Below are 55,403 nucleotides of genomic sequence, written 5' to 3'. Positions count from 1 at the left end.
GCTGAGTGGCGGCGACGCGGATTGTAGAAGCCATTGATGTATTCAAAGATCGCCACTTCAGCTTGCCGCCGCGTTTCCCATGACCTGCGCCAGATCAGCTCGGCCTTGATCGTCTTGAAGAAGGTTTCGACAGCGGCGTTGTCATAGCAATTGCCCTTGCCGCTCATCGACACCTTGAAGCCATGCTGGCGGCTTTGTTGCGCAAAGACTGGGTGAGGGATTCATCTCGTGAATCCAGCGTGGTAGCTGTCCTGCATGAGCAGACCGATCCCGCCGAGCTACAAGACAAAGAACTGGCCGGCCTACAACGAAGCGCTGAAGCAGCGTGGTTCCCTGACGATCTGGTTCGATCCGGACATGGTCTGGGTGCCGCCGCCGACCGGCAAGCGAGGCCGGCAGCCGTTATATAGCGACGCCGCGATCCAGACATGCCTGACGATGAAAGTCCTTTTYGGCATGGCGCTCCGACAGACGACCGGGTTCATTGAAAGCCTCCTGCGCCTGGTCGGCCTCGACTGGGCGGTGCCCGACTTCAGCACACTGAGCCGGCGCCAGAAGACCTTGTCCGTGACTATTCCCTACCGCGGCTCAGATGGGCCGCTGAACCTGTTGATCGACAGCACCGGCATCAAGGCAGAGGGTGAAGGCGAGTGGAACGCCCGCAAGCATGGCGGCGCGAAACGCCGTCTATGGCGCAAGATCCACATCGGCGTCGAYGAACRSACGCTGGAGATCCGAGCCATCGAGATCACCGGAAGCAACGTCGGGGACGCGCCCATGCTGCCCGAGTTGCTCAACCAGATCCCCGCCGGCGTGGAGATCGGATCGATCAYCGCTGACGGAGCCTACGATACGCGCAAGTGCCATGACGCCGTCGCCGACCGCGGCGCCCATGCCGTCATACCGCCGCGCAAGAATGCCAAGCCGTGGAAGCCATCAACCCCAGCCGCCATTGCCCGGAACGAGGCTCTGCGCGCATCGAGATACCTCGGCCGCGCCATCTGGCGAAAATGGAGCGGATACCACCGCCGGAGCCGCGCCGAGACGAAGATGCATTGCGTGAAGCTACTGGGGCAGAGCCTCCTGGCGCGCGACTTCGATCGCCAGGTCGCCGAACTTCAGATCCGCGCCGCCGTGCTGAACGGCTACACCGCGCTCGGCATACCCATCACAGAGCCTGTGGGATAAGTGCGTCCGGGGAAAGGGGAAGTCCGGGATTTACGGTCTTTGCGCAACAAAGCCCATCCTCGGGCAAGTCCGGCCACTGCGTGAAGATGGTGTCGAGAGCCCGGCCGATGTCGTTGTGATCGGGCGCGTTCGGGACCTGCAGTACCATCAGTGGCAGCACGGTTCCGGCATCGTCCTGCTGCTGGCCATAGGCCTCCCAGGCGGAGGAAATCTCCTTCAGCTTGTCGGTGCCGCGGCGCACCAGCACGGTATCGAACTGCCCGGCTTCCTTGGGCACGTCGAGGATGATCGTATCCTTCAGAAGACCCGACGCCTGGACCTTGGCGGAATCCACCACTACGTTCGGCAGGGTCGCGCGGCCCGTCATGTCGGTCATGGCGGCGTTGAACCGCTCGACCGTGGCCGAGATGCCCCAGACGACCGGGATGCCGGGGACCGGTCCCGAGCCGTTGATCAGCCGCTTGACGATGGTGGTCTTCTCGCCCGCGCCGGTCGCGGCACGCATCCCGCGATGCGCCTCGTCGAGCACGAGGTAAAGCGTCAGTGCGGGGTCATCGATGGTGTTCTGGATCGTGTCCCAGATGGTGAAGGAGCGACTGTCGGGCATCAGCCGGATCTGGCCGTCCTTCTCGATCCCCTCGTCATCGGGATCGTGTCCGCGCACCAGGAGGCTCGACTTGCTCAGTTTCTGGGTGTTCAGGAAATAGACCTTCCCCGGTTCCAGCACCTCGCGCTGGAACGTGCTTTGCACCACCACAAGGTCCGAGATTGAAAGTCTATCCGACGCCTCGAGCAGGCGGAAGCGTGACTGCTCGTTCAAGGACGGATCGTCACTGAACCAAATCACCACTGCACCCGGGTCGGGCTCGATGTCGTAATTGTCGTCGCCGTGGAACAGCGCCTCGAACACGGCCGCCGCCATGACGGTCTTGCCCGCACCCGTGGTGGCCGTCAGCGAGAAGGCATGCTTGTCACCGTCCTCACGCCAGCGACGCGAGGCCTTCTTGAGGTTCACCAGAACCTCCCGAACGGCTTCTTCCTGATATTCCTTGAGTGTGAACTTCATGGCTCAGCGGCCCATCGAAAAGCGGAAATTGGAGAGGTACGACTCGTAGAGCCGCACCGGTTCGACGCTGTCGGGCAGCGCGCGCGCCACCGCCTGGAACCGGCGGTCGTCATCTGTCACGACGTAGGCGATGCGCAGGGTCGGCTGGGCGGCGGCCGCGTCGCAAAACGCGGCGGCGCGGTCGAGGTCGACGAGCAGACCGTAGGTGTCGGCCACGTCCCATCCGGCGGCGGGAAGTTCGTTGATGCGGCGCCCCTCCGATCCGGCGCGCATCCACAACAGCGGCGCGATGCGCTGGAATGCGAGGTTGTGGCTGACGGCGACAGGGGCTTCGTAGGTCAGCGTGAAGAACTCGGCATTTTCTTCGAAGCCATCGGCCATCGGGAATTCGTCCGTGAACTTGTACTCGCCCTTGATGTCCTCTCCCTCCGGTGTCTTGCCGTTGATCGCGGCGGCGATGCGCGGTTTGGTGATGTAGTCGCAGATGCCCAGCTTCTCCCAATCCGCATCGCCAGGGCGAAGCCCTTCCTTACGCAAAGCTGCATGTTCGTCGGCTGCAACCTCGTTGTTGGTGACGGAGATGCACTGTCGTCGCCCGCCATCCTGTCTATTGAGCCGCATGACTGCGTGGGCCGTGGTCCCGGAGCCGGCAAAAAATCTAGGATGGTGGCGTCCGGATTTTCTTTGACATAGAAGCGCAGGGCATCTTCCACAGCGAAAAGAGCCTTTGGGTAGGGGAACTTCCGCCCGGGCAGGAAGGACGAGATTAGGCGAGACCCGTACTGGGTCGCATCATGTCCTGGAATTCGCCATTGAGTGCCTGGAACAGCCATCGGTCGGCTATCGTCCGCCGAGCCAACGATCAAGGAACCATCCTTTGCCCTACCTGAAACTGGATATAGCCCATCGGTGATTTTCTTATATTCGCCGTCTGCAAGGTAATAGATCACTACTCTGCCCTTAGCGACGCTCAGCCGAATCCGCCCCTCGGCTAAACGCTTCTTGAACTCTGGTACTCCGGCCATCCAAACGCCCTCGCTGCCATTCTGAGGTGCCCCTAGATTTGTAGACGCTTTGCCCCCTAACTTTGAGGCGAGGAGGCCGAGATGGGGACAAGCAATTACAGCGACGAGTTCAAACAGGATGCGGTGCATCAGATCACGGTGCGCGGTTATCCGGTGCGGGAGGTATCGCAGCGTTTGGGCGTCAGCACGCATTCTCTTTACAAGTGGCTGAAGTTGTTCGCGGAACCGGTTTCAAAGCCCGGCGTGGATCATGAAGCCGAGAACCGGCGTCTGAAGCGAGAGCTGGCTCGCGTGACCGAGGAGCGCGACATTCTAAAGAAGGCAACGGCGTACTTCGCGCGCGCGTCCCAATGAAGTACGCGTTCATCCGGGCGCATCGCGAAGAGTTCGGCGTTCGGGCCATGTGCCGAGTGCTGCGGGTGCATTTCAGCGGGTTCTATGCATGGCTTAAGGAACCGTTAAGCTACCGCGCACAGGAGGATGCACGTCAGACGAAACTGATCCGACAGGCTTGGGCCGGCAGCGGCAAGGTCTATGGCTATCGCAAGCTGACGGACGATCTGCGCGACCAGGGCGAGCGGGTCTCGGAGAACCGTGTTGCCCGGCTGGCGTCGCTGGCCGGGATCGCTGCGCAGGTCGGCTATCGGCGCCGCCCCGGCCGATATGGTGGCAAGCCTGCGGTGGTGGCCGAGAACAGGCTGGAGCAGTGCTTCGAGGCGTCCCGGCCCGATCAGGTCTGGGTGACCGACATCACCTATCTGCGGACCCATGAAGGCTGGTTGTATCTCTGTGTCGTCATCGACCTGTTCTCCCGTCGCGTCGTCGGTTGGTCCGCACAATCCCGCATGACGACGGATCTGGCGCTCCAAGCTCTTCTGATGGCCATCTGGCGACGAAAGCCGACTGACCGGGTCATGGTACATTCAGACCAGGGCTCCCAGTACACCAGCCGCGAATGGCAGACCTTCCTGCGCCAGCACGGCCTCGAACCCAGCATGAGCCGGCGCGGCAATTGCCATGACAACGCGGTCGCCGAAAGCTTCTTTCAGTTGCTGAAACGGGAGCGGGTCAGACGTCGCACCTATCCGACCAGAGAAGCGGCAAGGCAGGACGTGTTCGAATACATCGAGCTCTTCTACAACCCGAAGCGCAAGCACACGAACAACGGCATGCTGTCGCCCGTTGACTTCGAAATCAGACAGCAGAAACTGAAAGAGGCAGGTGTCTAGGAAACTAGGGGCACCTCACATCGACTTGCGTCTTTCGCGAAGAAGGCGTCGCCATTGTCTCTCGACCCAATGGCGCGACAAGGGCGGCTTTTTTGGGATGTCGCGCTCCTGCTTCAGAACTGCGGTCTCACGGTGCAACCGTTTCAGCTCGGCATCCAGATCGACCGGAGCCTCAAGTGACCTGCCACTGAACTTTCATCGATGCGGAACCGGAGTCCGGTTGGTTGATACGCCGGTTGGCGCGATGTGAGCAACCGGTAGCGGCGCGGGGCTTTCATCTCGCGCAGCGCTGGTGTCGGGTGCGGTGGAGAGGCGCTCGGCAAACGCGTTGGGCGTTCGGTATCCGGGGGCCGAATGAGGCCGTTTGAAGTGGTCCCAGTTTTCCGGACAGTGCAGCGGCTGAGCTAAGGTGTATCCTGGTTCGGTTTCATGCCGCCATTTTTTGATCTCGACCTTTCCAATATGCCTCCCTTGGCGTTCGCCGTTCAAGGGCGGTATGCGGGCGTTTATCATTGTAGAACCCGATCCAGTCGCGGATCATACGGCGGGCGTGGAAGCCGTCGGTGATCTCGGTCAGGTAGATCGCTTCCTGCTTCAACGATCGCCAGAGCCGTTCGATGAAGATGTTGTCCATACAGCGTCCTCGACCGTCCATGGAGATGCGGACCCCGGCCTCGGTCAGGGTCGTGATCCAGGCCGATCCGGTGAACTGGCTGCCCTGGTCGGTGTTCATGATCTCGGGGGTGCCGAACCGCGCGATGGCGTCTTCCAACGCTTCGACACAGAAGTCGGCGTGCATCGTGTTCGACAGTCGCCAGCTCAGCACCTTACGCGTTGCCCAGTCCATGATCGCCACGAGGTAGGGGAAGCCGCGCTTCACAGGAATGAACGTGATGTCGGCACACCAGACCTGGTTGGGTCGGTCGATCTGCATCTTCCTCAGCAGATAGGGATGAACCGGGTGCCGTGGATGCGGCTGGCTTGTCTTGGGCCGTTTGTAAATCGCCTCCAACCCCATCTTGGCCATCAGCCGCCGAACCCGGTGGCGCCCCGCTACGATACCATCCCGGCGCAGATATGCCGCGATCTGACGCGATCCGAAGAACGGGTACTTGGTAAACACACGGTCGATGGCTTTCATCAGCGCCAGCGTCTTCGCATCGATCCCGACCGGCATGTAGTAGAACGCTGACCTGCTCAGCTTCACCAACCGGCATTGCTGACTGACGCCCAGTTCCGGATGGTCGCCGCGGATCATCGCTTTCTTCTTCGCAGGGCTCATCGCTTGAGCCCGGCGGACAAAAAATCGTTCTCGACCGCCAGCCTCCCGATCTTGGCGTGAAGCTCCTTCACTTCCGCCTCGCTCGGGCCTTCGGGCCTACTGCCACGGGCAAACACGTCGGCCATGCCGTCGACAGCCTGACGCTTCCAAGCGCTTACCTGGTTCGGATGAACCTGATGCCGCGCAGCAATCTCCTGGATCGTCTTGTCGCCTCGCAGCGCCTCGAGCGCGACCTTTGCCTTGAACTGATCCGTGAACTTCCGGCGTTTCGCCATTTCGTATCCCTCCAAAGGTTCGGGATACACCTTAGCTACCTGTCCGATTTCCTGGGACCACTTCAGTTCTTCGTTGTAATCTGTCGCCCAGGCTCTAACCATGTCGCGGGCGTGGAGCATTCTTCGGAACATGGTCTCGTTCGATAGTGGACCTGTCGCGGTTTGATGCCGCTCCTTTGATAGCATTTACTGCAACAAAGGAGACGAACTATGGGATTGAAACGGACGGACGAATTCCGCCAGGATGCGGTGCGTATTGCGCTGACCAGCGGGCTGACGCGCAAGCAGGTGGCTGATGATCTGGGCGTTGGAATGTCGACGCTGAACAAATGGATCACAGCGCATCGAGACACGAACGTGGTTTCACAAGAGGATTTGGACCTCGCCAAAGAGAATGAGCGGCTTCGACGTGAGATCCGGCTTCTCAGGGAGGAGAGGGAAATCCTAAAAAAGGCCACCCAGTTCTTCGCGGGCCTAAAGCAATGAGATTTAGGTTTGTCGAGGAACACAGGAACCATTTCCCAGCCAACCGTTTATGCAGTGTCGTTGGCGTCAGCACACGTGGCTTGCGGGCCTTCCGTAGCCGCCCTGCCAGTCGCAGACAACGATCTGATATGGTCACGCTTGCACACATCAAAGAACAGTCCCGCCTGAGCCTTGGTAGCTACGGCAGGCCGCGAATGACCGAAGAGTTGAAGGAGATCGGCCTGGACGTCGGTCATCGCCGTGTGGGCCGTTTGATGCGCCAGAACGGCATATCTGTCGTCAGAACCCGCAAACACAAGGTGACGACCGATAGCGATCACAAGTTCAATATCGCGCCGAACCTGCTGGATCGAGACTTCAACACTGATGCGCCCAACCAGAAGTGGGCCGGTGACATTAGCTATGTCTGGACCCGCGAAGGCTGGTTGTATCTGGCCGTAATCCTCGATCTGCATTCACGGCGTGTGATCGGCTGGGCCGTGAGCAACCGGATGAAACGCGACTTGGCGATCCGGGCGTTGAACATGGCCATAGCTTTTCGGGCGCCGCCCAAAGGCTGCATCCATCATACGGATCGCGGGTCGCAATATTGTTCACACGACTATCAGAAGCTTTTGCGCCAGCATGGCTTCAAGGTGTCGATGAGCGGCAAGGGCAATTGCTATGACAACGCCGCTGTCGAAACCTTCTTCAAGACGATCAAGGCCGAGCTGATCTGGCGCAGGTCATGGGAAACGCGGCGGCAAGCTGAAGTGGCGATCTTTGAATACATCAATGGCTTCTACAATCCGCGTCGCCGCCACTCAGCACTGGGCTGGAAAAGCCCCGTCGCATTCGAAAGAAAAGTGGCTTAAACGAGCACTTGGGGCGGCACGAAATCGCGACAGGTCCAGGCCGACGGCGGAGCTCTGCCGGAAGCACGGCGCGAGCGAGTCCACGTTCTACAAGTGGCGCTCGAAGTATGGCGGCATGGAAGTGTCGGACGCGAAGCGGCTCAGGGCGCTCGAAGAGGAGAACGCCAAGCTGAAGAAGCTCCTGGCGGAATCGATGCTCGACGTCTCGGCGCTGCGTGAGATGCTCGGAAAAAACTTCTGAGGCCCAGTTCGAGGAGATCTGCCGTGAGCTGGGCCATCACCGAGAAAGGCTATTCCCAGAGGCGGGCCTGTGCGCTCGTCGGGATCGATCCGCGTGTCTACCGGTATCGTTCGACCCGGGGCGACGATGGGGCTTTGCGACGACGCCTTCGCGAGCTGTCGTCCGATCGGCGTCGGTTCGGATACCGGCGCCTGTACATCCTGCTCAGCCGCGAGGGCTGGGAGGTGAACTGGAAGAAGCTCTACCGCATCTACCGCGAAGAACGGCTCACCGTGCGCAAGCGCGGCGGCCGGAAGCGGGCGCTCGGGACGCGGGCACCGATGGCGATCCCGCAGGGGCCGAACCAGCGCTGGAGCCTCGACTTCTTGTCGGACGCACTGTCCTGCGGACGGCGATTCCGCGTGCTGTGCGTGATCGATGACTTCAGCCGGGAATGCCTGGCCACCGTCGTCGACACCTCGATCTCCGGGCAGCGGGTCTCACGGGAACTGGACCGGATCGCCGAGATCCGCGGCTATCCCTGCATGATGGTCAGCGACAACGGCACCGAGCTGACCTCCAACGCCATCCTCAAATGGCAGGAGGAGCGCCGCGTCGACTGGCACTACATCGCGCCAGGAAAGCCGATGCAGAACGGCCTCGTGGAGAGCTTCAACGGACGGCTCCGCGACGAGTGCCTGAACGAGCACCTCTTCGCCAGCCTGCGCCAAGCCCGCCAATTGATTGCGGCATCGCGCGACGACTACAACTACCACCGCCCGCACACGAGCCTAGACGGGCTCACCCCGCGGGAATACTTCAACCGGTCAGAGAACGACCAAACCTGGAACACACTTAACTTCTGAACGAGGACAGATTGGGGAGCAGGTCACTGCAACCCTGCGTTCGAAGCCGGCGCCGATACCATGGTTGCAACCGCCGGCGGCATCGGGACCGCTCTGCATTTGTGACAAACCGGCGTTCGGGATCTGTCGACAGACGCAGCATGGGCGGACATCGGCTGTCACAGTGCGGATCGCTGCCGATTCAGCCATGTCCGGACTTTGGAAACTGGTCCCTTGAGAAATGACACATCACAGTCGTCCTTAACCGAAGTTTAAGCACTCGCGATTAGCGCTTCGGACCAGGGTTCAACTAGAAGGCGAGTAACCGGCGCATGTGGCAAGAGACGAAAGAGACGTTCGACGGAGAGCGGTTCGACCTGAAAATCTACTCTCCGGACAAGAACGCGACGGACATTCTGTTCGTCCATCATGGGGCGAGCCGGGTTCTCTACAAATCGGGTAGCGAGAAGATCGCCGAACGGGAGGGCTATACGGTCATCACCCCCGTTTACGATAAGTCGAGATACGACAACGACGCCTACCAGCGCGGCGGCATCGAAGACGATAGCAACAGAATCCTTCCCGAAGGTGAATGGACGACGCGGCTGGAGGAGCCGATGATCGACTGGGCGCGCGAAAAGGTCGGGGGCGGCGGCGATGTCTATCTCTTCGGCCATTCGGGCGGCGCCCAGTTCCTGAACCGCGTCGCCGCCTACGAACGCCCCGACGATGTCGCCCGGATCGTGATCGCCAACCCGTCCAGTTGGGTTCTGCCGTCGCTGGAAGAGGATGCCCCCTATGGATTCGACGGTCTGGGCACCGATGCGGAGGAACGCCAGGCGCTCAAGGAGTACCTTGCGCTTCCGATGACGATCTATCTCGGCAGCGAAGACGACGACCCCAACGACCCCAATATGTCGACGGGATCCGCGGCGATGCGCCAGGGCGCAACGCGGCTGGAGCGGGGTATCAACACGTTCGAGATGGGCCAGGAGGTGGCGGAGCGCTACGACTGGGAGTTCAACTGGGACCTGGTGATCGCCGATGGCGTCGGCCACAGCGGCTCGGCCATGCTGCGGGCGGCAGAGATGTCGGACGCGCTCAATCCGGTGTCCGTCGCCGCTTCCTTCGTTTCGAACGGCACGCCCTACGACATCACCCTGGTCGGCGCGCGTGTGGACGAGGACGCTAGCGACGGCACGGTGGTGGGGCAGCTGTCCGCGAAGGATCCCGACGGAGACGCCCTCACCTTCAGCGTCGCGGGCGATCCGCGGTTCTCGGTCAACGGATCGGATCAACTTGTAGTTGCAAACGGGGCCGACCTTGAGGGCAACGGAGACCAGACGGTTCGACTGACCCTGAGCGCCAGCGACGGTCGCGGCGGAGTGGTCAAAACCAGTGCCGATGTCACGATCGAGGATACCGGCGCCCCGGTTGCCGACCAGATCGGCGAGGCGGGCACGGTGACGTTCGCGCAGAGCGACAGCGGACAGTGGCACAGCGTCACGTTCGAGCGCGCGCTGGACAATCCGTCGGTGGTGATGGGCGGTCTGACCCTGAACGGCGGACAGCCCGGGACGATGCGCGTCCGGAACGTCACCGATACGGGGTTCGAGTTCCAGCTGGACGAATGGGACTACCTGGACGGTTGGCACATTACCGAAACGGTCAGCTGGATCGCGGTCGAGCAGGGCAGCCATGTGCTGTCGAACGGGATGGAGATCCAGGCGGGATCCGCGGATGCGTCCGGCCGGGAGTCCCGGGTCCAGTTCGACGACGGGTTCGGCGCGGCGCCCGTCGTGCTGGGGCAGGTCACCTCCACCAACGGCCGCAACGCGGTGACCGAGCGGCTCGACGCCGTGGATGCCGCCGGCTTCTCGATCCGGCTGGACCGCGAAGAGGTGTCCGGCAGGGGGACCCATGGCAATGAGGCGATCGACTGGATCGCCTTCGACAGGGGCGGTTCGCCAGCCGGCATCCTTGCCGGCCGGACCGGTGACGTGGTCACGGACAAGCCGCACAGGATCGCGTTCGACAAGGGGTTCTCATCCGACCGCTTCGTCTTCGTCGCGGACATGCAGACCAGGGACGGCGGCGACACGGCGGATTTGCGGCTCCTTGCCTCCGATGCGGGCGGGGCCACCATCCTCATCGACGAGGAAACGTCGCGCGACTGGGAAACCCGGCACACGTCGGAGGACGTGGGTTTCGTGGGGATCGAAACCGGTCTGATCTATGCGGATATGGCCTTTGTCTAGCCGCACCACCCGTGAGAGACGCCGTTGTTCAGGCGTCTCGCCGGGGTCCAGGCGAATGAAGGTGGGGTAGTATCTGCCGCCCGCGCGACGTCCGGACGGGCGTGTCGTAGGCCGTGGATGGCCGCGCCGTCGAGGGCGTGGCGGCCGATCGCTTCGGCCAGCGGTGCCAGCAGGGCCGCGCTCTCGCCGACCGACTCGGGCAGCGTCGAGCGACCCGGGTCGATGCCGTCGCGCCCGAAGACCTGGCTCTGCCGGTACAGCGGAGGATGATCGCCGCATGTGCTGATGAGCCTATGTGCGGCCAGGCCGGACCCCGGCCGGCCGCGCTCGACGGGTCTCGACGGCAGCGGCGACTGCGTGAAAGCCTCGCAGCCCCGACAGACGAAGCGCGGCCGCACGATACGGTCCGCGACGAACCGCCCGGAACCGTCGTACTCCAGCGCGTCGGTGACATCTTCGCCCACGTACCGCCGCGCACCACCGCACGGGGCGCAGGCCTCCCGGACAGGGCTCAACCTGGCCTCGGTGCACGGCATATGGTCGGGGAGCGGCCGGCGCTTCGGCTTGTCCTTCGCCGTCTCCTCGGTGTCGGCTCGCCCAGGGTGGCTGAGGCCGATGTTTTCGCCGGAGGATTGCCGAAAGCGTCATGGTTGATCCCCGGACGGCGGCCGTTCCCCGAAACGGTTTGCAAAGGAATGCAAGGACGGGAACTGCCCCTTGGTCGGGACTGTCCGCCGCTCCGGTATCGGGTAGGTAGGGGGCGGCGAAGGGGGTTCCATGTCCGGCATCAGCATCGAGTCGTATCGCGACCACGACGCCGCCGCGACCGAGGCGTTGTTGCGCGCGGCCTTCGCGGGGCAAGCAGAAGCCGACCTGGTCTTTGCCCTGCGTCGTGGAGGCGCGATGGCGGCAGAGCGCGTGGCGGTCATGGGCGGGCGCAGTGTCGGATACCTGGCCCTGTCTCGGATGCGCGGGCCGAAGGGGTGGCTGTGCCTGGCCCCGGTGGCCGTGCAGCCCGAGTGGCAGGGCCGGGGGACCGGTCTGTCGCTATTGCGGGACGCAGCGCAGGTTGCGGGGGGGGCGACGGTCGTGGTTTTGGGAGAGCCTGCGTTCTATACAAGGGCCGGGTTTTCAAGCGCGCGCGCGGAGCGGTTGGCAAGCCCCTATCCGCTGAGCCACACGCTGATCCTGCGCCCCGGTACCGACCGGCCGCGGGAAACGCTCGTTTACCCGGAGGCATTCGGATGAGACTGGCGGCGATCACCGCGCTGGTGATGGTGGCTTTCGCCGCCAACTCGGTTCTGAACCGCGCGGCGGTGGGGGCGGGGCATATCGGGTCGATGGATTTCGCGCTGATCCGTCTGGTGGCGGGCGCGCTCGTCCTTGCGGTGATGGCAAGCCTGCGGGGCGGGCGGCGCTGGCTGGGGGCGTTCCGGGCCGTGAATATCGCAGCCCTCGCGGTCTATATGCTGGGCTTTTCGCTGGCCTATGTCACCGTTCCGGCGGGGGCTGGCGCGCTGATCCTTTTCGCCGCGGTGCAGGTCACCATGTTCGGCGGCGCCGTTGCGGGGGCGGAGGTGATCCCCGCCCGGCGCTGGGCCGGTGCGCTTCTGGCGCTCGCCGGGCTCTTCTGGATGCTCGCACCCGGCGCCGGCAGCGCAACGGTCGGCGCAGGGTCCCTCATGGCATTGGCCGGGGTTGGCTGGGGGATCTATTCGCTCCGCGGACGGGCCGGCGGCAGACCTCTCGACACCACGGCGGCCAGCTTTCTGGGTGCGGTCCCGCTTGCCCTTGTCGCCTGGCTCATCGTGGGCAGCGGCGGCGCGACCGGGACGGGGGTGGTGCTGGCGGTGATTTCGGGCGGGGCGACCTCGGGACTGGGCTACGCGCTATGGTATGCGGTGGTGCCGGAACTGGGCGCCACGCGGGCGGCGCTCTGGCAACTGACCGTCCCGGTGATCGCCGTGCTGGGAGGCGTCGCGCTTCTGGGAGAGGCATTGACCCTGCGGCTGGTCCTCTCTTGCGCTCTGGTCGTGGGGGGCGTGGCGATCGGACTCTCCGCCCCGCGCCGGACGTCGTGAACGCCCGGCTCTCGCGTCCTGCGGGCCGCGGCGCTAGAGGACGGGCCATGAAGCTCATCCTCCTACTGGTCCTTCTTGCCGCACCGGCCCGGGTCGCGGCCGATTGCGTGGTGCTGTTGCACGGGCTGGCGCGGTCCGCGGCCTCCATGGAGCCGATGGCCGCCTATCTCCAGCGGGCGGGTTTCGCCACGGCGAACGTCAGCTATGCCTCCACGCAGGACCGGATCGGTCCCCTGGTCGAGCGTGTGCTGCCGAAGGCGGTCGCGGCCTGCGGCGACCAGAGGGTGAATTTCGTTACCCACTCCATGGGCGGAATCCTCGTGCGCGCATGGTTGCAGGACAATCGCCCGCCGAAGATGGGCCGGGTGGTGATGCTGGCGCCGCCGAACCACGGCTCCGAACTGGTGGATGCATTCGGAGACCTGGCGCCGTTCGAGTGGCTGAACGGCCCGGCCGGCCTGCAACTGGGCACGGAGCCGGACAGCCTGCCGAACCGGCTGGGGCTGCCGCGGTTCGACCTAGGGGTGATCGCCGGAGACCGGTCCCTGAACCCGGTCTATTCGGCGATTATCGACGGACCGGACGACGGCAAGGTGTCGGTCGCCTCGGCCCGAATCGAGGGGATGAGCGATTTCATCGTCCTGCCCGTGAGCCACACGTTCATGATGCTGCGCCCGTCTGTGATGGCGCAGGTCGTGGCGTTCCTGAAGACCGGGCGGTTCGACCGGAGCGGGCAGTGAAGTCTCAGATCAGGCGGTTGACATGGCCCATCTTGCGGCCGGGACGGGTTTCCGCCTTGCCGTAGAGATGAAGCGCCGCGCCGGGCTCTGCACGCAGGTCGGCCAGACGGTCCATGTCGGCACCGATCAGATTTTCCATTTCCACATCGGCATGGCGCCGGCCGTCGCCCAGCGGCCAGCCGGCGACGGCGCGGATGTGCTGCTCGAACTGGTCGATGGTGCAGCCGGTCTGGGTCCAGTGACCCGAATTGTGGACGCGGGGGGCGATCTCGTTCACCACAAGGCCCCCGCCGGTCACGAAAAGCTCCACCCCCAGGACGCCCACGTAGTCGAGCGCCGTGAGGATGCGCGAGGCGATGAGCACCGCGTCCTGCGCCAGCGACGCGGGGATCGCGGCAGGCACCGTGGTGGTGCGCAGGATACCGCCCGTGTGGACATTTTCGCCCGGATCGAAACACGCCACCCGACCGTCGATCCCGCGGGCGCCGATGACCGAGATTTCGCGGCTGAAGCTGACCAGCCCTTCCAGGATCGCGGGCGCGCCGGCCATCGCGTCGAGCGCGCGCGGCGCCTCTGCGGGTCCGGAAAGCCGCGCCTGGCCCTTGCCGTCGTAGCCCAGGCGGCGGGTCTTGAGGATTGCCGGACAGCCGATCCGGTCGATCGCGGCGGCGAGTGAGGCCGCGTCGTCCACCGCGGCGTAGGGAGCCACTGTCAGGCCCAGGCCGCGCAGCCAGTCCTTTTCCGTCAGGCGGTCCTGGCTGATCCGCAGCGCCTCGCGCCCCGGGCGGATCGGAACGCGCTGCTCCACCAGATCGAGCGCGTCGGTGGGGACGTTTTCGAACTCGAAGGTGACGACGTCGCATCCGTCCGCAAAGGCAATCAGGGCCGCACGGTCGCCGTATTCCGCCACGGTCACGGCGCGGGCGGTGTCGGCGGCGGGAGGGGCGGCGCCGGGCTCGAAGACATGGACATGAAAGCCGAGGCGCGCGGCCGCGACGGAGAGCATCCGTCCCAGTTGTCCGCCGCCCAGGATGCCGATGGTCGCGCCGGGGGCGAGCGGGTCAGTCATCGGACGGCACGTCCGGGATCGCGGCCGAAAGGTCGGCGCGCCAGCGCTCCAGCCGCGTCGCCAGCCCGGGGTCCGAAAGGGCCAGGATCTGCGCCGCCATCAGCCCCGCGTTCGCCGCGCCCGCCGCGCCGATGGCCATGGTGGCGACCGGAAAGCCGCGGGGCATCTGCACGATGGAATAGAGGCTGTCGACGCCCCGCAGCGCCCGGGTCTCGACCGGGACGCCGATCACCGGCAGCCGTGTCTTGGACGCCATCATGCCGGGCAGATGGGCCGCGCCGCCGGCCCCGGCGATGATCGCCCTGAGCCCCCGCGCCACCGCCGTGCTGCCGTAGTCCCAGAGCCTGTCGGGCGTGCGATGGGCGGAAACGATGCGTGATTCATACGCGATTTCAAGCGCATCCAGTATCTCCGCCGCTTCGCGCAGGGTCGGCCAGTCCGACTGGCTGCCCATGATGATGCCCACATCTGCCATTCGCGGCGCCTCCGATGGAGTGTTGGCGCGGACCATAGGGGCCCGCCGGCCGTGCCGCAACAGGGCCGGGTCAGGCGATGATGTCGGGCAGCAGCCGGTCCTCGATGTCCGCGATGCTGTCCTTGAGGCGTAGCTTGCGGCGCTTGAGCCGCTGCAGCGTCAGCATGTCGGCGCGGCCGGACGCCTGCAGGGCGGCCACGGCATCGTCCAGGTCGCGATGCTCGCACTTCAGCACTTCGAGCTTGACCCGAAGAACCTCCATGTCGTCCATCGTGGGATCCGTTCCGTGTCCGTCCATGGCGCGGACGATTGCACCGATGCCGGCCCCTCGCAAGTCCGGGTCTTGCGAGGACCGCGCCCACGACCCATATTTCTGAGGCTGGCGGTGCCCCGACGGGGCCGCCGGTTGCACAGTCGCTTGGAACGAGGACGTGTCGATGACGAAACTTGCCTTGGGGGCACACCCCTTCCTTCTTGGCTTCGACGAGCTGGAGCGCCTGGTGGAGCGCACGGCAAAGTCGGACGCCGGGAGCTATCCCCCCTATAATATTGAACAGGTTGGAGAATCCGCCTACCGGATCACGCTTGCCGTGGCCGGGTTCGGTGAGGGCGATCTGTCCATCACGGTGGAGGACAAGGAGCTTGTGGTCAGGGGGCGGCTGGCCGAGCCGGAGGCGTCGCGGATCTTCCTGCACCGCGGAATCGCGGCGCGGCAGTTCCAGAGGACCTTCGTGCTTGCCGATGGCGTCGATGTCGCCGGGGCGCGGATGGAGAACGGGCTGCTTCATGTGGATCTGAACCGGTCGCTGCCCGAAACGGTGGTCAGGACGATCTCGATCACCAGGGCCGGTGGGTGAAGGGTAAAAAAGGGGAACGATATGAACAAGATACTCGATGCGATCGAAACGCCGGAGAATATCGTCTACGTGCGGCCCGTGGCGCTCGAAGAGCTTCCGGACGAGGTGCGCGAACAGGCGGGCGCGGTGACGGGACTCTATGCCGTCCACAACGGCGATGGCGAGCGGCTGGCGCTGGTGCGCGACCGCAACCTGGGATTCGTGGTGGCGCGGCAGCACGACATGGTTCCTGTCTCCGTCCACTGATGTGCGGCGCCGGCGCGCGCATTTCGGACCGCGTTTGGTACCGTCCGAGTCGTTTTCCGGCCCGATTTGGACGTTCCGAGTCCGATCTGCGCGCGTTTTGCAACGGTGACGCCGAAGCGCCCGTTCGGGGCGCTGCCCGTTCGGGGCGCTGCCCCGAACCCCGGGATATTTTCGGAAAGATGAAGGGCGGGACCTGGGTCCGGCGGGTCGGTTCCGGGTGACGGTATGAGGCGCGGGACCCGGTCGCCGCCGTACCGTCCGCGCCGGCCCGCCCGGTGCTTGCCCAGAAGGCCGTTTCGCGCCAAGACAGGGGCAACCACGGGGAGGGAAGATCCATGGGCTATTCCGATGTCTACGCGGCCTGGGCCGCCGACCCCGAAGGCTGGTGGATGGACCAGGCCCGCGCGATCCACTGGGACCGGTTTCCGGAAATCGCCCTGTCGCATGACGGCACGACCTGGTTCCCGGACGGGCTGACCAACACCTGCCACAACGCGGTGGATCGTCACGCGGACGGCGGGCGCGCGACCCAGGCGGCGCTGATCCACGACAGCCCGGTGACGGGCACCAAGGAGACGATCACCTATGCCGAGCTGAAGGACCGCTGCGCCCGGCTTGCCGGGGCGCTGCGGGCGCGTGGCGTGGAGAAGGGCGACCGGGTGGTGATCTACATGCCCATGGTGCCGGAGGCGATCGTGGCGATGCTGGCCTGCACCCGGATCGGGGCGATCCACTCTGTCGTGTTCGGCGGGTTCGCGGCTTCGGAACTGGCGAGCCGGATCGACGACGCCACCCCCAAGGCGGTGATCGCGGGGTCCTGCGGGATCGAGCCGGGGCGGATCGTGGCCTACAAGCCGCTTCTGGACGAGGCCATCGAACAGGCCACCCACAAGCCCGAGTTCTGCATCGTGTTCCAGCGCGAACAGGGGCCCGCCGATCTGGTCGAGGGCCGCGACGTCGAGTGGCACGCGGCCCAGGAGGGGGTGGCGCCCGCCGACTGCCTGCCCGTCGAGGGCGATCACCCGTGCTACATCCTCTATACCTCCGGCACGACGGGGCAGCCAAAGGGCGTGGTGCGGCCCACCGGCGGGCATCTTGTGGCGCTGAACTGGACCATGAAGGCGGTCTATAACGTCGATCCCGGAGAGGTGTTCTGGGCGGCGTCGGACGTGGGCTGGGTCGTCGGACACAGCTATATCTGCTACGCGCCGCTGATCCACGGCAACACGTCGGTGGTGTTCGAGGGCAAGCCCGTGGGCACGCCCGACCCGTCCACCTTCTGGCGGGTGATCGCCGAGCACGGGGTGAAATCGTTCTTCACCGCGCCGACGGCGTTCCGCGCCATCCGCAAGGAGGATCCGCAGGCCACGTTCCTGGAGGGGCACGACATCTCCTGCCTGCGCGCGCTCTATCTGGCCGGCGAGCGGGCCGATCCGGACACGATCACCTGGGCCGAGGGGGTGATGGGCGTGCCGGTCTACGACCACTGGTGGCAGACCGAGAGCGGCTGGCCCATGGTCGCCAACCCCACCGGAATAGAGGCGCTGCCGGTCAAGATCGGATCCCCCACCGTGGCGATGCCGGGCTACGAGGTGCATGTGCTGGACGAGGCGGGGGCGGAGATGGCGCGGGGCGAGCTCGGCTCCATCGCCGTGAAGCTGCCGCTGCCGCCGGGAACGCTGCCAACCCTGTGGCAGGCCGACGACCGCTACCGGGCCGCGTATCTGGAGCGGTTCGACGGCTACTACAACACCGGCGACGCGGGCATGATGGATGAGGACGGCTATCTGTGGATCATGTCGCGGACCGACGACGTCATCAACGTGGCCGGGCACCGCCTGTCCACCGGGCTGATGGAGGAGGTGCTGGCCACCCATCCGGATGTGGCCGAATGCGCGGTGATCGGGGTGAAGGATCCGCTGAAGGGGCAGCTGCCCATGGGATTCGTGACGCTTCAGAAGGGCACCGGGACGTCCCATGAGGACATCGCCGCCGCCTGCGTGCGTCTGGTGCGCGACAAGATCGGACCGGTCGCGGCGTTCAAGCATTGCGTGGTGGTGGAACGGCTGCCCAAGACGCGCTCTGGCAAGATCCTGCGCAAGACCATGGCGCAGATCGCGGATGGCGAGGCGGTCAAGACCCCCGCGACCATCGACGATCCGGCGATCCTCGAAGAGATCGGCGGCCGGATCGGGACGCTGGGCTATCCGAAGTGAGCGGCCCGCGTCTGGACGAACCCGGCGCGGCGTTCTAGGGAAGGGCTGGGCTGGCCCCGTGGCTCAACTGGATAGAGCAGCCCCCTCCTAAGGGGCAGGTTGCAGGTTCGAATCCTGCCGGGGTCACCAATCACATGCGCGGGGCGGGATGTGTCCCTGACGCCGATGATGAGCGCTTGGCCCCGATCCTTCACCGGACCGATGCGGACCGTGCGGCCGTCTGTCGGCCCGTAGCGTCCCACGCGGCCGGGCAGTCGCGGCCGGGTCGCGTCCCCCTTTTTTCAGGCCAGTGTGGCGCCTCCCGCACGCCGGGTCGCGTCTGTTGTCCGGCCAGTGTGGCGCCTCCCGCACGCCGGGTCGGGTCCCTGTAGTCCGGCCAGTGTGGCGCCTCCCGCAGGCCGGGTCGCGCCCCTGTTGTCCGGCCAATGTGGCGCCCCCGCCCGCCGGGAGGCGCCGCCGGTGACCGGGGCGCGTCGCGGCGGCGCCGTCAGCGACCGGAGTCGCCGATCATCACGGCAAAGCGGGCGCCGACGGATGCCGCGCCGGGGCCGGCTGCCTCCGGGCGCTGGGCGGGTGCCGCGGCGATGGCCAGGGCCAGGCTGATGGCGGCAAGGGGCAGCAGCGCACGGTCGGCGGTGTGGAGGGCGGTGGTGAACATGGCGGCAACCTCTGGCATCGGCGGGATCGTCCCCGTGAGAACAAACCATGATCCACGATCCGGTCGCCGATGCGGCGGACCCCCTCCGGGATCGTGGCGGAACCGTGACGATTGCCTAATGTTCTACGTTTGTCCCGGGCGGCGGGGACGCCGGCCGGCCAGAAGCGCGGCCAGCACCGACCAGAACGCGCCCACGGCGACGCAGCCCAGCGCGAAGAGTCCGAAGGCCACGGCGGGGGCGTCCCCGAAACCCGCCAGCGGCCCGGCCATCGCCCCGGTCAGCGCCAGCGCGCCCAGGGTCGCGGCGAAGAGGCCGGCCAGCGCCAGCGCGGTCAGCCCCAGCGCCAGCCGCGCGCGCCCCGTCCGGCGCGACCGCGCGCGGCGAAGCGCCGCGAAGGCGCGTCCGATATCGGCCTGGGCCGACAGCAGCGCGGGGACCACCAGCAGCACCAGGACCATGCCGAAGCCCAGCCCGTAGACCAGGGTGATGACCGTGGGCTTGAGGAACTGCGCCTGGCTGGAGCTTTCGTAGAGCAGCGGTGCCAGACCCAGCACGGTGGTCAGCGTGGTTAGCAGCACCGGGCGCAGGCGGTCGCAGGCGGCATCGACGATGGCCGGGCGCAACCCGCGCGTGGCGGCATACTCATCCACGGTGGTCACCAGAACGATGGAATCGTTGATGATGATGCCGGTCATGCCGATCAGCCCGACGACCGAGAACATCGACAGGGGCACGTCCCAGACGTAGTGGCCCCAGATCGCGCCCACCAGGCCGAACGGGATCACCCCCATGACCACCAGCGGCCGGGTCCAGCTGGCGAAGATCCAGGCCAGCGTCAGGTAGATCCCGCCCAGACAGAGCACGAAGCCGATCAGCGCGTCGGTGAGGAACGCGTCCTCGTCCTCGGACAGGCCGGCGAGGTCGGTGGTGACGCCGAAGCGTTCCCGCAGCGCGGGCAGGATGCTGGCCGAGAGGGTGTCCATGATCTGCGCGGCGCGGGCGGGGTCGTCCTCGGCCAGGTCGCCGGTGACGGACACCTCGCGCACGCCGTTCTCGCGGCGGATGGTCGAGAACCCGTCCCGCGCGGTGACGGTGACCAGATCGGCAAGCTGCGCGACGCCGCCGGAGGGCGAGGGCAGCACCACGCGGTCGAGGAAATCGGCGGTCTTCTCGTCCTCGGGGAGTTCGACGCGGATCGTGGCGGACCGGGTGCCGTCGGGATAGGTCGCGGCCTCTATCCCCTCCAGCCGGTCGCGCAGGATGGCGCCGATCCGGTCGATGGAAAAGCCCAGCGCCTCGCCCCGGGGGGTGAGGTCGAGGATCAGCTCGCGCTTGTCGTAGGCCAGCGTGTCCTCCAGCGCCGAGACTTCGCCGAAGCCGGCCAGCTCCGCCTTCAGCGCCTCGGCGGCATCTTTTAGGACCTGGGTCTGGGCCCCGGAGATGCGCACGTCTATGGCGTCGCCCCCCGGTCCGGCCCGCCAGCCGCGGAAGCTGAGCTCCTGCAGGCGGGGGTGGCGGATCACCGCGTCCTGGAGGGCGGCGACGAAATCGAAGGAGGAATAGGGCCGCAGGTCCGGGTCGATGAGTTCGATCGAGATCGCGCCGAGCAGGTCCTCATCGGTGTTCTCCACGCCCGACAGGCCGCGCCCGGCGGTGCCGCCGATCTCTGCCATGGCGTAGGCGATGGGATCGGCGCCGTAGTCCCGGGCGTAGGTGGCGCCCAGCTCGTCGAGGGTCTGCTGGATCAGCGTCAGCTGTTCGCGGGTGTCCGCACGGGTGGCGCCGGCCTGCATGGCGAAGTTGCCGGTGATCGAGCCACGCTCCGGGGCGCTGAAAAAGCGCCACTGGACCTGGCCGGATACGAAGAGCACCGCCTGAAGGGCCAGAAGCACCACGGCGCCGGCCAGCACCGGATAGCGGGCCACGACGACGAGCCGCATGAGCGGGCGGAAGGCGGTGTCCCTGAGCCAGCCGAAGCCGCGGTTCATCGCGCGCGAGGGGGCGTCGTACCAGTGCTCCCTTGCGCTGTGGGCCAGCGCGTGGCCGAGGTGGTTGGGCAGGATCAGGAAGCATTCCACCAGGCTGGCCAGCAGAACCACGATGACGGTGAAGGGGATGTCGGCGATCAACGTGCCGAAGGTGCCGCCGATGACGATCAGCCCGAAGAAGGCGATGACGGTGGTGATCGTGGCCGAGAACACCGGCGCGAACATGCGCGCCGCGGCGCGTTCGGCGGCGGTGACCGGATCCTCCTTCAGACGGCGGACGCGGAAATCGGCGTGCTCGCCCACCACGATGGCGTCGTCCACGACGATCCCCAGGGTGATGATGAGCGCGAAGAGCGAGACCATGTTGATGGTGATGCCGGCCGCGTACATCAGCGCGATGGCGGCGGTCATCGCCACCGGGATGCCGGCGGCCACCCAGAAGGCGATGCGCGCGTTGAGAAACAGGAACAGCAGACCGACCACGAGGGCGAGGCCGAGGGCGCCGTTCTCCAGCAGGATCTCCAGCCGGCCGGAGATGTATTCGGCGCGGCCGCGGATCAGGTCGATGCGGGTGTCCCGGGGCAGCGACGCGGCCAGGTCGGCGGCGACGGCCTCGACCTCCGCCTGGATGCCCAGGGCGTCGCCGCGGGCCGAGCGGTCCACCCGGATCGACACGGCCGGGTCGTCGCCGACGTAGAAGGCCTGCGCGCGGTTCGCCCCGGCGACGGTGACGCTGGCCACGTCGCCGATGGTCAGCGGCGGGCCGTCGTCGCGGGAGCGCAGGGCGATGCGCTCTATCTGGTCGGCGCTGCGCTTTTCGGTGCCGGCGCGGACGCGGGCGGTGCCGCCGATGTCGCCGGCGGCGGCGGCGTCGGTTTCGGCGGCGATGGCGGCGGCGATGTCGGCAAGGCTCAGGCCGTACTGCACCAGGGTCAGGGACGGAACCTCGACCACGGTTTCGGGCGCGGCGAGGCCCTGGATGGTGGTCTGGGTCACGCCGCGGCGGAACAGCTCTGTCACGAAGCCGTCCGCGATGCGGCCCAGCTGGGCGACGTCCACCGGTCCGGTGATGACCACATCGGTCACCCGGTCGCGCCAGCCGCCGCGGCTGACCTCCGGATCCTCGGCGGCGTCGGGCAGGTCGCCGACGCTGTCGAGCGCGGTCTCCACGTCGGCGCTGGCGCGGGACATGTCCCAGCCGGGCTCGAACTCTATCGCGATCGACGCGCGGCCTTCGGTGGCCCGCGCGGAGGTGCCGGCGACGCCCTCCACGGCCAGCAGCGCAGGCTCCAGCACCGCCAGCACGGCGGCGTCCACCGCCTCTGCCCCGGCGCCGGGCCAGACGACGGTGACGTCGATCTCATCGGAGACGACGTCGGGAAAGAACTGCGCGCGCATGTTGGGCAGGGCGGCGGCGCCGAGGCCGATCATCATCAGCAACAGCAGGTTCGCCGCCGTCCGGTGGCGGGCGAAATAGGACAGCAGCCCGGAGACGGGTCCGAAATCCCTCATCGCGCGCATCCGCCGGACCGGCGGCGCGGGTCCGGGCGCCGCGGCCGGCCCGGCAGGCGGAAACCCGGCGGGCGGAAACCCGGCGGGCGGGAACGCGGCGGGCGCGTCGCGGCGGGCGCGGCCGGGATCATCCGCCGCGCGCGCCTTCGAGGCGCTCGACCATGCGGGCGGGGACCGGCCCCTCGCGCAGCTGGGCCAGCAGGCGGGCCCTGGCGTCGTCGGCCATGGTCCGGTCCGATTCGACCACTGCGATCAGGGCGGCGCGGCGCTCCGGGGTCAGTTCCAGCATCTCCGCCTCGGCGGTGTCCTGGGTGCCGTCCCCGGCCTCTTGCGGCGGCGCGTCCTGGCGCAGCGGACGGACCTTGATCCCGGCGCCCAGCAGCGGCGAGCGTTCGGCCACGACCTCCCGGCCGGCGAGGTCCGGGGCGCGGACGATCACCGTGTCGCCCTGGCTGCGCAGCGGCTCGACCGTGGCGGGGGTCAGGCGGTCGTCGTCGTCCAGCAGGAGCACGCCGCCGGAGGGGCCGACGGCCGCCGCGGGCAGGCGCGCGACGTTCCGGAGCGGCGGTTCGGAGATGCGGATGCGGGCGAAATCGCCCGGGCGGAAGCCGCGCGGCGCCTCCAGCCGGGCAAAGAGCCGGCGGCCGCTTTCGCCCTCTGCCACGGCGGGGGATTCGCGGGTGATGGTGGCGGGCGAGGACAGGTCGGTGGCCCCGAGGTCGAGCACCACCTCCGCGTCCCGCGCGGCGAGGCGGCCGTCGGCATCGAGAAGCCGCATGTAGTCGGCGGTGGAGACGCGGAAGGCGATTTCCAGCGCGCCGGGGTCGATGAGGTCGGCCAGCCGTTCGTTCTGGCTGACCAGACCGCCGAGCGACACGTCGAGGTCCGAGATCGTGCCGTCGAAGGCGGCGGTGACGCGGGTTTCGTCCAGCGCGCGCGCGGCCTCGTCCAGCGCCACCCGGCGGCGCGACAGCTGGGTTTCGGCCTGGGCGAGACGGGCCTGCGCCTGCGCCTCCGCCTGGCGGCGCGAGACGACCTGCTGGCGGGCGGCGGCGGCGGCGAATTCGGACTCCTCCACCGTGGCGGCGGTGCCGACGCCGCGGGACTCCAGGTCGCGCTGGCGGGCCAGCGCGCGGTCGCGCAGGTCCGACTGGTCGCGGGCGGCCTGCAGGTCGTCGGCGGCGAGGGTCAGCGCGCGCTCGGCATCGTCGCGTTCGGCTTGCGCGTCGGTGAGGTCGGCCCGGGCGAGGGCCAGGGCGGTTTCCGCATCGCTGGGGTCGATGGCGACGATGAGCTGGCCCTGGCGCACCTGTCCGCCGTCTTCCACGCCGTCCCCGATCTCCACCACCCGGCCGGGGGCGGTGGCGCGGATCTCAAGGTTCCGGCGGGCGCGGATCTCACCGAAGGTGGCCAGGACCGGGGTCAGCGTCCGGGGCGCGACGGTGACGACATTGGCGGCGAAGACCTGTTCCCGGGCGGCGCGGGCGCCGGGGTCGCGCGCGGCGCGGTCGCGGAGCGCGCCCTCAAGCGTCAGTGCCGCGAAGGCCAGAAGCCCGAGGGTCAGCGCGCTGAGGAGAAGGCCGGTGAGCGCCCGGCTGAAAAATCGCATTCGTGAACCCTGTTCGACCGACCGGACTATAGACCGCGGCCGCGGGGCGCGGAAGCCGTGGCGCTGTCACCGATACGTCAGGGCGGGGCTTTTCCGTCGCGTGCGGCGGCGGTCAATCGTCGCGGGTCACTTGCGGCGGCGGTGTTCGTCGAGGCGGGGCAGGATCTCGACGAAGTTGCAGGGCCGGTGGCGGTAGTCGAGCTGGAGCGACAGGATCTGGTCCCAGGCGTCGATACAGGCCCCGGTGGAGCCGGGCAGGGCGAAGAGATAGGTGCCGCCCCGCACCCCGCCGCAGGCGCGGGACTGGACGGCGGAGGTGCCGATCTTGGCCATGGAGACCATGGTAAAGACCGTGCCGAAGGCGTCGATCTCCTTTTCGTAGACGTCGCGGTGGGCCTCTACGGTGACGTCGCGCCCGGTCAGGCCGGTGCCGCCGGTGCTGATCACCACGTCGATGCCGCCGCCGTCGCACCAGGCGCGGAGCTGTGCCGCGATGGCGGCGCGGTCGTCGCGCAGGAGCGCGCGGCCGGCAAGGGTGTGCCCGGCGCCGGTGAGACGCGCGACGAGCGTGTCGCCGGAGCGGTCGTCTTCGGGCCCGCGCGTGTCGCTGACGCTGAGCACCGCGATCCGGCAGGGGATGAAGTCCCGGGTGGTGTCGATGCGGCTCATGGGCGGCTCACGGGCGGTTCATTGGCGGGCTCATTGGCGGGCTCGGGGGGGGGTCCTGCGGGGGCCGGGGAGGGGGCGCTGCCCCCGCGGCTGCGCCGCCCCCCGGGATATTTGCGGAAAGATGAAGCTCAGTCGAGATCCGATGCGGCGTGGCGTTCGCGCACGAAGGACGGATCGTCGCCGGTGCGGTTCACGCGGGTGCCGCGTCGGACGGCCGGGCGGGCGTCGATCTCATGGGCCCAGCGCAGGACGTGGGTGTAGTCCTGGACCGACAGGAACTCGCCCGCGTCGTAGGCCTTGCCGAACACCAGCCGGCCGTACCAGGGGAAGGTGGCGATGTCGGCGATGGTGTAGCTGTCGCCTGCGAGGAAGCGGCGGTCGGCCAGGTGCCGGTCGAGCACGTCGAGCTGGCGCTTGGTCTCCATGGCGTAGCGGTCGATGGGATATTCCATCGGCTCCGGCGCGTAGGCGTAGAAATGGCCGAAGCCGCCGCCGAGATAGGGCGCGGCGCCCTGGAGCCAGAACAGCCAGGAGAGCATCTCGGGGCGGTCGGGGCCGAGGAAGGCGTCGTAGCGCTCGGCCAGGTGCAGCAGGATCGCGGCGCTTTCGAACAGGCGCACCGGCGTGTCGCCGGTGTGGTCCATCAGCGCCGGGATCTTGGAGTTCGGGTTCACGGCCACGAAGCCGGAGCCGAACTGGTCGCCTTCCGAGATGTCGATGAGCCAGGCGTCGTATTCCGTGGGATGGCCGGCGGCGAGGAGTTCCTCGAACAGGATGGTGACCTTCTGCCCGTTGGGCGTGCCCATGGAATAGAGCTGGTAGGGGTGGTCGCCCCTGGGCAGGTCCTTGTCGTGGGTCGGTCCGGCGATGGGGCGGTTCTGGCTGGCCCATGTGCCGCCGGACTCCTTTTCCCATGTCCAGACGCGGGGCGGGGTGTAGTCGCTCATGATCGGTTCCTTGCGAGATCGCGTCAGAGGGTAAGGCGCGGGCCTGCCGTGCCAAGGGTCAGAGGGTGAACCAGACCGGCTGCGGCCCCAGATTTCTCCAATGGGTTGTGCCCAGCGTGCCGGTCTCACCCCAGCAGTCGTGGACATGGCCGAAGACGGCGAGCCGGGGAGCCAGGCGCAGCAGCGCGTCCTTTATGGCGGTCGAACCGATCCGGCCGAGGCTGGCGTGGTTGTCGCCGAGACCCGCGGGGGGCGAATGGGTGATCAGGATGTCCGCGCCGTCGATCGGGTCGAGGGCGGTGCGGGCCTGGTCCTCCGACAGGTCCCAGCTGCCCCAGGGCTGCGGCGGGAGCGGGGGCACGCCGCCGCCCAGCCCGGCGATGGCGAGGCCGTGGGCGCGGGTGGTCTGGCCGTGGAGCACGGTGGCGGCGGTGGCGTCGCGGAGTGCGGACTCGGTCTCGTTGTTGCCGGGGACGCAGATCATGCGGTCCGCGAGCGGGGCGAGGCGGTCCATGTAGCGCGCGAGGCCGCGGTGATTGTCGGCGAAATCGCCGGCCGCCAGGATCAGGTCGGCGGCCGGTGCGGCCGACAGGAGCGCGTCGGCGGCGGCGGCGTCGAGATGCAGGTCGGAGACCGCGAGGATCCTCACAGCCGCGCCTTGAGCGACAGCAGGTCGGCCCAGGCGTCGCGCTTGGCCAGCGGCTGGCGCAGCAGGTAGGCGGGGTGGGTCATCGGCAGGGCGGGACGCCCCAGCGCATCGGTCCACTGGCCGCGGAGCTTGAGGATGCCGCGGCGCCCCAGCAGCGCCTGGGCGGAGATGTTGCCGACGACGACCAGGATCTGGGGGTCCGCCAAGGCGACGTGGCGGGCGAGGAACGGGCGCAGCATGGCGATCTCATCGGCCGTGGGCTCCCGGTTCTGGGGCGGGCGCCAGGGCAGGACGTTGGTGAGGTAGAGGCTGCCGCCCGCGCGGGACAGGCCGATGGCGGCGAACATGCGGTCGAGGAGCCGGCCCGCCCGGCCGACGAAGGGCTTGCCCTGGAGGTCCTCGTCCCGGCCCGGGGCCTCTCCGACGATCATCACGCGCGCGGCCGGGTCGCCGTCGGAGAACACCAGATTGCGGGCGCCGCGCTTGAGCTCGCAGCCCTCGAAGGCGGCCATGGCGGCACGCAGCCCGGCAAGGTCGCCCGCCGCGCCCGCCGCGGCCTCTGCCGCGGCGGCGGGATCGGGCGGCCCGCCGGCGTGCGGCGGCGTGGACGCGGGGTCGGCGCGCGGCGCCCCGGGGTCCGGCGCGGGGCGGCGGAGGGCGAGCTGATAGCGGTCGACGGGCGTGTCCTCGATGGCCTCGTCGGCGCCCAGATCGACCTGCCAGCCGAGCGCCGCGAGGGCGTCGGCACGGGCATCGGCGTCGGTTGAGTCGGCCAGGGGCATGGGGCGGAGAGTAGCGCGTCGGGCCGGGGGGTTCCAGACGCGGCGGTGGCTGGCGACCTCTGCCGGGGGGCCGATACGGCAGGGCGCGGGCGTGGCGGGCGTGTTCGCGCGAACGGGCGCCGGCGTCGGGACGGAACGGGATTGCCGGTGTGCCGTGAGGTTTCGCTGGGGCAGGCTGGGGCCGCGGCCGATGGCGGGGAGGGCGGCCGTCGATCCGCCGGGGGACCGGGTGCGCCGTGGCACGGGACCGGGTGGTGTCGGGGGCCGTCCCGGTGCCGGGCGGCGGCCGGCTCTTTGCGGTCCGCGGGGTCGGTGCCGCGGCGGGGGTGCGGTTCCGGGCGCGTCCGTCGGCGCGATCGGCGGCATGGCGGCTCCCCGAAGCCGTCCGGGCGTGTCCCGGATGGGCGGGTAGGCTGGTGCGCTCAGCCCTGGGGGTGGATCCGCCGGCCCCCGACCCAGGTGCCAAGGACCCGGCCCTGCATCCGGGCGCCGTCGAACGGGGTGTTCTTGGATTTCGATGCCAGTGCGAACCGGTCGAGGACGAAGGGCGCGTCGGGATCGAAGAGCACCAGATCGGCCGGCGCGCCGGTGCCCAGGTGGCCCGCGTTGAGGCCGAGGCGGCGGGCGGGGTTGCGCGCCAGCGCGCGCCAGAGCGCGGCCAGGTCCATGTGCCCGGCATGGACCAGCCGCAGGGCGGCCGGCAGCAGGGTTTCCAGCCCCACGGCGCCCGATGCGGCCTCTTCGAAGGGCAGGCGTTTGCTTTCCTCGTCCTGGGGCGTGTGCATGGAACAGATCACGTCGATCAGCCCGCTGGCCACCGCCTCGACCGCGGCGATGCGGTCGTCCTCCGAGCGCAGCGGCGGCTTGAGCTTGAAGAAGGTCTTGTAGCCGGCGATGTCGAATTCGTTCAGCGTCAGGTGGTGGATGCCGACCCCCGCCGTGATGTCGAGTCCGTTGGCCTTGGCGCGTTCCAGCGCCGGCAGGGCGCGGGCCGAGGTGATCTGGTCCGCGTGATAGCGCGCGCCGGTCATCTCGATCAGCGAGATGTCGCGGTCGAGGCCCATGCGCTCGGCCATGGAGGGCGCCGCGGGCAGGCCGCAGAGCGACGCGAACCGGCCGGAGGTCGCGGCGGCCCCGCGGCTCAGCCCCGGCTCCTGCACATGGCCGATGACCAGCGCGCCCAGCCCCGCGGCATAGGTCAGCGCGCGCGACAGCACCCGTGTGTCGGCCACGACCCGGTCGCAATCGGTGAAGGCGACGGCGCCGGCGTCCATCAGCAGGCCGATTTCGGTCATTTCCCGACCCTGGCGGCCCTTGGTGAGCGCGGCCATGGGCAGGACGTTCACGGCGGCATCGGCCTGGCCGCGGCGGGAGACGAATTCGAGCACCTCCGGCGTGTCGATGGCCGGGTCGGTGTCCGGGCGGGTGACGATGGTGGTGACGCCGCCGCGGGCGGCGGCGCGCCCGGCGGAGCGGAAGCTTTCCTTGTGGCGCTCACCCGGTTCGGAGACCTTCACGCCCAGATCGACGATGCCGGGCGCCAGGCATTTCCCGGCGCAGTCGACAAGGGTCGCGCCGGCGGCGGGAGCGGTGGCGATCCGGCCCCGCGTGACGCAGAGATCGCCCGACCGCTCGCCCCGGTCCGGGTCGATCAGGCGGGCGTTGTGGAAGATCAGGTCCATGGCGCGTCTCCGGTCCGGGCGGGCGACCGATACGACGCGCGGGCGCGCTGGGCAATGGGAGGGGGGCGCGACCGGCGCGGCGGGGCCCGGAGGGCTGCGGCGCGGCCATGGGGCGGCCGGGTGCCCAAGCGCGGAGCGGCCTGCGGCGGTGGGGACGGATGCCCGCGCCGTGCCTGTGCAGGCGCGCGGTGGGCTATTCCGTGTGTCGGACCGGGCGTGTGGCGGTGAGGCCCGCGGCGAGCAGAGACATGTGGCGGACCGCGGGTGCGGCGGATCCGGCACGCGGTGGGCCGGGGAAGGGTCGGGCCGATGCCGCTCGGCCGCGCGCGGGGAGGGCCGGGCTGCGTGGCCCGTCCTGGTGCGACCCGTCCCCGGCGAGCGTCGGGGAGGGTCATTTTGGGCGGCCGTTCCGTCCGCTCGGGCGGTGGGGGATTAGATGGCGACCAGGAACACGATCACCACCACCAGAAGTGCGGCGACAAGCGCCAGCATCGCCACCAGCCCGGAGGACCGGCGGCGGGCCGCGGCGGGATCCGCGGTCCCGGCGGGGGTGCCGGAGGCCGTGCCTTCGGCCGAACCGGTGCGGATCGGCGGGCCGACGGGCGTGGTGCCGGCCATCGGGTAGCTTCCCAGGTGGCTCAGCGGGGCGGAGGCCGTGATGGCCTGCCGGACCGCGCCGGTGCGCAGGATCAGGACCGGACCCCGGCGCGCGTCGAGCCGCGCGGCGTCGGGCCGCACGGCGTCGGCGTCGGCGGCCTCGCCCTCCACAAGAAAGGTCGACAGGCCGAGATCGCCCAGCGGGCGGGTGTCGATGACATGGGCGCGGTCAGGCTCTACCTCTATGCCGCCGAGCGCCGCGGAGAGAGCCGCGCCGTCGGCGGCCAGCGCCTCAGCCCTTTCCATCGTGGCATCCACCGCAAAGACGTGAAGCGTATCGGGTCGGGAATCGATCTGGGCCATGGGACCTCCGGTTTCCGGACCAACGCCGCATGGCGGGGGCACGGTTCCGTGACGGGCGGTCCGGCACTGCACGAGCGTCGGACGCCTGCGGACGGGAACGGGGCCGCCGTGCGGATGGCGCTGGCCGGCGGTGCGGGCGATGCCGCGGAGGATCCCGGAGCGATCCCCCCGGGCGCGCCCCCGGCGGGCCCGTCCCCGCATCCGCCGGCAAGACGCGGGCCGGGCGCCGTGCGGGGCAAGGCGCGTCGGGCAAGGGGTGTCGGCGGCAGGGGACCGTGGGGCGGCGGGGGAAACGCGGGACGGCCCGCGGACCGGTGCGATGCGGCGCGGGCGGGGACTGCGCACGAGCAGGCGGGGCGGCGGAGGGACACGCGGGACGTGCGCCGGAGCGGTGCGGTGCGGGGCGGGCGGGGGCCGCGCCGGGGCCGGTGGGACGGCGGAGGGACACGCGGAAGGTGCGCCGGAGCGGTGCGGTGCGGGGCGGGCGGGGACTGCGCCGGGACCGGTGGGACGGCGGAGCGCAGGGGGATGCGCCGGAGCAGTGTGGTGCGGCGCCGGCGGGGACCGTGCAGAGCTCGGTGGGACGGCGGAGCGCAGTGGGGTGCGCCGGAGCGGTGCGGTGCGGGGCGGGCGGGGACCGCGCCGGGGCCGGTGGGACGGCGGAGCGCAGGGGGGGGGTGCGCCGGAGGCTTGCGTGGCGGTGCGGGCAGGGACCGGGACGGGTGCGAAAGCCGGCGGGCCGGCGCCGACCGGGGCGGGCGGCGGCGGTTTCGCGGCGTCCGGGCCGCCCCGGCCGCGCGGCGAGGGGAGAAGGACGGGCGTCCAGGCGTCCGCCGAGGGGCGAACGGCGGGCCTCAGGCGGCGCGCCGGGCGCGCAGGTTCCGGGCCAGAAGATCCATGGCGGCCATGCGCACGGCCACCCCCATCTCGACCTGCTCCTGGATGACCGAACGGTTGATGTCGTCGGCGATGGTGCCGTCGATCTCGACCCCCCGGTTCATCGGACCCGGATGCATGACGATGGCGTCCGGCTTCGCGCGGGCGAGCTTTTCGGCATCCAGCCCGTAGCGGTGGTAGTATTCGCGCGTGGAAGGGATGAACCCGCCGTCCATGCGTTCGTTCTGGAGGCGGAGCATCATCACCACGTCGGCGCCCTCCAGCCCCTGCGCCATGTCGTGGAACACCTCGACGCCCCAGTCGGCGGCGCCGGTGGGGATCAGCGTCGGCGGTCCGACCAGCCGGATGCGGCTCTCCATCTTGCCCAGCAGCCAGATGTTCGACCGCGCGACGCGCGAATGAGAGATGTCGCCGCAGATCGCCACGGTGAGGCGGTGCAGACGCCCCTTGGCGCGGCGGATGGTGAGCGCATCGAGAAGCGCCTGCGTGGGATGCTCGTGCCGCCCGTCGCCGGCGTTCAGCACGGCGCAGGTGACCTTTTGGGCCAGCAGGTCCACGGCGCCCGACTGTGGATGGCGCACGACCAGCAGATCGGGGTGCATGGCGTTGAGGGTCAGGGCCGTGTCGATCAGCGTCTCCCCCTTCTTGATGGACGACGCGTGCATCGACATGGACATGACATCCGCCCCGAGCCGCAGGCCGGCGATCTCGAAACTGGCCTGGGTGCGGGTGGAGGTCTCGAAGAACATGTTGATCTGGGTGAGTCCGGCCAGCGCCGCGGCGTGCTTTTCCGGCCCGCGATTGAGGGCGGCGTAGCTGTCGGCAAGGTCGAGGATGACGGCGATCTCATCCGGGGCGAGGGACTCGATGCCGAGGAGGTGATCCTGCCGGAATGTCATCGCACGCTCCTTGGGCTTTCGGGGCGGTATAGGATCGGGGGGCGGGCCCGGCAAGCAGTGCCGCCGGCGCGGCGCCCCGTTTCGGACGAGCGGCCGTCGCGGGCGACGGCAGGGATACGCGCTGCGTGCCAGGGCCGGCCGGGGACCGGGGGGCGGTCGCGCCGATTGTGAACACCGGCCCTGATCCGTCCGGCGCGCTCAGGCCGACCCGTCGTCAGATCGACGGAACCACGATCCGGGGCGGGTGAAGAGGTCGCCAGTCCCATCGGTCCGACGCGTCAAGCGGCTCTGGGCGCTGCACCGGCCCACGACGCGGTGATTATCCTTGCCACGCCCATCGGGACGCCCTGGACCTGCGACGGCCTTTCGACAGTCTGGCCCCGCTTCAAGAAGAAGCTGGACGCCGGGTAAGCCGTGCAACCCGGTCCGACCCCCAAGGTGGCGTTGGCGTTCCCCCGGTTCCGTGGAGACACATCGGCTTTCATCGGACGGTGTCCCCATGCCGAGGACGGGGAACCCGTAGCCTGCGGACTTCAGGGACCGGATCGTCGCGCTGGCGCGATCGGGGCGCTGCGTCGAGAGCTTGGCGCGGGAGTTCGAACCCTGTGCCGCGACGATCGCCGGCTGGATCCGGCAGCCCGGGGCCGGGGATGACGGTCCCACCAGTCTGGAACGCGAGGAGCTGGCCCGCCTGCGAAGGAAAACCGTCGGCTTCGGATGGGGCGCGACACCCTCTCGAAGGGGCGCTCATCGACGGCGCCATCGGTCCGGGCCCGGTGGACGACGGCCGGTGTGCTCGGGACGAGCGCGGCGCGTCGAGGTCATCGAATTCATGACCGCGAACCGGGCCGTGTATCCCGTGCAACCGATGGCGAAGGTCATGGGCGTGTCGCGCAGCGGCGTTCATGCGTGGCAGCGCCGCGCGCCGTCCACGCGGTCGGTCGCCGATGCGGCGCCGAGCGAGCGGCTTGCCGAGATCCCCTGCACATCCAAGCACCTGCGGCGCGCCGAGGATCTACGCCGAACCGGCCGATGAGGGAGTCGGCGTGGGCCGGAAGCGGGTCGCGAGGCAGATGAAGGCGGCCGCTTTGACCGGCGTCAGTCGCCGCAGAGGGACAGGTACGACGCTCCGCGACGCGCGGGTTCGCCCAGCCAGCGACCGGGTCGATCGCAACGTCCGGGCCGACGCGCCGGACCCGTTCATTCATAGCGTTGTGTGGTTGCCTTAGCTATCGCCTGCAACCGGAACGCAGAGGCTGCTAAAGTCGCTTTGAGGTGCCCCTAGATTTGTAGACGCTTTGCCCCCTAACTTTGAGGCGAGGAGGCCGAGATGGGGACAAGCAATTACAGCGACGAGTTCAAACAGGATGCGGTGCATCAGATCACGGTGCGCGGTTATCCGGTGCGGGAGGTATCGCAGCGTTTGGGCGTCAGCACGCATTCTCTTTACAAGTGGCTGAAGTTGTTCGCGGAACCGGTTTCAAAGCCCGGCGTGGATCATGAAGCCGAGAACCGGCGTCTGAAGCGAGAGCTGGCTCGCGTGACCGAGGAGCGCGACATTCTAAAGAAGGCAACGGCGTACTTCGCGCGCGCGTCCCAATGAAGTACGCGTTCATCCGGGCGCATCGCGAAGAGTTCGGCGTTCGGGCCATGTGCCGAGTGCTGCGGGTGCATTTCAGCGGGTTCTATGCATGGCTTAAGGAACCGTTAAGCTACCGCGCACAGGAGGATGCACGTCAGACGAAACTGATCCGACAGGCTTGGGCCGGCAGCGGCAAGGTCTATGGCTATCGCAAGCTGACGGACGATCTGCGCGACCAGGGCGAGCGGGTCTCGGAGAACCGTGTTGCCCGGCTGGCGTCGCTGGCCGGGATCGCTGCGCAGGTCGGCTATCGGCGCCGCCCCGGCCGATATGGTGGCAAGCCTGCGGTGGTGGCCGAGAACAGGCTGGAGCAGTGCTTCGAGGCGTCCCGGCCCGATCAGGTCTGGGTGACCGACATCACCTATCTGCGGACCCATGAAGGCTGGTTGTATCTCTGTGTCGTCATCGACCTGTTCTCCCGTCGCGTCGTCGGTTGGTCCGCACAATCCCGCATGACGACGGATCTGGCGCTCCAAGCTCTTCTGATGGCCATCTGGCGACGAAAGCCGACTGACCGGGTCATGGTACATTCAGACCAGGGCTCCCAGTACACCAGCCGCGAATGGCAGACCTTCCTGCGCCAGCACGGCCTCGAACCCAGCATGAGCCGGCGCGGCAATTGCCATGACAACGCGGTCGCCGAAAGCTTCTTTCAGTTGCTGAAACGGGAGCGGGTCAGACGTCGCACCTATCCGACCAGAGAAGCGGCAAGGCAGGACGTGTTCGAATACATCGAGCTCTTCTACAACCCGAAGCGCAAGCACACGAACAACGGCATGCTGTCGCCCGTTGACTTCGAAATCAGACAGCAGAAACTGAAAGAGGCAGGTGTCTAGGAAACTAGGGGCACCTCACGATCTGCTGCGCCGCTTGCCCTCCTACGATCCCTCGCGCGGCAGCATCGGCGCCTTCGCCAACATCGTCCTGCGCAACCAGTCCTCGCGGATCGCGATGCGCCATCACCGCCAGCGCCGTGCGCAGGGTGGGTCGCTGCTCTCGCTCGAGGTGCCTCTGGCCGGAGCCTGCGAGCCGGTCGGGGACACGCTGACCGAGGACGACGGGCTTGCCGCCTGGCACGGCCAGACCTGCTGCGCGGCGGCCGTCACCGAACTTCACCACGCCCTGCAGGCCGCCCTCGCGCGACTCCCGGTCGAGGATCGCCGGTTCTGCGCGGCGCTGGCGCATCGCCCCGTCACCGCGCTCGCGGCCGAGGGTTTCGGGAGCCGCTCCGCGCTCTACCGCCGCCTCGTCGATCTCCGTCACGTCCTCACCGCCCACGGTCTCGGTCCCGCCTGGGACGATCTCGCGGCGGCCTGAGTAGAGGCGAAAGGAGGAGATCATGTTCATGGGCACCACCCCCTTCATCACGGTCCGCGCCCGCCGACCGCTCACCGAAATCGAGTTCTGCGCCTGGGTGGCGCAGGCCGTGCCGGGCGACCGCCTCGAGTACCATCGCGGCTTTCTGGTTCTCGACATCTTCCCGATGTTCGCCCGGTTGCCGGATCAGCAGCGCGCGGAACTGGCACGGCTCGGGTCGCGCGCCTTCTGGGCCGCCGAACAGGGTCTCGTGCACCTGGTGCAGGAGCGCACGGGCCCCGACCAGTTCGCCTACATCGCCGTCGCCCGCCCCAAACCGAAGGCCGCAGCCGTCTCGCTGTCCGCGCTTCTGCTCGCCGAGCGAGAGGCCGCGTGATGACCGCCTTCCAATCTCTTTTTGCCGATCATGGAGACCCTTACATGCCGTTCCCCGCGAACACCCCCACCGTCGACGACCTGCCGGGCCTCGGGCTGCAGGACATCGCCCAGCTGCCCGTCGAACTGTTGGCCATCCTGCAGCGCGACGTTGATGAGCGCATCAAGCGGGACAAGGCCGCGAAGGCTCGCCTCGATGGCGCGCTGAGCGTCCGCTACGCCACCCGCGCCGCCGAGGAACGGCAGGCCGCGGGCAAGGACACCGGCACGATCCGGCTCATTGATGGCGATTTCACCGTGCTCGCCGATCTGCCGAAACGGGTCGATTGGGATCAGGATCGCCTCGCCGCCATGGTCGAGCGCATCCGCGCCGCCGGAGACGATCCCGCGCAGTATGTCGACATCTCGTTCAAGGTGCCCGAGCGCAAATACGCCGCCTGGCCCGATGCGATCCGTGCCGGCTTCGAGCCCGCGCGCACCGTCCGGCCCGGGACGCTGAAGATCGAGATCCTCCCGCAGGGGGCCGATCAATGAGCCTCCCGATCATCAGCGCCGACCAGCGGCTGGCCGAGCAGCGTGGGATCAAGGGCTGCATCTTCGGCAAATCGGGCATCGGGAAGACCTCGCTGCTCTGGACCCTGAACGCGTCGACGACGCTGTTCATGGATCTCGAGGCGGGCGATCTCGCCATCGAGGGCTGGGCGGGGGACAGCATCCGGCCGCGAACCTGGACGGAATGCCGGGATTTCGCGGTGTTCATCGGCGGGCCGAACCCGGCGCTCCGCGACGAGCAGCCCTACAGCCCCGCGCATTACAAGGCGGTCTGCGACCGCTTCGGCGATCTGGCAGCTCTCGACCGTTACGACACGATCTTCGTGGACTCGATCACGGTGGCGGGGCGGCTGTGCTTCGGCTGGTGCAAGGGCCAGCCCGAGGCGCTGTCGGAGAAGACCGGCAAGCCGGACGTGCGCGGGGCCTACGGGCTGCACGGACGCGAGATGATCGGCTGGCTCACCCATCTCCAGCATACGCGGGCCAAGAACGTCTGGTTCGTCGGAATCCTCGACGAGAAGCTCGACGACTTCAATCGCAAGGTTTTCCAGCCGCAGATCGACGGCTCGAAGACCGGGTTGGAGCTGCCGGGGATCGTCGACGAGGTGATCACCATGGCGGAGTTGAAGGCTGATGGCGATCCCTATCGCGCCTTCGTCTGCCAGACGATCAACCCCTGGGGCTTTCCGGCCAAGGACCGCTCGGGGCGTCTGGATCAGGTCGAGGAGCCTCACCTCGGCCGCCTGATGACGAAGATCCGCGCCCCCGTCGCACCAGCGCCCAAGCGCCTGACCTACACGCCGCCGCCCGCCGATCCGGCGGCTGACGCCCAATCCCAACCGCAATCCTGATCAGAAAAGGAGGTTCCACATGGGTTCCTGGAACGATTTCAACGACGCGCAGAGCAACACCAACCTGATCCCCAAGGGCACGCTGGCCAAGGTGCGCCTGACCATCCGACCGGGCGGTTTCGACGATGCCTCGCAAGGCTGGACCGGCGGCTATGCCACCCGCGGCTCGACTGGCGCGGTCTATCTCAACGGCGAGTTCACCGTGACCGAGGGCCAGTACGCCCGGCGCAAGATCTTCACCCTGATCGGCCTCTACAGTCCCAAGGGGCCGGACTGGGCGAACATGGGCCGCAGCCTCGTGCGCGGCATGCTGAACTCGGCCCGCGGGATTTCCGACAAGGACATGTCGGCCGAGGCGCAGGCGGCGCGGCGGATCAACGGCTTTGCCGATCTCGACGGGATCGAGTTCATCGCCCGCATCGACATCGGCACCGACGCCAGCGGCGACGACAAGAACGAGATCCGCAGCGCGGTCACGCCTGACCATCGCGACTACGCGCAGGTCATGGGGACGGCGCCGCTGCAGTTCGGCGGAAATGGCGGCCCCGGGCATGCCCCGCAGCAGTCCACCCCTGCGGCACCGGCACATCAGCCCAGCCAGCCCGCGTCCGCCCCCGGCGTCGCCGGTCGGCCGAGCTGGGCGCAGTAAGGGGGAGACCGGCCATGCGCCTGCGCCCCCGCCAGAAGACCTTCGTCGAGCGCAGCGTGGCTGCGCTCGCCTCCCGCGGCAACACGCTGGGCGTGGCGCCCACCGGTGCGGGCAAGACCATCATGCTCTCGGCGGTCACCGGCGAGATGATCGGCGACGGTGCGAAGGCCTGCGTGCTGGCACACCGCGACGAGCTGACGGCGCAGAACCGCGCCAAGTTCCAGCGTGTGGTGCCGGGCGTCGCCACATCGGTCATCGACGCCACGGAGAAATCCTGGGGCGGCCAGGTCGCCTTCGCCATGGTGCCGACGCTGGCGCGAGCGTCCAACCTCGCCGAAATGCCACGTCTCGACCTGCTGGTCGTCGACGAGGCGCACCATGCCGTCGCCGACAGCTATCGCCGCATCATCCACCGGGTGCGCGAGGCCAATCCCGACGCCCGCATCTTCGGGGTCACGGCGACGCCGAACCGGGGCGACAGGAAGGGCCTGCGCGATGTCTTCGACAATGTCGCCGATCAGGTGCGGCTGGGCGAGCTGATCGCCTCGGGCCACCTGGTGCCGCCGCGCACGTTCGTCATCGACGTGGGCGTGCAGGACGAGTTGCGCTCGGTCCGCAAGACCATGTCGGATTTCGACATGGCGGAGGTGGCCGGCATCATGGACCGCGCCCCCGTCACCGACGAGGTGATCCGCCACTGGAAGGAGAAGGCGGGGTCCGAAGGACGGCAGACCGTGGTCTTCTGCTCCACCGTTGCCCATGCCGAGCATGTCACCGACGCGTTCAGGGCGGCTGGCGTTTCCGCCGCCCTGATCCATAGCGATCTGGCGGCCGAGACCCGCAAGGCGATCCTCGCCGATTACGCGGCGGGGGACATCCGCGTCGTCGTCAACGTGGCGGTGCTGACCGAGGGATGGGACCATCCGCCCACCTCCTGCGTCGTGCTGCTGCGCCCCAGCTCCTACAAGTCCACCATGATCCAGATGGTCGGGCGCGGCCTGCGCACCGTCGATCCCGAGGAACACCCGGGAATAGTGAAGACCGACTGCATCGTACTCGACTTCGGGACGTCGAGTCTCACGCACGGCACGCTGGAACAGGATGTCGATCTCGATGGGCACGTTCCGACGCCGGGGGAAGCCCCGACGAAACTCTGCCCCGAATGCAAGGCCGAGATCCCGATCGCCGTCACCGAATGCCCGATCTGCGGGTGCGAGTTGGCGCGCGAGGGCGCGGAGCCCATCGACAGTTTCGTCATGACCGAGCTCGATCTTCTCGAGCGATCGAGTTTCGCGTGGGTGGACCTTTTCGGCGACGACGCCGCGCTGATGGCCAACGGCTTTCACGCCTGGGGCGGCGTGTTCTTCCTCGAGGGCCGCTGGCACGCGGTCGGGGGCGCCAAGGGCAAGGCGACGCGGCTCCTGAGCGTGGGCGAGCGCATCGTCTGTCTCGCGCAGGCCGACGACTGGCTGAACGAGCACGAGACCGACGAGAGCGCCTACAAGTCGAAGGGCTGGCTGAAGCAGGACGCGACGGAGAAGCAGCTGAACTGCCTGCCGCCCGAGTTCCGGCGCGATTACGGCCTTACCAGATATCGCGCCTCCGCGCTGATCTCGTTCCAGTTCAACAAGCGCGACATCCGGCGCCTCGTCACGGCGGCCGAGCCCGAGCGGAGGGCGGCGTGAATCATGTCGCGCAAGTCCCATCCCCGCCGTTCGCCGGGAGAACGGTCCCCCGGACCGTTCTCGGTTCCGGCTCACCGCCTGCGGATTGCCCGGAGCGTATTCGGCTCTGGCACCCGCGCCTCAAGCCTTGCGTCGTCTGTCTGCGACCCGCGCGCGGCTTCAGTTTCTTCAGCCCCAACAAACCCCGCCCCCGTGAACACCGCTGGTTCTGCTCGATGCACTGCCAGGCGTTCTTCGCGGCGCGCCACCGGAAAGGACTGACCATGCAGGGAACGACCGATGAAGAACGCCTCGCCATAGCGATGGTGATGAAACGGCTAGGCCAGACAATGGACCTGATCGGCTGGGACAAACGGCTGCGCGATCTCACCGAAACCGATGTCACCGCCTTGATCGAGGAGGTTCTGGAGGGCTATGGCGCCGAGATGTCGCGCATCGCCGCCAAGGGCGAGGTGCCGTTCTGATGCTGGACTTCAACCCGCGCCCCTCCATGACAGAGCGGATCAACGCGCTGGTCGACGCCGCGCTGATCGCCGAGCGGGAGGCCACGCCGCCCCGGACCTATCTCGGCGCGTCCCGTCTGGGTCACGCCTGCGAACGCGCGCTGCAGTTCGAGTTTGCTGGCGCGCCGAAGGATGAGGGCGCGGATTTCGGCGGGCAGACGCTGCGCATCTTCGCCATCGGCCATCAGCTCGAGGATCTGGCGATCCGCTGGCTGCGGGCGGCGGGGCTCGACCTCTACACCCGCAAGGGCAATCGGCCCGATGGGGATCAGTTCGGATTCTCCGTCGCGGGCGGCCGCATCCGTGGCCATGTCGACGGGATCGTGGCCGCAGCCCCGGCCGCACTCGGTCTGCGCACCCCGGCGCTCTGGGAATGCAAGACGATGAACGCGAAGAACTGGCGGGCCTGCGTCAAGGACGGGGTCGCCGCCTCCAAGCCCGTCTATGCCGCACAGATCGCGATCTACCAGGCTTACATGGAGTCGTCGGTGCCGGGCATTTCCTCGGTCCCGGCACTGTTCACGGCGATCAACAAGGACACGGCCGAACTGCATCACGAGCAGGTCGCCTTCGATGCCGATCTGGCGCAGCGCATGTCCGACCGCGCGGTGCGGATCCTCCAAGCCACCGACGCCGGCGAGCTGCTGCCCCGCATCGCCGCCAGCCGCGACTTCTTCGAATGCCGGTTCTGCGCTCATGCCGAGCGGTGCTGGAGCCTGGCTGCATGACCGACGACCCCACCGATCCATCCGATCCCGACCAGGAGCCAGCCATGCGCGACGACACCACGCCCGACGAGCCCAAGGAAAACATCGTCCATTTCAACCCGTGGCGCGACTTCAACGATGCCGCGCCGCAGATCGACGTCTTCGGCGACGAGCCCGACCCTGCGCAGATCGCGCAATTCATGCAGGTCGTCTTCGGATATTGCGACGGTCTGATCCCTGTCCGCAGCTTCATCGACAAGGGTCAGGGCATCGACGGGCGGCCGCACAACATCTGGCTGGAAGCGGATCATTCCGCCCCCGAAAAGATGGCGACCTTCGCAACATGGGCCTCGCGGGAAGGTGCCGCGGTCTACGTCATCCCCGGCACCGTTTCCGCGCACGGCCAGGCCAAGGCGGCCGACATCCTGCAGATGCAGACGGTGGTGGTCGATCTCGACACCGGTGACATCGCCGCCAAGCGCGCGCACGTCGAACGCCACCTTGGCGCTCCCAGCATGGTGGTGGAAAGCGGCGGCGTGACGGCCGAGGGGCAGCGCAAGTGCCATGTCTGGTGGGCGCTGACCGAACCCGCCGAGGGCGACGACATAGCGCGTGTCTGCCGTCTGCGGGGCGACATCGCCGCAAAGGTCGGCGGCGACATGCATTTCCGCTCCGCCCATCAGCCGATCCGGGTGGCGGGCAGCGTCTATTACAAGAACAACCTCAAGACGCAGGTGCGGATCGTCGAACTGAACGCCGACCGCGAACGCGATCTGGCCGAATTCATCGAAGCCGCCACCGACATGCCGCCCGCGGCGGGCGTGTCCCTGCAGCCCGCGTTCACCCATCCCGACAAGCCCATCCTAGACGAGGTGCTGGTCACGCCGGTGCGGGAGGGGGCGCAGGACGACTGGTCCCGCTTCGAGGGCGCCTCCGCCGCGATCGGGCACTTCATCCGCATGGTCCACGAGGGCCGGATGAGCAAGGACGAGGGCTGGATCGGCATCTGCGGCTACAACGCCGCGATGCTGCGGCCCCAGTGGCCCGTCGAGCGGCTCAAGCGGGAGTCCGAGCGGCTCTGGGAACGGCATGTCGAGAAATACGGCCCACCTCTGATCCGGCTGGACTCCGGCGCACCGGGACCGGTCGAGATGCCTGCCTTCACGTTGGGCGCGCTGCTGGACGATCAGAGCCCGATGCCCGAAGACATCATCGCGCCCCGGGTGCTGACGCCGGGCGGACTGCTGGTGCTGGGCGGTGCGCCCAAGGTCGGCAAGAGCGACCTGCTGATCTCCTGGCTCGTCCACATGGCCGCTGGCGTGCCGTTCCTCGGCTTCACGCCGCCAAGGCCGCTGCGGATCTTCTACCTGCAGGCCGAGATCCAGTATCACTATCTGCGGGAACGGTTGAAGCAGATCGCTCTGCCGTCCGACGTGCTGGCCGCCGCGCGCGACACCTTCGTCGCCACACCCAAGTTGAAAATGCTGCTCGACAACGAGGGCAGCGTCCGGGTTGCCCGTGCGATCCGGACGGCATTCCCGGATGCGCCGCCCGACATCCTCTGCATCGACCCGATCCGGAACCTCTTCGACGGCGGACCCGATGGCGGCGGCGAGAACGACAACACCGCCATGATGTTCTTCCTCAAGGAGCGGGTCGAGGTTCTGCGCGACCACATCGACCCGGACTGCGGGGTAATCCTGATCCACCACACCAAGAAGCTCAGCAAGCACCAGGTTAAGGAGGATCCGTTCCTCGCGCTTTCAGGCGCCAGCGCCCTGCGGGGCTTCTACACTTCCGGGCTGATCCTGCACCGCCCCGACGAGGACGCGTCAGAGCGCAAGCTGGAGATCGAGCTGCGCAACGGCCCCGCGCTGCCCTCGAAGCTGATCGACAAGGTGCGCGGCCAATGGGTCGAGATCAACCCGATGAACGAGCGCCTCGTGCGCCAGGACATCGGCGCCAGGCACGATGCAGAGCGGGATCGGAAGAACCAGGTCGTCCTCGGGATGATCTTCGACGAGGCGGCCGAGGGTCGGCTCTACACCGCCACGCAGTTCGCGGAGGCGTTCGAGAACCAGCACGATCTCGGCGGGCGCTACAGCATCCGTGAGCGGCTGTCGGTGCTCGCCACCAAGGGCCTGATCAAGTTCCGCCGGAGTTTCACGGAGCACGGGTATGCCGGGACGCAATCGCATTTCGGATATCTCGTGATCAGGGACATGCGCTTCGGCCGCGATCCCGTGATCGACACGGACACCGGAGAGGTCCTTGCCGAGGGCGTCGCGGTGCCGCCGACCCACTACAAATGCCCCCATTCCGGCCGCGCGCGCGAGGTCGAGAACCCCTCCGTCTGGGTCTACCCGGAGGAGGCCGATGACTGACTTCCTCATCATGAGCGCGGCCTTCCTCATTCTCATCCCTTTCTCATGGCCCAATGAAATCAATGGGTTGGTGATGAGGATGAGAAAGGCCTTCCTCATCGACCCACCTCATCCTCTGAGCCGTGAAAATTCAATGGGAACAGAGTCTTGCAGCCACAACATGAGGCGAGTGGGCAAGCCCCCATACTACGTATGGGGAGGCCAACCGGCAGGTTTGGCCTCGCCTCCCATACGTCGAGGGTGTCCGCGCGCGGGCTCCGACGCTCCCTGCACATTCCGATCCGACGACGGCGGCCCCGTACCGCCAAGCACCAGACCGCCGTCGTCTTCCACCCGAGCAGCCAACCAGAAGAGGAGACCACCCATGGCTGACCTGACTCTCGCCACCTCCAGCCGCGAGGCAATCCCAGATCTGCGGCCCGTCGTCCGCGCCAACCGGGTGATGCTGGCGCTCGACCTCGGCACCGCGACGGGATGGGCGCTGCAAGGCATCGATGGGCTGATCACCTCCGGCACGGCGTCCTTCCGCCCCGGCCGCTTCGACGGTGGCGGCATGCGGTATCTGCGGTTCACCAACTGGCTCACCGAGATCGACCGGCTGTCCGGGCCCGTCGCCGCGATCTGGTTCGAAGAGGTCCGCCGTCACGCCGGCACCGACGCCGCCCACGTCTATGGCGGGCTGATGGCCACGCTGACCGCATGGGCCGAACTGCGCGGCATTCCCTACGAGGGCGTTCCCGTCGGTACCATCAAACGCCACGCCACCGGCAAGGGCAACGCGAACAAGGACGCCATGATGACGGCCGCCCGGGCGCGCGGCTTCTCGCCCGCCGACGACAACGAGGCCGACGCCATCGCGATCCTGCTCTGGGCGCTGGAGACCCGGGGAGGTGTGCAATGAGCGGCATGCGATTCACGCCCAAGGGATACGGCGGTCACCGTCGCAATCCCGACGAGGTCAAGCGCGACGGCTGGAAGGAACAGGGCCTGCTGGCCGTCGCCGTCGATGACGACCGCCTGACCTGGTCCGAGCGCGAACTGGTGCGCCAGCTCGGCGAGCGGCTCTACGGCAAGCGGGAACGGGAGGCGCGTCATGGGTGAGTGGACCACAGCACAGGTACAGGACCGGCTGGAGCTCGCGGCGGGCGTGATGCGGCAGATGCCGGGCGTGATGCCGCAGGGCTTCTTCAACGCATGGCCAGAGTATTTCCACAGCTTCGCCGACAAGGTCGGCCAGGAGCCGCAGATGCGTCGCCCGAGGCCCAGCCCGCGACAGATCACGCAGGCCGAGGAGGCGATGCTCTGGCTGCGCTGGCTCGAGAAGGACGATGCTCGGCTCGTCTGGCTTCGGGCGAATGGCACGCCGTGGAAGCCGATCTGCTGGGAGCTCGGGCTCAGCCGGGCGACGGCGGACCGGCGGCACCAGTACGGGCTGGCAGTGATCGTCTGGAGGCTGAATGGCAAAAGTCCACCTACGAAGCGCTCGATGAGCTACATAGTCGGCAGGGCACAGGCCGAATAACCCGGCCGGCCGTGAGGATCAAAGCGTTGATCGGCACGTTGCCACCGCAACCACGATGCGGTCGAGAGTTCACTTGTTACGAGCGAGGAAGGTACCGATGCTGAATTTCATTCGCCAGGGCGCGGGCCCTTCGCTTCTCCTCGTGCACGGGCTCGGAGGGTCGTGGCGTTCCTGGACAACGATCCTTCCTGCGCTCTCCGAGACGCGCGAGGTCGTGGCCCTGGACCTGCCGGGGCATGGCGAAACGTCGGCGGATGCCGACAGCGGCACGTTCAGAGGGCTCGCCGACAGCGTCGAGTCCTTCATCATCGAACAGGGCTTTGAAGGCATCGACATCGTCGGCAGCTCGCTCGGCGCAAGGATCGTGCTCGAGATGGCGCGTCGCGGGAAAGTCGGCGCGACGATCGCCCTTGATCCCGGCGGCTTCTGGCGCGGCTGGGAGAGGACATATTTCCGCTCCACGCTTATCGCGTCGATCCGGCTCGTGCGCGGCCTCCGGCCTGCGCTGCCCACCCTCTCCAAGTCGGCTGTCAGCCGAACCATGCTCCTGGCGCAGCTGTCGGCACGTCCCTGGAAGCTGGACGCTGAGGTTGTGGCGACCGAGCTGAACAGCTTTGCCGCGACGAAGACCTTCGATGCGCTCGTGCGCGATCTCGCCATCGCGCCAGAGCAGGAGGGACCCGCGGCGGGGACATCCCGCCCCGTCGTCATCGGATGGGGCCGCCAGGATCGTCTGTGTCTGCCGCGACAGGCCGCAAGGGCGATGGAGGCGTTTCCATCCGCCAGGCTGCATTGGTTCGAGAACTGCGGCCATTTTCCGATGTGGGATCAGCCGGAAGAAACCGTTCGGCTCATTTTCGATGAAACGGGCAAGACCCTCGAGTGAGCGGCGTCGCTGCCGCTGAGATCGCTTGACATCTCGTCAAGCGAAATCGTGTTTGTGAGACTTTTTTCGATGAGACATCGGAGAGCGAGACGCGAGGCGGGTCGGGGGCTATTACTTACGACATAATCGGGAGAAGCGCGCGCAGGCAGACGCCGCGCCGCTGGCTTCCGGGGTCCAGCGAAGGGTCCAGCCGGGGTCCAATGGGCTAACCCATTGAGTTCTCGGGTCCTTGTTGGCGACATTCGTATGCTGGCGGGCGAAGCGCGGGACATCGCCAGCGACAGGGCCGGATTTTTGGGAAGCCACCCGGAAGCCGGAGCCACGCGCGCCCCGCGCAAACAGCAATGAACGCTGGCCTTCCGACCGGACACCGCTGGTGGCCGCTGGACCCCGCGTGGAGTCCGGCCCGGCATCCGGAGTCCGGAAGCCACCGGCATCCACCCGACCGAGGAACCTTGCCCACCATGACGCTGAGCTTCGCCCCGGATGCGATCGAGACTTGGCCGCTGTCGCGCCTCCAGCCCTACGCGAAGAACGCGAAGGCGCATGGCGCGGACCAGGTCGCCAAGATCGCCGCCAGCATGGCCGAGTTCGGCTGGACCGTGCCCTGCCTCGTCGGCGAGGAAGGCGAGCTGATCGCTGGGCACGGCCGTGTGCTGGCGGCGACGCAACTCGGGCTGACCGAAGCGCCGGTCATCGTGCTCGGCCACCTGACCGAGGCGCAGCGCCGGGCCTATCGGATCGCGGACAACAAGCTGGCGGAGAGCCCATGGGACGAGGCGTTGCTGTCGGCGGAACTGAACGACCTGCTGGCCGATGATTTCGACCTGTCACTGGTGGGCTTCTCCGACGGCGAACTCGACAAGCTGCTGGCTTTCGTGCCGGAGGGGGACGGTGAAGAAGGTGGCGCCGGGGGTTCCGTGCCGCCGGTGACCATCCCGGAGCCGCCGCGCAATCCGGCGTCGCGCACGGGCGATCTCTGGATCCTCGGCGACCACCGTCTGCTCTGCGGTGACAGCACCAGCGCGGCAGACGTGCGCCGCCTGATGAATGGCGAACGGGCGATCCTGTTCGCCACGGACCCGCCGTATCTGGTGGACTACGACGGCTCGAACCATCCGACCCGCAACAAGGATTGGTCGGCCTCCTATGGCACGACCTGGGACGACTCTTCGCAGGGGGCCGAGCTTTACGACGGCTTCATCGCCGCGGCAGTCGCCGAGGCGATCACCGAGGATGCGGCCTGGTATTGCTGGCACGCCTCGCGCCGCCAGGCGATGCTGGAGGCTTGCTGGGAGAAGGCGGGCGCCTTCGTGCACCAGCAGATCATCTGGGTGAAGGACCGCGGGGGTTCTGACCCGGTCGCATTACCTCTGGAAGCACGAGCCCTGCTTCATGGGCTGGCGTCGCTCGAACCGCCCGCCGAAGGTGGCCGAGGAAACCCTGCCTTCCACATGGGCACTGCCGAGTTTCGCCAAGGACGACCGGCCCGACCACCCGACGCCGAAACCGCTCGACGCATTCGGGATCCCGATGCGCCAGCACGTCGCCCGAGGCGGCCTCTGCTACGAGCCGTTCTCGGGCTCCGGCTCGCAGATCATGGCGGGCGAGGCCAACGGCCGCCGGGTCTTCGCGATGGAAATCAGCCCGGCTTATGTCGATGTCGCCGTCGAACGCTGGCAGGCCGAGACCGGCCGCGACGCGATCCTCGATGGCGATGGTCGGATCTTCGCTGAGGTGAGGACCGAGCGGCTGGGCGACGACGCCGACGCCCCCGCCGACGCCCCCGCCGACACGCCGGACACGGACGCCGCCCCCGAACCCGCGCGAAAGCGCAAGACCGCCGCGTGACATGCATGACCTGGCTTTACCTTCCTCCGGATGCGCTTCCGGAGCCGGAGACGCATGCCTCTTCGGCCTTTCCCTCTGCTCCGGCGCAGGCGGTCTCGACCTCGGGCTCGCCATCGCCCTCCCCGGATATCGTGCTGTGGGCCATGTCGAACGGGAAACCTACGCCGCAGCCACTCTCGTGGCGCGGATGGAAGATGCGGCCCTGGATCGCGCGCCTGTCTGGGACGATGTTGCCACCTTCGACGGCCACCCTTGGCGCGGCGCGGTGGACATCGTCACTGCGGGCTATCCGTGCCAGCCGTTCTCGGTCGCTGGCAAGCGCCGGGGCGCCGACGACCCGCGCCACCTCTGGCCGCATGTCGCCCGCATCATCGGCGAGTGCGAGCCGCCCTTCGTGTTCCTCGAGAACGTCGCCCATCACCTCCGCCTCGGCTTCCCCCAAGTCGCCAGCGGACTGGTCGGCATGGGCTACAAGCTTGCGGCAGGCCTCTTCACGGCGGCGGAAGTCGGCGCGCCCCACCGGCGCGAGCGGCTGTTCATCCTCGCCATCCGCGAGGGGGATGAGCTGGCCGACCCCACGCGCCTGCTCCGGCACCCGGTCGAGTGGCGGGAACCGGACGGAACTGCTCCGGCTGTGGCCGACGCCCCGCGCCAGCGCCAACGAGAACCGGCAGACGAAGCCGACGCCATCGCAGGAAGCAGGCCAGCACGGGATGAACCTCGCGACGACGGCCGCGATGTGGCCCACGCCGATGGCGAACGATGGCTGCAAGCCGAGCGCGGGCAACCGGCGGTTGGCCGACCTTACCCATTCGGCGGGGATGTGGATGACGCCGACGGCGCGGGATCACAAGGATGGGGCTACGACGTTGGCGAACACGCCGGTGAACGGCCTGCTTGGCCGCCAGGTCCTGGTGACGCCGATGGCTGGGAGCGATACCTCCGAGCCGCGCCGGACCTTGAACCCGCTGTTCGTCGAGGCGCTGATGGGCTGGCCCACCGGGTGGACCGGCTTCGCCTCTGTGGCAACGGCGTGGTCCCGCTGGTTGCGGCGCATGCGCTGCGAACTCTCGCGGCTGAACTGCTGGCCAATCAATGACGGGGCACCAGCATGAAGCAATCGCGCACCATGTCGCTGGTTGAATCCGTCACCAACGTGATCGTCGGCTACGGCGTCGCGGTGGTCACGCAGATCCTGATCTTCCCGGCCTTCGGGCTGCACACGACGCTGGCGCAGAACCTGAAGATGGGCGCCATCTTCACCATCGTGTCGATAGCACGTTCCTTCGCCTTGCGGCGGGTGTTCGAGGCGATCCGGATGCGGAGCGCCAAATGATCGACCGCCGCCCCGGAGGGACGGCGGCCATCAACTTGTCGGGGTCCGGTGCGTCAGGCGGCAGGGAGTTTGTACACGCGTCCCCTGTCCTCGACCTTCTCCGAGGTCACCTCGAGCCCGAGTTTCTTCTTCAGCGCCCCGGCCATCGCACCGCGGACCGTATGCGACTGCCAGTTCGTGGCGGCCATGATCTCCTCGATGGTCGCGCCGTCCGGCGCGCGCAGCATGGCGATCAGTGTCGCCTGCTTGGTGCCCTCGCGCGGTGTGCGCGCCTTGGGCGCGATATCTTGTTGGCTGGGGGTCTCGGGCGCGGGCCCTTCTGTCGGCGCGTCCGTCGAGCCTACGGGCGTGGTGTTCGCATCCTCGGGCTCGATGCCGATGGCGGCGAGGCCTGCGTCGGTGGCGACCAGTGTGACGCCATGGCCGTCGCCGGTCTCGCGCCACATGGGCTCGCCCTTGCGCAGGTCGGCGTCGACCTCTTCGAGGAAGCCCTTGGCGAGCATCGCGCCGACCACCTTGGCGGCGGCGCCGCCGCGCAGGCTCTCGGGCAGCGGCAGGGCGATGTGCTCGGGCCGCTGGGCGGCGGCGCTCAGGATGATGGCTTGGGTATCGGAAAGCTTGGTCATCGTCGTCTCCCGTATCGGGGCGCGCGGAATGCGGGCCCTTCTACGAGGTCGAGCCCGCCAGTCGGCGGGCGGGACCGGAAGCGGGTCGTCTCACTCGGCGTGTTCGCCTTCGTTGAAGGCCATGTCGGTGATCTCGCGCAGCTTGGCGCGGTAGTGGTTCAGGGTGCCGACATGGCCCCAGTTGATCTCGTCCGGGTGGGTCTCGAAATGGTCCGCGCTGAGGGCGGCGAGCCGTTCCAGCATCGCGTCGATCTCGGTCTTCGCGGCGATAAAAGCGTCGAGGGCTTTCGTGTTGTCGGTCGCGCGGCGGGTCATCGGGCTGGCTCCTTGGGTCGAGTTGCATCGCTTCGTTGGAGTGACGTTCGCTCTGTCCGCCGCGCTTATCAACTCGATAAGCATATGAATTTGATTGATAATCGGAGCCGTCGATGCAGGGCATGAGCGAGCGCGAGTACGCCGCGCATGTCGGGCTGTCGCGGGGCGCGATCCAGAAGGCCAAGGCCGCCGAGCGGCTGGTCCTCTATCCGGACGGCAGCATCAACGCGGCCGCCAGCGACGCCAGGCGAGCGGAAACGACCGATCCGTCCAAGACCCGGAAACCAGCCGCGCCGAAGCTGAAGCCCGTCCCCGAGGCAGCGGTCGCCGCCGTCGGCGACACACTCCGCGAACAGGGGCTGGCCGTGCCCGCCGTCGGCGGCGGCACGACCTTCCTGCAGGCCAAGACCGCGAACGAGGTGCTGAAGGCGCAGGAACGACGCATCCGGCTCCAGAAGCTGAAGGGGGAGTTGATCGAGCGGGCCCGCGCGCTGGCGCTGGTGTTCCGCCTGGCGCGGGAGGAGCGGGACGCATGGGTCAACTGGCCTGCACGATCGTCTGCGCTGATGGCGGCCGATCTCGGCGTCGAGCCTGCCGCCATGCAGAAGGTTCTTGAGAAACATGTACGCGCCCACCTCGACGAACTCGCCGAGGTCCGGCCCGACTTCCGGTAAGAGCGGCGATGGCCTGACGGACTTCGACGGCGCGGGCGAGATCCTGCGCGCCTGGGGCAGCGGGCTGCGGACCGACCCGGACCTGACCGTCTCGGAGTGGGCGGACCGGCACCGCATGCTCTCGGGCCGCGCCTCGGCCGAACCCGGGCGGTATCGCACGGTGCGCACGCCCTACATGCGCGAGATCATGGACCGGCTGTCGCCCGGCGATCCGACGCAGCGGATCGTCTTCATGAAGGCCGCGCAGGTCGGCGCGACCGAGGCGGGCAACAACTGGATCGGGTTCGCCATCCATCAGGCGCCGGGGCCCATGCTGGCAGTCCAGCCAACGGTGGAACTGGCCAAGCGGAACTCGCGCCAGCGGATCGACCCGCTGATCGACGAGAGCCCGGAGCTGCGGGAGCGGGTGAAGCCCGCGCGCTCGCGCGACGCGGGCAACACGATGCTGTCGAAGGAATTCGCGGGCGGGATCCTGATCATGACGGGCGCGAACTCGGCGGTCGGGCTGCGGTCGACCCCGGCGCGGTACATCTTCCTCGACGAGGTCGACGCCTATCCGGCCTCGGCCGACGAGGAAGGCGACCCGGTCACGCTGGCCGAGGCCCGGTCGCTGACCTTCGCCCATCGGCGCAAGGTGCTGCTGGTCTCGACGCCGACGATCCGGGGGCTGTCGCGCATCGAGCGCGAGTACGAGGCCAGCGACCAGCGGCGGTTCTTCGTGCCGTGCCCGCATTGCGGCGCGATGCAGTGGCTGAAGTTCGACCGGCTGCGCTGGCAGAAGGGCCGCCCGGAGACGGCGGAATATCACTGCGAGGGCTGCGAGACGCCCATCGCGGAGCACCACAAGTCGGCGATGCTGGAGGGCGGCGAATGGCGGGCGACCGCCACGGCCGCCGATCCGACCACGGTCGGGTATCACCTCTCGGCGCTCTATTCGCCCATCGGCTGGCTGAGCTGGCAGCGGATCGTGCGGGCATGGGACGCGGCACAGGGGTCGGACGAGGCGATCAAGGCGTTCCGCAACACCATCGTCGGCGAGACATGGGTCGAGACCGGCGAATCCCCCGACTGGCAGCGGCTCTACGACCGGCGCGAGCGCTGGACATCCGGCACCGTACCTGCGGGCGGGCTGTTCCTGACCGCCGGGGCCGACGTGCAGAAGGACCGGATCGAGGTCGATGTCTGGGCCTGGGGTCGCGGTCTTGAGTCGTGGCTCGTCGATCACGTCGTCATCGAGGGCGGGCCGGATCGGCATGACGCCTGGTCGGAACTGACCGCGCTGCTCGACCGGTCCTGGCCACACGAACGCGGCGCGCATCTCAGGATCGCGCGGCTCGCCATCGACACGGGCTACGAGGCTCCTGCGGTCTATTCGTGGTCGCGGGCGCAGGGGTTCGCGCAGGTGTCGCCGGTCAAGGGCGTCGAGGGGTTCAACCGCTCGAGCCCGGTCTCGGGGCCGACCTTCGTCGACGCGACCGAGGGCGGGAAGCGGCTGCGGCGTGGGGCGCGGCTCTGGACCGTCGCAGTGTCGACCTTCAAGGCCGAGACCTACCGCTTCCTGCGGCTGGCGCGGCCGACCGACGAGGATCTGGTCGACGATGCCGCATTCCCGCCCGGCTCGGTGCATCTGCCGCACTGGGTCGAAAACGAATGGCTGAAGCAGTTCGTGGCCGAGCAGCTGGTGACGGTGCGCACGAAACGCGGCTTCGCCCGGCTGGAATGGCAGAAGCTGCGCGAGCGGAACGAAGCGCTGGATTGCCGGGTCTATGCCCGCGCTGCCGCCTGGATCGCGGGCGCGGATCGCTGGCCCGAGGAGAAATGGCGCGACCTCGAGGATCAGCTCGGGGCCGCCCCTACCGACACCGACACCGCCGGGCAGATCAACCGGACGGGACAGGCCCCGCAGGGCAAGCGCCGCTCCGACTGGCTCGGACGGCGCGGAGGGATGGTTCTGAGTGAGGACCGGTCCGCGTAGCGGATGCGAGGCTCCAGTGGAGCGTCGCAAGGGAACGAACGCACTGAGCGGGAGCGAAGGGCATGGACTGGACGGAAACCGAGCTCTCGGCGCTGCGCCGGGCCTATGCCAGCGGCACGACCCGGGTCAGCTATGACGGCAAGTCGGTGGACTACGGCTCGGCCGAGGACCTGCTCGCCCGCATCCGGACCATTGAGCGCGCCATCGCGGGCGTCAGTCGACTGCCGCCGGTCGCCGGGCTGGCTCGCTTCTCGCGCGGGGACCGGTGATGTCGGCGACCTGGTTCGATCATGCCATCGCCACGGTGGCGCCGCGCATGGCCGCGCGCCGCGTGATGGCGCGTCAGGCCTTCGAGACCCTGACGCGGGGCTATGACGGGGCCGCGCGCGGGCGGCGCACGGAGGGCTGGCGCGCGCCGGGATCCTCGGCCGACACCGAGATCGGCGTCGCCGGGGCACTGCTTCGCGACCGGATGCGGGATCTGGTGCGCAACAACCCGCATGCGGCCAAGGCGGTGGCGGTGCTGGTCAACAACATCATCGGTGCGGGCATCATGCCGCGCGCCGCCAGTGGCGACGACAAGCTCGATCGGAAGGTCGATGCGCTCTTCGAGCGCTGGACCGCGGAGTGCGACGCCGACGGCCAGCTCGATTTCTACGGGCTGCAGACACTGATCTGCCGCGAGATGGTCGAGGCGGGCGAGGTGCTGGTGCGCCGCCGTCTGCGGCGGGCGTCCGATGGCCTGCCGGTGCCGTTGCAATTGCAGGTGCTGGAGGCCGATTTCCTCGACGCCACCAAGTCCGGCGCCATCGGCGCAGGCCGCCTCGTGCAGGGGATCGAGTTCGACCCGGTCGGCAAGCGCCGCGCCTACTGGCTCCACGCGGAGCATCCCGGTGACGCCTATGGCGCCTTGCAGAACGGGTTGCAGAGCCGCCCGGTCCCGGCGACCGAGATCGCCCATGTCTACGAGAAGCAGCGCACGCAGGCGCGCGGGGTCCCTTGGGGCGCGCCGGTGATCCGGTCCTTGCGCGATCTCGACGACTACGAGGTGGCAGAACTGGTCCGCAAGAAGACCGAGGCCTGCGTCACCGCCATCGTCTTCGGCGACGAGGAGGCGCAACAGGGCATCGCCCCCACGGTGGTCGATGCCGACGGCAACCGGGTCGAGCAGTTCGAGCCGGGGCTCATCGCCTATGCCCGCGGCGGCAAGGACATCCGTTTCAATCAGCCGTCGGCCACGGGCGGCTATGGCGAGTACAAGCGTGCCAGCCTGCACACGATCTCGGCCGGGTTCCGGGTGCCCTACGAGCTGCTGACCGGGGACCTCAGCCAAGTGAACTATTCCTCGATCCGGGCGGGGCTCGTGGAGTTCCGCCGCCAGATCGACGCCGTGCAGTGGCAGCTGTTCATCCCGATGTTCTGCGCGCCGGTCTGGCGCTGATTCACGGAAGCGGCGTGGGCGGCGGGGCAGATCCCGTCGCCGATCGTGCCGGTCGAATGGTCGCCGCCGAAGTTCGAGGCGGTCGATCCGCAGAAGGACGGGATGGCGAACCTCCTGTCGATCCGCTCGGGTACCATGACGCTGGCCGAGGTGATCGCGAAGCAGGGCCGCAACCCTGACGCGGTGCTGGCCGAGATCGCCGCGACCAACGCAAAACTCGACGCGCTGGGGCTGGTGCTCGACAGCGACCCGCGCCGTGTCACGAAAACCGGCAGCGCGCAGACCGGCGATCCGGCGAATGATCCGGCCGCCGACGAAGCAGACACCGACGACCCGGCCGCCGACGCGGAAACCGACCCGGCGCAGGCCGACCAACAGGACTGACCTCATGGACACGATGATCGAACTGCCGGCCATGCGCCGGTCGGCGGAGCTTGCGCCGAACACGGCCGATGCCGACAGCCGCACCGTCGAGGTGGTCTGGTCGGCCGGGGCCCGCGTCCGCCGTGCCACCTTTTTCGGCGAGCCTTATGACGAGGAGCTGAGCCTCGACCCGGCCCATGTCCGGCTCGACCGGCTGAACGCGGGCGCGCCGTTCCTGAAGGTGCATGAGCTCGACACGCTCGACGCGGTGATCGGCTCGGTCGTGCCGGGCTCGGCCCGGATCGAGGACGGCCGCGGGATCGCGCTGGTGCGGATCAGCGAACGCGCCGACGTCGAGCCGATCTGGCGCGACATTCAGGCCGGGCACATCCGGGCGGTCTCCATCGGCTACCAGGTCCACCGCTTCGAGGTCTCGAAGCCCGAGGCCGCCCGCGAGCTTTGGCGCGCGGTGGACTGGACGCCGTTCGAGGTCTCCGCCGTCGCGGTCGGCGCCGATCCCGCCGCCGGTTTCCGCGCCCAGCATCCCCTTCACGACTGCGTCCTTCACCGCCGGGACGCGCTACTACTGGTCTCCGTTTGGGGGCTCTGTTGCACAAATCCGGTGAGGGATTCATGTCGTGAGTCCAGCGTGGTAGCTGGACGACATGAGCAGACCCACACCGCCAACCTACAAGACCAAGAACTGGCCGGCCTATAATGAAGCGCTCAAGCGCCGTGGCTCGCTGACGATCTGGTTTGACCCAGAGATGATCTGGGATGCTGCGCCGACCGGCAAACGCGGCCGACAGCCAACCTACAGCGATACCGCCATCCAGACATGCCTGACGATGAAGGTTCTGTTTGGCATGGCGTTGCGCCAGACGACCGGGTTCGTCGAGAGCCTGTTGCGTCTGATCGGTTTGAACTGGGCGGTGCCCGACTTCAGCACGCTATCGCGCCGCCAGAAAACGCTGGCCGTGAACATCCCGTATCGTGGCTCCAACGGCCCAGTGCATCTCCTGATCGATAGCACSGGCATCAAGGTCGAGGGTGAAGGCGAGTGGAACGCACGCAAGCATGGTGGGCCCAAGCGGCGGGTTTGGCGCAAGATCCATCTTGGGATCGACGAMCAAACGCTGGAGGTTCGGGCGCTCGAGATTACCGGAAGCCACATCGGTGATGCGCCGGTGATGCCCGATCTGCTCAACCARATTCCGGCGGACGWGGMGATCGGCAKCGTCACYGCAGACGGTGCCTAYGATACSCGCAARTGCCAYGACGCCRTCGCYGACCGCGGSGCSMATGCCGTCATMCCRCCSCGCAAGAAYGCCAAGCCGTGGAAGACCRTCACYSCRGSYGCCRTKGCCMGRAACGAGGCYCTGCGMGCWTCGARATAYCTCSGYCGMGCSATCTGGCGAAAMTGGAGCGGATACCACCGCCGRAGCCGCGYCGARACSAAGATGCAYTGCGTKAARYTRCTGGGGCAGMGCMTCATGGCGCGSGACTTCGAYCGMCARGTCGCSGAASTYCAGRTCCGCRYCGCCGTSMTGAACGGCTACACCGCSCTYGGCATMCCYRTCACAGAGSCYGTGGGATAAGTGCGTCCGGGGAAAGGGGAAGTCCGGGATTTACGGTCTTTGCGCAACAAAGCCGGATAGAGGCTTCGGAGCAGTGAATAAAAATMTCCAGCGCTTTCAGCTGTCTATCGTGCTCTAGAGCATGATGAGATTAGCTTGAAGCGTATCCAGTATTGGCGAGGTAGTTCGCGCACTCCTGTGGGCTGAAGCGGTCGAGCAGTGTCCCGATCCTGCGCCACGTTGCCTCCATTGTGCGCTCGGCTGCGTTGCGGAGCATGTGTTTGAGCTTCGAGAAGACCTGTTCAATCGGGTTCAGGTCGGGGCTGTAGGGCGGCAGAAAAAGTAGATGCGCTTTCGCGTTACGGATCGCCTGCCGCACGGCTTGCCCTTTGTGGCTGCCCAGATTGTCCATAACCACCACATCGCCCGGGCGCAGGGTTGGGACGAGCACGTGCGCSACATAAGCCCGGAACGCTTCGCCGTTGACGGGACCGTCCAAAACAAAGG

General features: G+C 68.0%; 55 protein-coding genes, 1 tRNA gene and 3 pseudogenes (1 of these 59 running past the window's edge). 38 read left to right on the top strand and 21 right to left on the bottom strand.

All coding sequences use genetic code 11. The annotated features are described in order from the left end of the window. Positions 1-191, bottom strand: a pseudogene (locus KW83_RS13705) (IS3 family transposase); its annotated part reaches 46 nt to the left of the window's first position; the annotation flags it as partial. Between the two features lie 64 nt (positions 192-255). On the opposite strand from KW83_RS13705, the gene KW83_RS13700 reads away from it, so the two are divergent. Beyond that, positions 256-1,188 carry an IS5 family transposase gene (locus KW83_RS13700; protein WP_036179871.1) on the top strand — a complete coding sequence of 311 codons (933 nt, stop codon included), beginning with the start codon at positions 256-258 and terminating at the stop codon, positions 1,186-1,188. Here the strand turns inward: KW83_RS13700 and KW83_RS13695 are convergent. After that, positions 1,169-2,254, bottom strand: coding sequence for a DEAD/DEAH box helicase family protein (locus KW83_RS13695; protein ID WP_036180056.1), 1,086 nt, complete (start codon positions 2,252-2,254; stop codon positions 1,169-1,171). The genes KW83_RS13700 and KW83_RS13695 overlap by 20 nt on opposite strands. A 3-nt stretch (positions 2,255-2,257) precedes the next feature. Beyond that, on the bottom strand, positions 2,258-2,791 hold the full coding sequence (locus KW83_RS19300) for a hypothetical protein (RefSeq protein WP_051928516.1): 534 nt from the start codon (positions 2,789-2,791) through the stop codon (positions 2,258-2,260). A 569-nt stretch (positions 2,792-3,360) separates the two neighbouring features. Here KW83_RS19300 and KW83_RS13680 point away from each other — a divergent pair. Continuing rightward, positions 3,361-4,508 (top strand): IS3 family transposase gene (locus tag KW83_RS13680; protein WP_152563524.1). Its coding sequence is split into 2 segments (ribosomal slippage): positions 3,361-3,604 and positions 3,604-4,508, totalling 1,149 coding nucleotides; the frame shifts between segments, so codons are not numbered across the junction. Positions 4,509-4,935: 427 nt separating this feature from the next. Here KW83_RS13680 and KW83_RS13675 read toward each other — a convergent pair. Next, positions 4,936-6,065, bottom strand: a protein-coding gene (locus tag KW83_RS13675; protein WP_200879689.1) for an IS3 family transposase whose coding sequence is annotated in 2 segments (ribosomal slippage) — positions 4,936-5,792 and positions 5,792-6,065 — 1,131 coding nt in all. Because the reading frame shifts where the segments join, the coding sequence is not laid out codon by codon here. Between the two features lie 210 nt (positions 6,066-6,275). Here KW83_RS13675 and KW83_RS13660 point away from each other — a divergent pair. The 3 genes and pseudogenes from KW83_RS13660 (at position 6,276) to KW83_RS19290 (ending at position 10,728) form a co-directional block, all read left to right on the top strand. Continuing rightward, positions 6,276-7,405, top strand: a protein-coding gene (locus KW83_RS13660) for an IS3 family transposase (protein WP_152563458.1) whose coding sequence is annotated in 2 segments (ribosomal slippage) — positions 6,276-6,519 and positions 6,519-7,405 — 1,131 coding nt in all. Because the reading frame shifts where the segments join, the coding sequence is not laid out codon by codon here. 46 nt (positions 7,406-7,451) lie between these two features. Continuing rightward, positions 7,452-8,491 (top strand): annotated as a pseudogene (locus KW83_RS13650) (IS3 family transposase); the annotation flags it as partial. A gap of 311 nt (positions 8,492-8,802) precedes the next feature. Beyond that, a complete protein-coding gene (locus KW83_RS19290; RefSeq protein WP_051928515.1) occupies positions 8,803-10,728 on the top strand; it encodes a hypothetical protein in 1,926 nt (641 codons plus the stop codon). On the opposite strand, the gene KW83_RS13640 is transcribed toward KW83_RS19290, so the two are convergent. Further along, on the bottom strand, positions 10,725-11,192 hold the full coding sequence (locus KW83_RS13640) for an IS66 family transposase (RefSeq protein WP_051928514.1): 468 nt from the start codon (positions 11,190-11,192) through the stop codon (positions 10,725-10,727). The genes KW83_RS19290 and KW83_RS13640 overlap by 4 nt on opposite strands. Positions 11,193-11,505: 313 nt before the next feature. On the opposite strand from KW83_RS13640, the gene KW83_RS13635 reads away from it, so the two are divergent. Genes KW83_RS13635 through KW83_RS13625 form a run of 3 tightly spaced genes read left to right on the top strand, consistent with a single transcriptional unit; the run spans position 11,506 to position 13,549 of the window. Further along, positions 11,506-11,976 carry a GNAT family N-acetyltransferase gene (locus tag KW83_RS13635; protein WP_051928513.1) on the top strand — a complete coding sequence of 157 codons (471 nt, stop codon included), beginning with the start codon at positions 11,506-11,508 and terminating at the stop codon, positions 11,974-11,976. Further along, positions 11,973-12,809 (top strand): DMT family transporter, encoded by an 837-nt coding sequence (locus KW83_RS13630; protein WP_036179863.1) that lies wholly within the window; start codon positions 11,973-11,975, stop codon positions 12,807-12,809. Before KW83_RS13635 ends, KW83_RS13630 begins: the two co-directional genes overlap by 4 nt. 47 nt (positions 12,810-12,856) lie before the next feature. Further along, positions 12,857-13,549 (top strand): alpha/beta fold hydrolase, encoded by a 693-nt coding sequence (locus KW83_RS13625; RefSeq protein ID WP_036179861.1) that lies wholly within the window; start codon positions 12,857-12,859, stop codon positions 13,547-13,549. Between the two features lie 4 nt (positions 13,550-13,553). Here KW83_RS13625 and KW83_RS13620 read toward each other — a convergent pair whose 3' ends face one another. From KW83_RS13620 to KW83_RS13610, 3 genes are all read right to left on the bottom strand, one after another. Next, positions 13,554-14,618 carry a 5-(carboxyamino)imidazole ribonucleotide synthase gene (locus KW83_RS13620; RefSeq protein ID WP_036179858.1) on the bottom strand — a complete coding sequence of 355 codons (1,065 nt, stop codon included), beginning with the start codon at positions 14,616-14,618 and terminating at the stop codon, positions 13,554-13,556. Continuing rightward, positions 14,611-15,093 (bottom strand): 5-(carboxyamino)imidazole ribonucleotide mutase, encoded by a 483-nt coding sequence (gene purE / locus KW83_RS13615; protein ID WP_036179855.1) that lies wholly within the window; start codon positions 15,091-15,093, stop codon positions 14,611-14,613. The genes KW83_RS13620 and purE overlap by 8 nt, the downstream gene beginning before the upstream one ends. 70 nt (positions 15,094-15,163) lie before the next feature. After that, a complete protein-coding gene (locus KW83_RS13610; RefSeq protein WP_036179852.1) occupies positions 15,164-15,364 on the bottom strand; it encodes a YdcH family protein in 201 nt (66 codons plus the stop codon). A gap of 166 nt (positions 15,365-15,530) precedes the next feature. Between KW83_RS13610 and KW83_RS13605 the strand changes: the two genes are divergently transcribed. The 4 genes from KW83_RS13605 to KW83_RS13590 all read left to right on the top strand — a co-directional run bounded on the left by KW83_RS13605 (position 15,531) and on the right by KW83_RS13590 (position 18,541). Beyond that, positions 15,531-15,950 (top strand): Hsp20 family protein, encoded by a 420-nt coding sequence (locus tag KW83_RS13605; RefSeq protein ID WP_036179850.1) that lies wholly within the window; start codon positions 15,531-15,533, stop codon positions 15,948-15,950. A 21-nt stretch (positions 15,951-15,971) separates the two neighbouring features. Next, on the top strand, positions 15,972-16,196 hold the full coding sequence (locus tag KW83_RS13600) for a DUF1150 family protein (RefSeq protein WP_036179847.1): 225 nt from the start codon (positions 15,972-15,974) through the stop codon (positions 16,194-16,196). A 335-nt stretch (positions 16,197-16,531) separates the two neighbouring features. Continuing rightward, positions 16,532-18,412 (top strand): propionyl-CoA synthetase, encoded by a 1,881-nt coding sequence (locus tag KW83_RS13595; RefSeq protein ID WP_036179844.1) that lies wholly within the window; start codon positions 16,532-16,534, stop codon positions 18,410-18,412. 52 nt (positions 18,413-18,464) lie between these two features. Next, positions 18,465-18,541: transfer RNA gene (locus KW83_RS13590), tRNA-Arg, on the top strand. Positions 18,542-18,899: 358 nt separating this feature from the next. On the opposite strand, the gene KW83_RS13585 is transcribed toward KW83_RS13590, so the two are convergent. From KW83_RS13585 to KW83_RS13540, 10 genes are all read right to left on the bottom strand, one after another. Continuing rightward, complete coding sequence (locus KW83_RS13585) at positions 18,900-19,088, bottom strand: hypothetical protein (RefSeq protein ID WP_036179841.1); 189 nt, start codon at positions 19,086-19,088, stop codon at positions 18,900-18,902. Between the two features lie 105 nt (positions 19,089-19,193). After that, complete coding sequence (locus KW83_RS13580) at positions 19,194-22,571, bottom strand: efflux RND transporter permease subunit (RefSeq protein ID WP_036179838.1); 3,378 nt, start codon at positions 22,569-22,571, stop codon at positions 19,194-19,196. Positions 22,572-22,698: 127 nt separating this feature from the next. Continuing rightward, on the bottom strand, positions 22,699-24,180 hold the full coding sequence (locus KW83_RS13575) for an efflux RND transporter periplasmic adaptor subunit (RefSeq protein ID WP_036179837.1): 1,482 nt from the start codon (positions 24,178-24,180) through the stop codon (positions 22,699-22,701). Between the two features lie 126 nt (positions 24,181-24,306). Beyond that, entirely contained in the window at positions 24,307-24,849 is a 543-nt protein-coding gene (locus KW83_RS13570; RefSeq protein ID WP_036179835.1) for a molybdenum cofactor synthesis domain-containing protein, read from the bottom strand. Positions 24,850-24,977: 128 nt separating this feature from the next. Further along, positions 24,978-25,796, bottom strand: coding sequence for a glutathione-dependent disulfide-bond oxidoreductase (gene yghU / locus KW83_RS13565; RefSeq protein WP_036179833.1), 819 nt, complete (start codon positions 25,794-25,796; stop codon positions 24,978-24,980). A gap of 58 nt (positions 25,797-25,854) precedes the next feature. After that, positions 25,855-26,445: a metallophosphoesterase family protein gene (locus tag KW83_RS13560; RefSeq protein WP_036179830.1), complete on the bottom strand. Its 591-nt coding sequence runs from the start codon at positions 26,443-26,445 to the stop codon at positions 25,855-25,857. Then, a complete protein-coding gene (locus KW83_RS13555) occupies positions 26,442-27,227 on the bottom strand; it encodes a uracil-DNA glycosylase (RefSeq protein WP_036179829.1) in 786 nt (261 codons plus the stop codon). Before KW83_RS13555 ends, KW83_RS13560 begins: the two co-directional genes overlap by 4 nt. Before the next feature lie 422 nt (positions 27,228-27,649). Further along, positions 27,650-28,909 (bottom strand): dihydroorotase, encoded by a 1,260-nt coding sequence (pyrC, locus tag KW83_RS13550; RefSeq protein WP_036179826.1) that lies wholly within the window; start codon positions 28,907-28,909, stop codon positions 27,650-27,652. A 432-nt stretch (positions 28,910-29,341) separates the two neighbouring features. After that, a complete protein-coding gene (locus KW83_RS21195) occupies positions 29,342-29,869 on the bottom strand; it encodes a hypothetical protein (RefSeq protein ID WP_036179823.1) in 528 nt (175 codons plus the stop codon). 854 nt (positions 29,870-30,723) lie between these two features. After that, complete coding sequence (locus KW83_RS13540) at positions 30,724-31,665, bottom strand: aspartate carbamoyltransferase catalytic subunit (RefSeq protein WP_036179821.1); 942 nt, start codon at positions 31,663-31,665, stop codon at positions 30,724-30,726. 832 nt (positions 31,666-32,497) lie between these two features. Here KW83_RS13540 and KW83_RS21190 point away from each other — a divergent pair. From KW83_RS21190 to KW83_RS13445, 19 genes and pseudogenes are all read left to right on the top strand, one after another. Further along, positions 32,498-32,701 (top strand): hypothetical protein, encoded by a 204-nt coding sequence (locus KW83_RS21190; protein WP_200879690.1) that lies wholly within the window; start codon positions 32,498-32,500, stop codon positions 32,699-32,701. Next, complete coding sequence (locus KW83_RS21980) at positions 32,613-32,894, top strand: IS3 family transposase (RefSeq protein WP_407667866.1); 282 nt, start codon at positions 32,613-32,615, stop codon at positions 32,892-32,894. Before KW83_RS21190 ends, KW83_RS21980 begins: the two co-directional genes overlap by 89 nt. 101 nt (positions 32,895-32,995) lie before the next feature. Beyond that, positions 32,996-34,143 (top strand): IS3 family transposase gene (locus tag KW83_RS13525; RefSeq protein WP_152563524.1). Its coding sequence is split into 2 segments (ribosomal slippage): positions 32,996-33,239 and positions 33,239-34,143, totalling 1,149 coding nucleotides; the frame shifts between segments, so codons are not numbered across the junction. Continuing rightward, positions 34,136-34,624, top strand: a complete 489-nt coding sequence (locus KW83_RS13520) for a hypothetical protein (RefSeq protein WP_152563593.1) — start codon at positions 34,136-34,138, stop codon at positions 34,622-34,624. Before KW83_RS13525 ends, KW83_RS13520 begins: the two co-directional genes overlap by 8 nt. A 22-nt stretch (positions 34,625-34,646) precedes the next feature. After that, a complete protein-coding gene (locus KW83_RS13515) occupies positions 34,647-35,000 on the top strand; it encodes a hypothetical protein (RefSeq protein ID WP_170309480.1) in 354 nt (117 codons plus the stop codon). Continuing rightward, a complete protein-coding gene (locus KW83_RS13510; protein WP_200879688.1) occupies positions 35,000-35,533 on the top strand; it encodes a hypothetical protein in 534 nt (177 codons plus the stop codon). The genes KW83_RS13515 and KW83_RS13510 overlap by 1 nt, the downstream gene beginning before the upstream one ends. After that, positions 35,530-36,402 (top strand): ATP-binding protein, encoded by an 873-nt coding sequence (locus tag KW83_RS13505; protein ID WP_036179818.1) that lies wholly within the window; start codon positions 35,530-35,532, stop codon positions 36,400-36,402. Before KW83_RS13510 ends, KW83_RS13505 begins: the two co-directional genes overlap by 4 nt. Before the next feature lie 19 nt (positions 36,403-36,421). Further along, positions 36,422-37,051 carry a hypothetical protein gene (locus KW83_RS13500; protein WP_036179816.1) on the top strand — a complete coding sequence of 210 codons (630 nt, stop codon included), beginning with the start codon at positions 36,422-36,424 and terminating at the stop codon, positions 37,049-37,051. Between the two features lie 14 nt (positions 37,052-37,065). After that, positions 37,066-38,736: a DEAD/DEAH box helicase gene (locus tag KW83_RS13495; protein ID WP_036179814.1), complete on the top strand. Its 1,671-nt coding sequence runs from the start codon at positions 37,066-37,068 to the stop codon at positions 38,734-38,736. Between the two features lie 263 nt (positions 38,737-38,999). Further along, positions 39,000-39,200, top strand: a complete 201-nt coding sequence (locus KW83_RS13490) for a DUF6511 domain-containing protein (protein ID WP_036179811.1) — start codon at positions 39,000-39,002, stop codon at positions 39,198-39,200. After that, a complete protein-coding gene (locus KW83_RS13485; RefSeq protein ID WP_036179809.1) occupies positions 39,200-39,967 on the top strand; it encodes a hypothetical protein in 768 nt (255 codons plus the stop codon). Before KW83_RS13490 ends, KW83_RS13485 begins: the two co-directional genes overlap by 1 nt. Further along, positions 39,964-42,330, top strand: coding sequence for an AAA family ATPase (locus tag KW83_RS13480; protein WP_036179806.1), 2,367 nt, complete (start codon positions 39,964-39,966; stop codon positions 42,328-42,330). Before KW83_RS13485 ends, KW83_RS13480 begins: the two co-directional genes overlap by 4 nt. A 364-nt stretch (positions 42,331-42,694) precedes the next feature. Then, positions 42,695-43,231 (top strand): crossover junction endodeoxyribonuclease RuvC, encoded by a 537-nt coding sequence (locus KW83_RS13475; RefSeq protein ID WP_036179804.1) that lies wholly within the window; start codon positions 42,695-42,697, stop codon positions 43,229-43,231. Next, complete coding sequence (locus KW83_RS13470; protein WP_081904616.1) at positions 43,228-43,431, top strand: hypothetical protein; 204 nt, start codon at positions 43,228-43,230, stop codon at positions 43,429-43,431. The genes KW83_RS13475 and KW83_RS13470 overlap by 4 nt, the downstream gene beginning before the upstream one ends. Beyond that, the gene (locus KW83_RS13465) at positions 43,424-43,852 is read left to right on the top strand and encodes a DUF6362 family protein (RefSeq protein ID WP_036179801.1); all 429 of its coding nucleotides are present in this window, start codon (positions 43,424-43,426) and stop codon (positions 43,850-43,852) included. The genes KW83_RS13470 and KW83_RS13465 overlap by 8 nt, the downstream gene beginning before the upstream one ends. 97 nt (positions 43,853-43,949) lie before the next feature. Continuing rightward, a complete protein-coding gene (locus tag KW83_RS13460; protein ID WP_036179798.1) occupies positions 43,950-44,738 on the top strand; it encodes an alpha/beta fold hydrolase in 789 nt (262 codons plus the stop codon). A 464-nt stretch (positions 44,739-45,202) separates the two neighbouring features. Continuing rightward, positions 45,203-46,589, top strand: a pseudogene (locus tag KW83_RS13455) (site-specific DNA-methyltransferase). A 1-nt stretch (position 46,590) separates the two neighbouring features. Continuing rightward, on the top strand, positions 46,591-47,688 hold the full coding sequence (locus KW83_RS20035; RefSeq protein ID WP_036179787.1) for a DNA cytosine methyltransferase: 1,098 nt from the start codon (positions 46,591-46,593) through the stop codon (positions 47,686-47,688). A 12-nt stretch (positions 47,689-47,700) separates the two neighbouring features. Then, on the top strand, positions 47,701-47,925 hold the full coding sequence (locus KW83_RS13445) for a DUF7220 family protein (protein WP_036179785.1): 225 nt from the start codon (positions 47,701-47,703) through the stop codon (positions 47,923-47,925). A gap of 53 nt (positions 47,926-47,978) precedes the next feature. On the opposite strand, the gene KW83_RS13440 is transcribed toward KW83_RS13445, so the two are convergent. Together KW83_RS13440 and KW83_RS13435 are read right to left on the bottom strand one after the other, a co-directional pair. Beyond that, positions 47,979-48,551, bottom strand: coding sequence for a DUF3489 domain-containing protein (locus KW83_RS13440; RefSeq protein WP_036179782.1), 573 nt, complete (start codon positions 48,549-48,551; stop codon positions 47,979-47,981). Positions 48,552-48,641: 90 nt separating this feature from the next. Next, the gene (locus tag KW83_RS13435; protein WP_036179779.1) at positions 48,642-48,866 is read right to left on the bottom strand and encodes a hypothetical protein; all 225 of its coding nucleotides are present in this window, start codon (positions 48,864-48,866) and stop codon (positions 48,642-48,644) included. Positions 48,867-48,979: 113 nt separating this feature from the next. Here KW83_RS13435 and KW83_RS13430 point away from each other — a divergent pair, with 113 nt between their 5' ends. The 7 genes from KW83_RS13430 (at position 48,980) to KW83_RS13405 (ending at position 54,917) form a co-directional block, all read left to right on the top strand. Next, positions 48,980-49,540, top strand: a complete 561-nt coding sequence (locus tag KW83_RS13430; protein WP_036179776.1) for a hypothetical protein — start codon at positions 48,980-48,982, stop codon at positions 49,538-49,540. Further along, positions 49,488-51,515, top strand: a complete 2,028-nt coding sequence (locus tag KW83_RS13425; protein WP_051928508.1) for a phage terminase large subunit family protein — start codon at positions 49,488-49,490, stop codon at positions 51,513-51,515. Before KW83_RS13430 ends, KW83_RS13425 begins: the two co-directional genes overlap by 53 nt. Positions 51,516-51,577: 62 nt before the next feature. Further along, on the top strand, positions 51,578-51,784 hold the full coding sequence (locus KW83_RS13420) for a phage head-tail joining protein (RefSeq protein ID WP_036179773.1): 207 nt from the start codon (positions 51,578-51,580) through the stop codon (positions 51,782-51,784). Continuing rightward, positions 51,784-52,956, top strand: a complete 1,173-nt coding sequence (locus KW83_RS13415; protein WP_235191430.1) for a phage portal protein — start codon at positions 51,784-51,786, stop codon at positions 52,954-52,956. Before KW83_RS13420 ends, KW83_RS13415 begins: the two co-directional genes overlap by 1 nt. Positions 52,957-53,001: 45 nt before the next feature. Next, the gene (locus KW83_RS21555) at positions 53,002-53,340 is read left to right on the top strand and encodes a hypothetical protein (RefSeq protein ID WP_235191429.1); all 339 of its coding nucleotides are present in this window, start codon (positions 53,002-53,004) and stop codon (positions 53,338-53,340) included. 4 nt (positions 53,341-53,344) lie between these two features. Further along, positions 53,345-54,037, top strand: coding sequence for an HK97 family phage prohead protease (locus tag KW83_RS13410; protein ID WP_036179771.1), 693 nt, complete (start codon positions 53,345-53,347; stop codon positions 54,035-54,037). Next, positions 53,985-54,917 (top strand): IS5 family transposase, encoded by a 933-nt coding sequence (locus KW83_RS13405; protein WP_036179768.1) that lies wholly within the window; start codon positions 53,985-53,987, stop codon positions 54,915-54,917. Before KW83_RS13410 ends, KW83_RS13405 begins: the two co-directional genes overlap by 53 nt. 130 nt (positions 54,918-55,047) lie before the next feature. On the opposite strand, the gene KW83_RS13400 is transcribed toward KW83_RS13405, so the two are convergent. Beyond that, positions 55,048-55,403 (bottom strand): IS630 family transposase (locus tag KW83_RS13400; protein ID WP_036179766.1); only part of this gene is annotated, 356 nt, incomplete at its 5' end.

It is taken from the genome of Palleronia rufa, assembly GCF_000743715.1.
GTDB lineage: Bacteria > Pseudomonadota > Alphaproteobacteria > Rhodobacterales > Rhodobacteraceae > Palleronia > Palleronia rufa.
Note: the sequence above shows the minus strand (reverse complement) of the source record. Positions and strands in the feature narration are given on the sequence as shown.

Excerpts from the sequence above, each read along its gene's own strand:
- KW83_RS13510 (WP_200879688.1), top strand. The coding sequence starts at position 35,000 with ATGACCGCCTTCCAATCTCTTTTTGCCGATCATGGAGACCCTTACATG.
- KW83_RS21980 (WP_407667866.1), top strand. The coding sequence starts at position 32,613 with ATGCGGCGCCGAGCGAGCGGCTTGCCGAGATCCCCTGCACATCCAAGC.
- KW83_RS13485 (WP_036179809.1), top strand. The coding sequence starts at position 39,200 with ATGCTGGACTTCAACCCGCGCCCCTCCATGACAGAGCGGATCAACGCG.
- KW83_RS13515 (WP_170309480.1), top strand. The coding sequence starts at position 34,647 with ATGTTCATGGGCACCACCCCCTTCATCACGGTCCGCGCCCGCCGACCG.
- KW83_RS13595 (WP_036179844.1), top strand. The coding sequence starts at position 16,532 with ATGGGCTATTCCGATGTCTACGCGGCCTGGGCCGCCGACCCCGAAGGC.
- KW83_RS13460 (WP_036179798.1), top strand. The coding sequence starts at position 43,950 with ATGCTGAATTTCATTCGCCAGGGCGCGGGCCCTTCGCTTCTCCTCGTG.
- KW83_RS13600 (WP_036179847.1), top strand. The coding sequence starts at position 15,972 with ATGAACAAGATACTCGATGCGATCGAAACGCCGGAGAATATCGTCTAC.
- KW83_RS13495 (WP_036179814.1), top strand. The coding sequence starts at position 37,066 with ATGCGCCTGCGCCCCCGCCAGAAGACCTTCGTCGAGCGCAGCGTGGCT.
- KW83_RS13605 (WP_036179850.1), top strand. The coding sequence starts at position 15,531 with ATGACGAAACTTGCCTTGGGGGCACACCCCTTCCTTCTTGGCTTCGAC.
- KW83_RS13425 (WP_051928508.1), top strand. The coding sequence starts at position 49,488 with ATGTACGCGCCCACCTCGACGAACTCGCCGAGGTCCGGCCCGACTTCC.
- KW83_RS13440 (WP_036179782.1), bottom strand. The coding sequence starts at position 48,551 with ATGACCAAGCTTTCCGATACCCAAGCCATCATCCTGAGCGCCGCCGCC.
- KW83_RS13470 (WP_081904616.1), top strand. The coding sequence starts at position 43,228 with ATGAGCGGCATGCGATTCACGCCCAAGGGATACGGCGGTCACCGTCGC.
- KW83_RS13465 (WP_036179801.1), top strand. The coding sequence starts at position 43,424 with ATGGGTGAGTGGACCACAGCACAGGTACAGGACCGGCTGGAGCTCGCG.
- KW83_RS13500 (WP_036179816.1), top strand. The coding sequence starts at position 36,422 with ATGGGTTCCTGGAACGATTTCAACGACGCGCAGAGCAACACCAACCTG.
- KW83_RS13575 (WP_036179837.1), bottom strand. The coding sequence starts at position 24,180 with ATGCGATTTTTCAGCCGGGCGCTCACCGGCCTTCTCCTCAGCGCGCTG.
- KW83_RS13430 (WP_036179776.1), top strand. The coding sequence starts at position 48,980 with ATGCAGGGCATGAGCGAGCGCGAGTACGCCGCGCATGTCGGGCTGTCG.
- KW83_RS13505 (WP_036179818.1), top strand. The coding sequence starts at position 35,530 with ATGAGCCTCCCGATCATCAGCGCCGACCAGCGGCTGGCCGAGCAGCGT.
- KW83_RS13415 (WP_235191430.1), top strand. The coding sequence starts at position 51,784 with ATGTCGGCGACCTGGTTCGATCATGCCATCGCCACGGTGGCGCCGCGC.
- KW83_RS21190 (WP_200879690.1), top strand. The coding sequence starts at position 32,498 with ATGACCGCGAACCGGGCCGTGTATCCCGTGCAACCGATGGCGAAGGTC.
- KW83_RS13695 (WP_036180056.1), bottom strand. The coding sequence starts at position 2,254 with ATGAAGTTCACACTCAAGGAATATCAGGAAGAAGCCGTTCGGGAGGTT.
- KW83_RS13625 (WP_036179861.1), top strand. The coding sequence starts at position 12,857 with ATGAAGCTCATCCTCCTACTGGTCCTTCTTGCCGCACCGGCCCGGGTC.
- yghU (WP_036179833.1), bottom strand. The coding sequence starts at position 25,796 with ATGAGCGACTACACCCCGCCCCGCGTCTGGACATGGGAAAAGGAGTCC.
- KW83_RS13475 (WP_036179804.1), top strand. The coding sequence starts at position 42,695 with ATGGCTGACCTGACTCTCGCCACCTCCAGCCGCGAGGCAATCCCAGAT.
- KW83_RS13555 (WP_036179829.1), bottom strand. The coding sequence starts at position 27,227 with ATGCCCCTGGCCGACTCAACCGACGCCGATGCCCGTGCCGACGCCCTC.
- KW83_RS13570 (WP_036179835.1), bottom strand. The coding sequence starts at position 24,849 with ATGAGCCGCATCGACACCACCCGGGACTTCATCCCCTGCCGGATCGCG.
- purE (WP_036179855.1), bottom strand. The coding sequence starts at position 15,093 with ATGGCAGATGTGGGCATCATCATGGGCAGCCAGTCGGACTGGCCGACC.
- KW83_RS20035 (WP_036179787.1), top strand. The coding sequence starts at position 46,591 with ATGCATGACCTGGCTTTACCTTCCTCCGGATGCGCTTCCGGAGCCGGA.
- KW83_RS13540 (WP_036179821.1), bottom strand. The coding sequence starts at position 31,665 with ATGACATTCCGGCAGGATCACCTCCTCGGCATCGAGTCCCTCGCCCCG.
- KW83_RS13585 (WP_036179841.1), bottom strand. The coding sequence starts at position 19,088 with ATGCCAGAGGTTGCCGCCATGTTCACCACCGCCCTCCACACCGCCGAC.
- KW83_RS19290 (WP_051928515.1), top strand. The coding sequence starts at position 8,803 with ATGTGGCAAGAGACGAAAGAGACGTTCGACGGAGAGCGGTTCGACCTG.
- KW83_RS13610 (WP_036179852.1), bottom strand. The coding sequence starts at position 15,364 with ATGGACGACATGGAGGTTCTTCGGGTCAAGCTCGAAGTGCTGAAGTGC.
- KW83_RS13445 (WP_036179785.1), top strand. The coding sequence starts at position 47,701 with ATGAAGCAATCGCGCACCATGTCGCTGGTTGAATCCGTCACCAACGTG.
- KW83_RS13410 (WP_036179771.1), top strand. The coding sequence starts at position 53,345 with ATGGACACGATGATCGAACTGCCGGCCATGCGCCGGTCGGCGGAGCTT.
- KW83_RS13630 (WP_036179863.1), top strand. The coding sequence starts at position 11,973 with ATGAGACTGGCGGCGATCACCGCGCTGGTGATGGTGGCTTTCGCCGCC.
- KW83_RS13490 (WP_036179811.1), top strand. The coding sequence starts at position 39,000 with ATGCAGGGAACGACCGATGAAGAACGCCTCGCCATAGCGATGGTGATG.
- KW83_RS13420 (WP_036179773.1), top strand. The coding sequence starts at position 51,578 with ATGGACTGGACGGAAACCGAGCTCTCGGCGCTGCGCCGGGCCTATGCC.
- KW83_RS21195 (WP_036179823.1), bottom strand. The coding sequence starts at position 29,869 with ATGGCCCAGATCGATTCCCGACCCGATACGCTTCACGTCTTTGCGGTG.
- pyrC (WP_036179826.1), bottom strand. The coding sequence starts at position 28,909 with ATGGACCTGATCTTCCACAACGCCCGCCTGATCGACCCGGACCGGGGC.
- KW83_RS13635 (WP_051928513.1), top strand. The coding sequence starts at position 11,506 with ATGTCCGGCATCAGCATCGAGTCGTATCGCGACCACGACGCCGCCGCG.
- KW83_RS13480 (WP_036179806.1), top strand. The coding sequence starts at position 39,964 with ATGACCGACGACCCCACCGATCCATCCGATCCCGACCAGGAGCCAGCC.
- KW83_RS13435 (WP_036179779.1), bottom strand. The coding sequence starts at position 48,866 with ATGACCCGCCGCGCGACCGACAACACGAAAGCCCTCGACGCTTTTATC.
- KW83_RS13580 (WP_036179838.1), bottom strand. The coding sequence starts at position 22,571 with ATGAGGGATTTCGGACCCGTCTCCGGGCTGCTGTCCTATTTCGCCCGC.
- KW83_RS13620 (WP_036179858.1), bottom strand. The coding sequence starts at position 14,618 with ATGACTGACCCGCTCGCCCCCGGCGCGACCATCGGCATCCTGGGCGGC.